At 66.9% G+C, this 52,667-nt stretch carries 67 protein-coding genes and 2 tRNA genes (2 of these 69 cut by a window edge); 46 read left to right on the top strand and 23 right to left on the bottom strand.

The window, feature by feature from the left end:
- Together gatD and AVZ66_RS10585 are read right to left on the bottom strand one after the other, a co-directional pair.
- On the bottom strand, positions 1-978 hold the 5' portion of the coding sequence (gene gatD / locus AVZ66_RS10590; protein ID WP_058984050.1) for a Glu-tRNA(Gln) amidotransferase subunit GatD. Its footprint begins 294 nt before the window's first position; only the first 978 of its 1,272 coding nucleotides appear in the window; the start codon lies at positions 976-978; its stop codon lies off the left edge, out of view.
- A gap of 46 nt (positions 979-1,024) precedes the next feature.
- Positions 1,025-1,675: a metalloregulator ArsR/SmtB family transcription factor gene (locus AVZ66_RS10585; RefSeq protein WP_058984049.1), complete on the bottom strand. Its 651-nt coding sequence runs from the start codon at positions 1,673-1,675 to the stop codon at positions 1,025-1,027.
- 116 nt (positions 1,676-1,791) lie between these two features.
- Here AVZ66_RS10585 and AVZ66_RS10580 point away from each other — a divergent pair, with 116 nt between their 5' ends.
- Together AVZ66_RS10580 and pyrF are read left to right on the top strand one after the other, a co-directional pair.
- On the top strand, positions 1,792-2,130 hold the full coding sequence (locus tag AVZ66_RS10580; protein WP_058984048.1) for a DUF5802 family protein: 339 nt from the start codon (positions 1,792-1,794) through the stop codon (positions 2,128-2,130).
- 51 nt (positions 2,131-2,181) lie between these two features.
- Positions 2,182-2,985 (top strand): orotidine-5'-phosphate decarboxylase, encoded by an 804-nt coding sequence (gene pyrF / locus AVZ66_RS10575; RefSeq protein WP_058984047.1) that lies wholly within the window; start codon positions 2,182-2,184, stop codon positions 2,983-2,985.
- Here pyrF and AVZ66_RS16660 read toward each other — a convergent pair whose 3' ends face one another.
- Complete coding sequence (locus AVZ66_RS16660) at positions 2,986-3,150, bottom strand: hypothetical protein (protein WP_197407754.1); 165 nt, start codon at positions 3,148-3,150, stop codon at positions 2,986-2,988.
- A 78-nt stretch (positions 3,151-3,228) separates the two neighbouring features.
- Here AVZ66_RS16660 and AVZ66_RS10565 point away from each other — a divergent pair, with 78 nt between their 5' ends.
- From AVZ66_RS10565 to AVZ66_RS10555, 3 genes are all read left to right on the top strand, one after another.
- Positions 3,229-3,738 (top strand): J domain-containing protein, encoded by a 510-nt coding sequence (locus AVZ66_RS10565; RefSeq protein ID WP_197407753.1) that lies wholly within the window; start codon positions 3,229-3,231, stop codon positions 3,736-3,738.
- Between the two features lie 71 nt (positions 3,739-3,809).
- Entirely contained in the window at positions 3,810-5,426 is a 1,617-nt protein-coding gene (locus tag AVZ66_RS10560) for a GTPBP1 family GTP-binding protein (protein WP_058984045.1), read from the top strand.
- Between the two features lie 37 nt (positions 5,427-5,463).
- Positions 5,464-5,832, top strand: a complete 369-nt coding sequence (locus AVZ66_RS10555) for a hypothetical protein (protein ID WP_058984044.1) — start codon at positions 5,464-5,466, stop codon at positions 5,830-5,832.
- Here AVZ66_RS10555 and AVZ66_RS10550 read toward each other — a convergent pair whose 3' ends face one another.
- On the bottom strand, positions 5,833-6,315 hold the full coding sequence (locus AVZ66_RS10550; RefSeq protein ID WP_058984043.1) for a hypothetical protein: 483 nt from the start codon (positions 6,313-6,315) through the stop codon (positions 5,833-5,835).
- Positions 6,316-6,473: 158 nt separating this feature from the next.
- Between AVZ66_RS10550 and AVZ66_RS10545 the strand changes: the two genes are divergently transcribed.
- A complete protein-coding gene (locus AVZ66_RS10545; protein ID WP_058984042.1) occupies positions 6,474-7,442 on the top strand; it encodes a phytoene/squalene synthase family protein in 969 nt (322 codons plus the stop codon).
- Here AVZ66_RS10545 and cruF read toward each other — a convergent pair whose 3' ends face one another.
- The 6 genes from cruF to AVZ66_RS10515 form a co-directional block, all read right to left on the bottom strand.
- Entirely contained in the window at positions 7,443-8,282 is an 840-nt protein-coding gene (cruF, locus tag AVZ66_RS10540; protein ID WP_058984041.1) for a bisanhydrobacterioruberin hydratase, read from the bottom strand. It abuts the gene before it with no gap.
- Positions 8,275-9,102, bottom strand: coding sequence for a prenyltransferase (locus AVZ66_RS10535; protein WP_058984040.1), 828 nt, complete (start codon positions 9,100-9,102; stop codon positions 8,275-8,277). The genes cruF and AVZ66_RS10535 overlap by 8 nt, the downstream gene beginning before the upstream one ends.
- A complete protein-coding gene (locus AVZ66_RS10530; RefSeq protein WP_058984039.1) occupies positions 9,103-10,638 on the bottom strand; it encodes an NAD(P)/FAD-dependent oxidoreductase in 1,536 nt (511 codons plus the stop codon).
- A gap of 62 nt (positions 10,639-10,700) precedes the next feature.
- Positions 10,701-11,636: a methenyltetrahydromethanopterin cyclohydrolase gene (gene mch / locus AVZ66_RS10525; protein WP_058984038.1), complete on the bottom strand. Its 936-nt coding sequence runs from the start codon at positions 11,634-11,636 to the stop codon at positions 10,701-10,703.
- Between the two features lie 50 nt (positions 11,637-11,686).
- The gene (locus AVZ66_RS10520) at positions 11,687-11,998 is read right to left on the bottom strand and encodes an MTH1187 family thiamine-binding protein (RefSeq protein WP_058984037.1); all 312 of its coding nucleotides are present in this window, start codon (positions 11,996-11,998) and stop codon (positions 11,687-11,689) included.
- A gap of 43 nt (positions 11,999-12,041) precedes the next feature.
- Positions 12,042-13,349, bottom strand: a complete 1,308-nt coding sequence (locus AVZ66_RS10515) for an MFS transporter (RefSeq protein WP_058984036.1) — start codon at positions 13,347-13,349, stop codon at positions 12,042-12,044.
- Positions 13,350-13,570: 221 nt separating this feature from the next.
- Between AVZ66_RS10515 and AVZ66_RS16275 the strand changes: the two genes are divergently transcribed.
- Positions 13,571-13,747, top strand: coding sequence for a hypothetical protein (locus AVZ66_RS16275; RefSeq protein WP_157575648.1), 177 nt, complete (start codon positions 13,571-13,573; stop codon positions 13,745-13,747).
- Positions 13,748-14,007: 260 nt separating this feature from the next.
- Here AVZ66_RS16275 and AVZ66_RS10510 read toward each other — a convergent pair.
- Positions 14,008-14,078, bottom strand: a tRNA-Gly gene (locus tag AVZ66_RS10510).
- Between the two features lie 291 nt (positions 14,079-14,369).
- On the opposite strand from AVZ66_RS10510, the gene AVZ66_RS10505 reads away from it, so the two are divergent.
- The 25 genes from AVZ66_RS10505 to secY are packed head-to-tail and all read left to right on the top strand — an operon-like array spanning position 14,370 to position 28,615.
- Positions 14,370-15,221 (top strand): putative RNA uridine N3 methyltransferase, encoded by an 852-nt coding sequence (locus AVZ66_RS10505; protein WP_058984035.1) that lies wholly within the window; start codon positions 14,370-14,372, stop codon positions 15,219-15,221.
- A gap of 4 nt (positions 15,222-15,225) precedes the next feature.
- Positions 15,226-16,239: a 50S ribosomal protein L3 gene (locus AVZ66_RS10500; RefSeq protein ID WP_058984034.1), complete on the top strand. Its 1,014-nt coding sequence runs from the start codon at positions 15,226-15,228 to the stop codon at positions 16,237-16,239.
- 2 nt (positions 16,240-16,241) lie between these two features.
- Positions 16,242-16,994, top strand: coding sequence for a 50S ribosomal protein L4 (gene rpl4p / locus AVZ66_RS10495; RefSeq protein WP_058984033.1), 753 nt, complete (start codon positions 16,242-16,244; stop codon positions 16,992-16,994).
- Positions 16,991-17,245: a 50S ribosomal protein L23 gene (locus AVZ66_RS10490; protein ID WP_058984032.1), complete on the top strand. Its 255-nt coding sequence runs from the start codon at positions 16,991-16,993 to the stop codon at positions 17,243-17,245. Before rpl4p ends, AVZ66_RS10490 begins: the two co-directional genes overlap by 4 nt.
- A 2-nt stretch (positions 17,246-17,247) precedes the next feature.
- Positions 17,248-17,970 carry a 50S ribosomal protein L2 gene (locus tag AVZ66_RS10485; RefSeq protein WP_058984031.1) on the top strand — a complete coding sequence of 241 codons (723 nt, stop codon included), beginning with the start codon at positions 17,248-17,250 and terminating at the stop codon, positions 17,968-17,970.
- A gap of 2 nt (positions 17,971-17,972) precedes the next feature.
- The gene (locus tag AVZ66_RS10480) at positions 17,973-18,395 is read left to right on the top strand and encodes a 30S ribosomal protein S19 (protein WP_058984030.1); all 423 of its coding nucleotides are present in this window, start codon (positions 17,973-17,975) and stop codon (positions 18,393-18,395) included.
- A 3-nt stretch (positions 18,396-18,398) separates the two neighbouring features.
- Entirely contained in the window at positions 18,399-18,875 is a 477-nt protein-coding gene (locus AVZ66_RS10475) for a 50S ribosomal protein L22 (protein ID WP_058984029.1), read from the top strand.
- On the top strand, positions 18,875-19,834 hold the full coding sequence (locus tag AVZ66_RS10470; protein WP_058984028.1) for a 30S ribosomal protein S3: 960 nt from the start codon (positions 18,875-18,877) through the stop codon (positions 19,832-19,834). Before AVZ66_RS10475 ends, AVZ66_RS10470 begins: the two co-directional genes overlap by 1 nt.
- Entirely contained in the window at positions 19,834-20,058 is a 225-nt protein-coding gene (gene rpmC / locus AVZ66_RS10465; RefSeq protein WP_058984027.1) for a 50S ribosomal protein L29, read from the top strand. The genes AVZ66_RS10470 and rpmC overlap by 1 nt, the downstream gene beginning before the upstream one ends.
- A gap of 1 nt (position 20,059) precedes the next feature.
- On the top strand, positions 20,060-20,449 hold the full coding sequence (locus AVZ66_RS10460; RefSeq protein WP_058984026.1) for a ribonuclease P protein component 1: 390 nt from the start codon (positions 20,060-20,062) through the stop codon (positions 20,447-20,449).
- The gene (locus AVZ66_RS10455; protein ID WP_058984025.1) at positions 20,440-20,769 is read left to right on the top strand and encodes a 30S ribosomal protein S17; all 330 of its coding nucleotides are present in this window, start codon (positions 20,440-20,442) and stop codon (positions 20,767-20,769) included. Before AVZ66_RS10460 ends, AVZ66_RS10455 begins: the two co-directional genes overlap by 10 nt.
- Positions 20,769-21,167: a 50S ribosomal protein L14 gene (locus tag AVZ66_RS10450; protein WP_058984024.1), complete on the top strand. Its 399-nt coding sequence runs from the start codon at positions 20,769-20,771 to the stop codon at positions 21,165-21,167. The genes AVZ66_RS10455 and AVZ66_RS10450 overlap by 1 nt, the downstream gene beginning before the upstream one ends.
- A gap of 3 nt (positions 21,168-21,170) precedes the next feature.
- Positions 21,171-21,527, top strand: coding sequence for a 50S ribosomal protein L24 (gene rplX, locus AVZ66_RS10445; RefSeq protein WP_058984023.1), 357 nt, complete (start codon positions 21,171-21,173; stop codon positions 21,525-21,527).
- Positions 21,524-22,243 (top strand): 30S ribosomal protein S4e, encoded by a 720-nt coding sequence (locus AVZ66_RS10440; protein ID WP_058984022.1) that lies wholly within the window; start codon positions 21,524-21,526, stop codon positions 22,241-22,243. Before rplX ends, AVZ66_RS10440 begins: the two co-directional genes overlap by 4 nt.
- The gene (locus AVZ66_RS10435) at positions 22,240-22,764 is read left to right on the top strand and encodes a 50S ribosomal protein L5 (RefSeq protein WP_058984021.1); all 525 of its coding nucleotides are present in this window, start codon (positions 22,240-22,242) and stop codon (positions 22,762-22,764) included. Before AVZ66_RS10440 ends, AVZ66_RS10435 begins: the two co-directional genes overlap by 4 nt.
- Positions 22,761-22,916 carry a 30S ribosomal protein S14 gene (locus AVZ66_RS10430; protein WP_058984020.1) on the top strand — a complete coding sequence of 52 codons (156 nt, stop codon included), beginning with the start codon at positions 22,761-22,763 and terminating at the stop codon, positions 22,914-22,916. The genes AVZ66_RS10435 and AVZ66_RS10430 overlap by 4 nt, the downstream gene beginning before the upstream one ends.
- Positions 22,917-22,918: 2 nt before the next feature.
- A complete protein-coding gene (locus AVZ66_RS10425; protein ID WP_058984019.1) occupies positions 22,919-23,311 on the top strand; it encodes a 30S ribosomal protein S8 in 393 nt (130 codons plus the stop codon).
- Between the two features lie 2 nt (positions 23,312-23,313).
- Positions 23,314-23,850: a 50S ribosomal protein L6 gene (locus tag AVZ66_RS10420; protein ID WP_058984018.1), complete on the top strand. Its 537-nt coding sequence runs from the start codon at positions 23,314-23,316 to the stop codon at positions 23,848-23,850.
- Between the two features lie 3 nt (positions 23,851-23,853).
- Complete coding sequence (locus AVZ66_RS10415) at positions 23,854-24,567, top strand: 50S ribosomal protein L32e (protein ID WP_058984017.1); 714 nt, start codon at positions 23,854-23,856, stop codon at positions 24,565-24,567.
- Positions 24,564-25,013 (top strand): 50S ribosomal protein L19e, encoded by a 450-nt coding sequence (locus tag AVZ66_RS10410; RefSeq protein ID WP_058984016.1) that lies wholly within the window; start codon positions 24,564-24,566, stop codon positions 25,011-25,013. Before AVZ66_RS10415 ends, AVZ66_RS10410 begins: the two co-directional genes overlap by 4 nt.
- The gene (locus AVZ66_RS10405; RefSeq protein ID WP_058984015.1) at positions 25,013-25,570 is read left to right on the top strand and encodes a 50S ribosomal protein L18; all 558 of its coding nucleotides are present in this window, start codon (positions 25,013-25,015) and stop codon (positions 25,568-25,570) included. The genes AVZ66_RS10410 and AVZ66_RS10405 overlap by 1 nt, the downstream gene beginning before the upstream one ends.
- The gene (locus AVZ66_RS10400) at positions 25,567-26,205 is read left to right on the top strand and encodes a 30S ribosomal protein S5 (protein WP_058984014.1); all 639 of its coding nucleotides are present in this window, start codon (positions 25,567-25,569) and stop codon (positions 26,203-26,205) included. The genes AVZ66_RS10405 and AVZ66_RS10400 overlap by 4 nt, the downstream gene beginning before the upstream one ends.
- Positions 26,205-26,669, top strand: a complete 465-nt coding sequence (gene rpmD / locus AVZ66_RS10395; RefSeq protein ID WP_058984013.1) for a 50S ribosomal protein L30 — start codon at positions 26,205-26,207, stop codon at positions 26,667-26,669. Before AVZ66_RS10400 ends, rpmD begins: the two co-directional genes overlap by 1 nt.
- Before the next feature lie 2 nt (positions 26,670-26,671).
- Entirely contained in the window at positions 26,672-27,133 is a 462-nt protein-coding gene (locus AVZ66_RS10390) for an uL15m family ribosomal protein (RefSeq protein WP_058984012.1), read from the top strand.
- A 3-nt stretch (positions 27,134-27,136) separates the two neighbouring features.
- Positions 27,137-28,615 (top strand): preprotein translocase subunit SecY, encoded by a 1,479-nt coding sequence (gene secY / locus AVZ66_RS10385; RefSeq protein WP_058984011.1) that lies wholly within the window; start codon positions 27,137-27,139, stop codon positions 28,613-28,615.
- A 99-nt stretch (positions 28,616-28,714) separates the two neighbouring features.
- Here the strand turns inward: secY and phoU are convergent, their stop codons facing one another.
- Genes phoU through AVZ66_RS10360 form a run of 5 tightly spaced genes read right to left on the bottom strand, consistent with a single transcriptional unit; the run spans position 28,715 to position 34,260 of the window.
- Positions 28,715-29,389 (bottom strand): phosphate signaling complex protein PhoU, encoded by a 675-nt coding sequence (phoU, locus tag AVZ66_RS10380; RefSeq protein WP_058984700.1) that lies wholly within the window; start codon positions 29,387-29,389, stop codon positions 28,715-28,717.
- A gap of 5 nt (positions 29,390-29,394) precedes the next feature.
- A complete protein-coding gene (pstB, locus tag AVZ66_RS10375) occupies positions 29,395-30,300 on the bottom strand; it encodes a phosphate ABC transporter ATP-binding protein PstB (protein ID WP_058984010.1) in 906 nt (301 codons plus the stop codon).
- Positions 30,293-31,900 (bottom strand): phosphate ABC transporter permease PstA, encoded by a 1,608-nt coding sequence (gene pstA / locus AVZ66_RS10370; RefSeq protein ID WP_058984009.1) that lies wholly within the window; start codon positions 31,898-31,900, stop codon positions 30,293-30,295. The genes pstB and pstA overlap by 8 nt, the downstream gene beginning before the upstream one ends.
- Positions 31,900-33,057 (bottom strand): phosphate ABC transporter permease subunit PstC, encoded by a 1,158-nt coding sequence (pstC, locus tag AVZ66_RS10365; protein ID WP_082678828.1) that lies wholly within the window; start codon positions 33,055-33,057, stop codon positions 31,900-31,902. The genes pstA and pstC overlap by 1 nt, the downstream gene beginning before the upstream one ends.
- Positions 33,058-33,108: 51 nt before the next feature.
- Positions 33,109-34,260: a PstS family phosphate ABC transporter substrate-binding protein gene (locus AVZ66_RS10360; RefSeq protein WP_058984008.1), complete on the bottom strand. Its 1,152-nt coding sequence runs from the start codon at positions 34,258-34,260 to the stop codon at positions 33,109-33,111.
- 174 nt (positions 34,261-34,434) lie between these two features.
- On the opposite strand from AVZ66_RS10360, the gene AVZ66_RS10355 reads away from it, so the two are divergent.
- The gene (locus tag AVZ66_RS10355; protein WP_058984007.1) at positions 34,435-35,652 is read left to right on the top strand and encodes an ABC transporter substrate-binding protein; all 1,218 of its coding nucleotides are present in this window, start codon (positions 34,435-34,437) and stop codon (positions 35,650-35,652) included.
- Here AVZ66_RS10355 and AVZ66_RS10350 read toward each other — a convergent pair.
- Positions 35,636-36,556, bottom strand: coding sequence for a M48 family metallopeptidase (locus tag AVZ66_RS10350; RefSeq protein WP_231727104.1), 921 nt, complete (start codon positions 36,554-36,556; stop codon positions 35,636-35,638). The genes AVZ66_RS10355 and AVZ66_RS10350 overlap by 17 nt on opposite strands.
- A 156-nt stretch (positions 36,557-36,712) precedes the next feature.
- Here AVZ66_RS10350 and trkA point away from each other — a divergent pair, with 156 nt between their 5' ends.
- Together trkA and AVZ66_RS10340 are read left to right on the top strand one after the other, a co-directional pair.
- A complete protein-coding gene (gene trkA / locus AVZ66_RS10345) occupies positions 36,713-38,056 on the top strand; it encodes a Trk system potassium transporter TrkA (RefSeq protein WP_058984006.1) in 1,344 nt (447 codons plus the stop codon).
- Between the two features lie 19 nt (positions 38,057-38,075).
- Complete coding sequence (locus AVZ66_RS10340; RefSeq protein WP_058984005.1) at positions 38,076-39,644, top strand: TrkH family potassium uptake protein; 1,569 nt, start codon at positions 38,076-38,078, stop codon at positions 39,642-39,644.
- A 6-nt stretch (positions 39,645-39,650) separates the two neighbouring features.
- On the opposite strand, the gene AVZ66_RS10335 is transcribed toward AVZ66_RS10340, so the two are convergent.
- The 3 genes from AVZ66_RS10335 to AVZ66_RS10325 all read right to left on the bottom strand — a co-directional run bounded on the left by AVZ66_RS10335 (position 39,651) and on the right by AVZ66_RS10325 (position 42,853).
- On the bottom strand, positions 39,651-41,885 hold the full coding sequence (locus tag AVZ66_RS10335; RefSeq protein WP_058984004.1) for an amino acid permease: 2,235 nt from the start codon (positions 41,883-41,885) through the stop codon (positions 39,651-39,653).
- Positions 41,878-42,315: a universal stress protein gene (locus AVZ66_RS10330; RefSeq protein ID WP_058984003.1), complete on the bottom strand. Its 438-nt coding sequence runs from the start codon at positions 42,313-42,315 to the stop codon at positions 41,878-41,880. The genes AVZ66_RS10335 and AVZ66_RS10330 overlap by 8 nt, the downstream gene beginning before the upstream one ends.
- A 127-nt stretch (positions 42,316-42,442) precedes the next feature.
- Positions 42,443-42,853 (bottom strand): hypothetical protein, encoded by a 411-nt coding sequence (locus AVZ66_RS10325; protein ID WP_058984002.1) that lies wholly within the window; start codon positions 42,851-42,853, stop codon positions 42,443-42,445.
- A gap of 153 nt (positions 42,854-43,006) precedes the next feature.
- On the opposite strand from AVZ66_RS10325, the gene AVZ66_RS10320 reads away from it, so the two are divergent.
- The 8 genes from AVZ66_RS10320 to AVZ66_RS10290 all read left to right on the top strand — a co-directional run bounded on the left by AVZ66_RS10320 (position 43,007) and on the right by AVZ66_RS10290 (position 48,953).
- Positions 43,007-43,657, top strand: coding sequence for an adenylate kinase (locus tag AVZ66_RS10320; protein ID WP_058984001.1), 651 nt, complete (start codon positions 43,007-43,009; stop codon positions 43,655-43,657).
- Between the two features lie 99 nt (positions 43,658-43,756).
- Entirely contained in the window at positions 43,757-44,623 is an 867-nt protein-coding gene (locus AVZ66_RS10315; RefSeq protein WP_058984000.1) for a DUF106 domain-containing protein, read from the top strand.
- Between the two features lie 326 nt (positions 44,624-44,949).
- Positions 44,950-45,528, top strand: a complete 579-nt coding sequence (gene cmk / locus AVZ66_RS10310; protein ID WP_058983999.1) for a (d)CMP kinase — start codon at positions 44,950-44,952, stop codon at positions 45,526-45,528.
- A gap of 2 nt (positions 45,529-45,530) precedes the next feature.
- Complete coding sequence (locus AVZ66_RS10305) at positions 45,531-46,424, top strand: RNA-guided pseudouridylation complex pseudouridine synthase subunit Cbf5 (protein ID WP_058983998.1); 894 nt, start codon at positions 45,531-45,533, stop codon at positions 46,422-46,424.
- Between the two features lie 52 nt (positions 46,425-46,476).
- Positions 46,477-46,547 (top strand) — tRNA-Pro (locus AVZ66_RS10300).
- 265 nt (positions 46,548-46,812) lie between these two features.
- Positions 46,813-47,868, top strand: coding sequence for a hypothetical protein (locus AVZ66_RS16270; protein ID WP_157575647.1), 1,056 nt, complete (start codon positions 46,813-46,815; stop codon positions 47,866-47,868).
- Positions 47,869-48,264: 396 nt separating this feature from the next.
- Complete coding sequence (locus tag AVZ66_RS10295; protein WP_058983997.1) at positions 48,265-48,465, top strand: hypothetical protein; 201 nt, start codon at positions 48,265-48,267, stop codon at positions 48,463-48,465.
- A gap of 98 nt (positions 48,466-48,563) precedes the next feature.
- Positions 48,564-48,953: a hypothetical protein gene (locus AVZ66_RS10290; protein ID WP_058983996.1), complete on the top strand. Its 390-nt coding sequence runs from the start codon at positions 48,564-48,566 to the stop codon at positions 48,951-48,953.
- A gap of 67 nt (positions 48,954-49,020) precedes the next feature.
- On the opposite strand, the gene AVZ66_RS10285 is transcribed toward AVZ66_RS10290, so the two are convergent.
- A complete protein-coding gene (locus AVZ66_RS10285) occupies positions 49,021-49,215 on the bottom strand; it encodes a cold-shock protein (protein ID WP_058983995.1) in 195 nt (64 codons plus the stop codon).
- A 184-nt stretch (positions 49,216-49,399) separates the two neighbouring features.
- On the opposite strand from AVZ66_RS10285, the gene AVZ66_RS10280 reads away from it, so the two are divergent.
- Both AVZ66_RS10280 and AVZ66_RS10275 read left to right on the top strand, forming a co-directional pair.
- Positions 49,400-50,089, top strand: a complete 690-nt coding sequence (locus AVZ66_RS10280; RefSeq protein WP_058983994.1) for an ATPase domain-containing protein — start codon at positions 49,400-49,402, stop codon at positions 50,087-50,089.
- On the top strand, positions 50,089-50,529 hold the full coding sequence (locus AVZ66_RS10275) for a hypothetical protein (RefSeq protein WP_058983993.1): 441 nt from the start codon (positions 50,089-50,091) through the stop codon (positions 50,527-50,529). The genes AVZ66_RS10280 and AVZ66_RS10275 overlap by 1 nt, the downstream gene beginning before the upstream one ends.
- A 49-nt stretch (positions 50,530-50,578) precedes the next feature.
- On the opposite strand, the gene AVZ66_RS10270 is transcribed toward AVZ66_RS10275, so the two are convergent.
- Positions 50,579-51,859 (bottom strand): RNA-guided endonuclease TnpB family protein, encoded by a 1,281-nt coding sequence (locus AVZ66_RS10270; RefSeq protein WP_058983992.1) that lies wholly within the window; start codon positions 51,857-51,859, stop codon positions 50,579-50,581.
- Positions 51,860-51,915: 56 nt separating this feature from the next.
- Here AVZ66_RS10270 and AVZ66_RS16655 point away from each other — a divergent pair, with 56 nt between their 5' ends.
- On the top strand, positions 51,916-52,056 hold the full coding sequence (locus tag AVZ66_RS16655; RefSeq protein ID WP_197407752.1) for a hypothetical protein: 141 nt from the start codon (positions 51,916-51,918) through the stop codon (positions 52,054-52,056).
- Between the two features lie 133 nt (positions 52,057-52,189).
- On the opposite strand, the gene ilvD is transcribed toward AVZ66_RS16655, so the two are convergent.
- On the bottom strand, positions 52,190-52,667 hold the end of the coding sequence (gene ilvD / locus AVZ66_RS10265; RefSeq protein ID WP_058983991.1) for a dihydroxy-acid dehydratase. Its footprint extends 1,283 nt past the window's final position; 478 of the gene's 1,761 nt are visible here — the last part of the coding sequence; the start codon falls outside the window, past its right edge; it ends in the stop codon at positions 52,190-52,192.

Genomic DNA, 52,667 nt, shown 5'->3' with positions numbered 1-52,667 from the left:
CTCGATAATCACGCCGGACTTGCCCTCGCAGAGGTCGAAGAACGCGTCGTCCATCCCGGGCGTGAACTTCACGAGTTCGACGTCGTCATCGAGGTCGGGGCTGCTGTCGAGGTCCGCCTCACCCCTCTCGGCGTGCTCTTTCGTGAACGTCACGCCGCGGGATTCGGCGGTCGCGTCCTCGCTGGCCGCGTCGTAGTCGACGTAGCCGAGCGGCTCCGCGCCGACGGTCTCGAAGGCGTCCCGGCGGCTCGTGTGGTTCTTTCGAACGCGCGTCCCGCGGTGGAGCGCGCAGCGGTCGTCGCTCTCGGAGGCGTGCATGCAGACCATCACCTCGGCGGCGTCGGCCTTCGCGGCCTCCACCGAGCAGACGGCGTTCATCACGTTGTCCGAGGACGGCCGGTCCGCGGAGCGCTGGCTGCCCGTGAAGACGATGGGAACGGGCGTGTCGAGGATGAACGACAGCGCGCTCGCGGAGTACTGCATCGTGTCCGTGCCGTGCATCACGACGACGCCGTCGGCGCCGTTCTCGATTTCCTCGCGGACGGCGGCCGCGAGTTCCTGCCAGATGGGCGGCTCCATGTTCTCCGAGAGGATGTTCGCGACGACGCGGCCGCGGTAGTTCGCGCGACCCGCCAAGTCGGGTACCGCCCGCAGCACGTCCTCGGCGTCGAACTGCGCGGTGACCGCGCCCGTGCGGTAGTCGACGGTGGACGCGATGGTGCCGCCGGTGGAGATGAGCGCGATGGTCGGCAGGTCGTCGTCGAACTCGACCTCGGAGGCGGCGCCCTCGTCGTGGTCGCTCTCGACGTCGTAGACGTCTCGCTCCAGTACTTCGACGTCGGCCGCGTCGCGTTCGACGCCGACGTTGTAGCCGGAGTCGAGTTTCACGACGAGGTGGTCGGAGTCGGCCGACGGCAACAGCACGCCCTCGTGGGTCGTGCCGTCGCGGTCGACGCGCACGCGGTCCCCTGTGTTCATGTCGCGTAGCTTCCGGGCGCGCCGACGAAAAGGTTGCTACTCCGCGCTACTCGGTGATGTGCCACTCGCCGTCGACGCGCTCGACGACCTCCTGCTCGCGCAGCGTCTCGAGGACGCCCTCCACGAGCGGCTCCGGGGCGTCGAGATTTCCGGCGACCGCGCTCGCCGTACGGTCCCCGGACGCGAGCGCCGCGAGCACGTCCGCGTACAGGCGCTCGTTGCCGTCGCCGACGGCCTCCCCGAGGCGGTCTTGGGCGTCCGCGAGCCGGCCGTGCACCCAGCGTTGGGCCAGCGATAGCTCGCGTTCGAGGTCCTTGAGCTCCTGTAGTTTCCCGGCGAGGGCGGCGACGTTGTCCTCGCGGTCCTGCTGGATGCGAATCGAGACGTGCTGGCACCGCGTCAGGTCGAGGTCCGCGCTCGCGGGGTACGCGGACTTCGCGCCGAAGTCGAACGGCGACAGCCGCACCTCCAGTCGGAGGTTCTCGGCGATGTGGAAGTACTTCCGCCGCTGGTCGTCGACCTCCGACTCCACGAGGCCGGCGTCTTCGAGCCGCCGGAGGTGGTCGATGACGGCCTTCGGGCTGACGCCCAGCGACTCCGAGATTTCGGTGACGTAACAGGGTTTGCGCGCGAGCAGTCGGAGGATGCGTCGCCGGTTCTCGTTGCCGAGTATGTTGAGCAGTGCCCCCGAATCCATGTTCACCCTGAGTTAGCGACGAGACCGGATAAGGGTGTCTGCTCTCGGTGGAATTCGGCGACGACTCGGGGGTTCGCCGGAGCGCTTATGTAGTAGTGTGCCAAACGTTAGCATACATGTTCGAGGCATTCTCCAGCGGCTACTACCTCGGACGGTTGTACGTCGAACCGACGCGCGGCGACCGCGCCGCCATCAACAGCCGTCACCACGAACGCGTCAACGAGCAACTGTACGCCGACGACGACGGTATCGCCCGGACAGACCTCCCGCTCGTGATGAAAGTCGGCCCCGCGCACCTCTCCGTCCACGGCGAGGACGACGTGCCCGAGCGCACGCTCGCCGTCCCCGAGGACGTCCTCGACAGCGTCGACGTCGAGAACCCGCCGTCGCTAGAGGAAGTCCTGCTCGCGAAGGGCGAGCACGCCGCCCGCCTGTTCGACATGGGCGCCGTCTGAGGGCCGGCTCGGAAGCGAACCGCTTTTGCTCGCTTGCCGGGACGCGGAGGTATGCGCTTCTTCGACGACCTCGCGGCGCGCATCGAGGACGCCGACACCGTCGTCAGCGTCGGCCTCGACCCCGACCTCGACCGCCTCCCCGAGGACGTACTGGACCACGACCTGCCGCGGTGGGCGTTCAACCGCCGCGTCATCGACGCGACCCACGAACACGCCGCCGTCTTCAAGCCGAACGCGGCGTTCTACGAGGACAGCGACGGCTGGCGCGCGCTCCGCGAGACGATAGCGTACGCCCACGGGAAAGGCGTCCCCGTCCTGTTGGACGCCAAGCGCGCGGACATCGGGAACACGGCCCGCCAGTACGCCGACGTGCTGGAGTACGCCGACGCAATCACGGTCAACCCCTACCTCGGCGAGGACGCGCTCCAGCCGTTCCTCTCACAGGAGGAGGCGGGCGTGTTCGTGCTCTGTCGCACCTCCAACCCCGGCGGGATGGACTTCCAGCACCTCGAACTCGCGGCGTACGACCGCCGCCTCTACGAGCACGTTGCCGAGCGCGCCGCGGGCTGGAACGACGAGTACGACAACATCGGTCTCGTCGTCGGCGCGACGGCGCCCGAAGAGTTAGAAGAACTGCGCGATCGCGTGCCCGAACTCCCGTTCCTCGTGCCGGGCGTCGGCGCGCAGGGCGGCGACGCCGAGGCCGCAGTCCAGTACGGCCTGAACGACGAGGGCGTCGGGCTGGTGAACTCCACGCGAGGCATCATCTTCGCGGGCGAGGACTCGCCCGAGTGGGCGCGCGCCGCCGGCGAGGCCGCGCGCCGGCTGAAGAACCGCCTGAACGAGCACCGGTAGTCAGCGCGGCCCGGACCCGGGGCTGCCGCGGACTTCGGCGGCGCACTCCGTGCAGTAGCCCGTCGAGGGGTCGTAGTGGGCCTGGCAGACGAGCGCGCCACACCGGTCGCAGGTGAACTGTGCTTGCTCGCTCTCGCAAATCTGGCAGAGGCCGGTGACGCTCATGTCGTCGCGTTCGGCGCCGAACCCCAAGAGTGTGGGCCAACAGCATTTACGTCCGCGCGCCGAACTGGCGCGTACACCGTGAGGACCGACGCGAGCATCGTCTGGGGGATGGCGGCCACGTTCGGCGCCGTCGGCGTCGTGTTCGGCGTGCTCGGCGTCGTCTACAGTCCGGTCGCGCTCGGCGTCGCCGTGCCGTTCGCGCTCGCCGGCGCCGTCTTCTACCTGCACGCCTCCGGCCGACTCGCGGAGTTGGCGTACCGCAAGCGCCGCGTCTCCCGCGAGCAGTACGAACGCGAACAGCGCCAGCAGACCAGCCAGCACCAGGGTCGAGCGAGCGGGCGCAGTCGCGAACGCAACCGCGGGCGCGCCGGCGCCGGCCGCGGCGGCGGGCGACAGACGGCGAGCGGGGCGGCGTCCGGCCCGCGCCGCGAGGACTACCGCGTGCTCGGCGTCGAACCCGGCGCGAGCAGCGACGCGGTGCGGGCCGCGTACCGCGAGAAGGCGCGGGAACTCCACCCGGACCGGGGCGGCGACGAGGACGAATTCGCTCGCGTGAACGAAGCCTACGAACGACTCAAAGACGACTAATCGGCGTCTCCGTGCGTCTCCGAACCGTTACCCGGGGAAGGCTTTTACCCGCTTCCCCCCAATCCGTTCCCATGGGCCGCGACCGAGCCCGCTTGGTCCGCGCACTCGACCGCGGGGAGCAGGAGGGCGGCAGCGTCGAATTCAAGGAACGGTTCAGCCGCGACGTCCACCTCGCCGACGGCCGCATGGAGAGCCTCGCCGCGCAACTGCGGCACCGCGTGCTCTCCGGCGACGGCGAGGCCGAGTACGTTCTCGGCGTCACCGACGACGGCGGCCTCGCGGGGGTGCCCCCCGAGACGTTCTCCGAGACGATGGACGTGCTGAGCCTGCTCGCCGAGGAAGCCGGCGCCCACATCGCGGACGTACAGACGTGGAGCGTCGACAGCGTCCGCGACGACGCCGGCGAGGGCATCGTCGGCGTCGCCGTCGTCCGAGACGGCGCCTCGCTGGCGCCCGACGACGACCACATCATCGTCGGGACGGCGGGCCACGTCGACCACGGGAAGTCCACGCTGGTCGGCAGCCTCGTCACCGGCGACTCCGACGACGGCGACGGCACCACGCGCGGCTTCCTCGACGTGCAGCCACACGAGGTCGAACGCGGACTGTCGGCGGACCTCTCCTACGGCGTCTACGGCTTCGACGGCGACGGGCCGATGCGCGTGCGCAACCCCCACCGGAAGGACGAGCGCGCGGCCGTCGTGGAGAGCGCCGACCGCGTCGTCTCGTTCGTCGACACCGTCGGCCACGAGCCGTGGCTCTCGACGACCATCCGGGGGTTGGTCGGCCAGCAACTCGACTACGGGCTGTTGACCGTCGCGGCCGACGACGGCCCGACGAAGACGACCCGCGAACACACGGGCGTACTGTTGGCGACGGACCTCCCGACCATCGTCGCCATCACGAAGACCGACCTCGTGGACGACGACCGCGTCGCCGAAGTCGAGCGCGAGGTCGAACGCCTGCTGCGGAACGCGGGCCGGACGCCGCTTCCCGTCGAGCGCCACGGCGTCGACGCCGCAATCGAAGAAATCGGGGACAACGTCGTCCCAATCGTCCGCACGAGCGCGGTGACGATGGAGGGACTGGACGTCCTCGACGAGTGCTTCCGGCGCCTCCCGAAGACGACGGCCGCCAGCGGGCCGTTCCGGATGTACGTCGACCGCTCCTACGAGGTCACGGGCGTCGGCGCGGTGGCCTCCGGCACCGTCAAATCCGGCACCGTGGAGGCCGGCGACGAACTCCTGTTGGGGCCGTTCCCGAACGGCGACTTCCGCGAGGTCGAAGTGCGCTCCATCGAGATGCACTACCACCGCGTCGACCAAGCGGAGGCCGGCCGCATCGTCGGCATCGCCCTGAAGGGCGTCCGCGAGGCCGACGTCGAACGCGGGATGGTCCTGCTGCCGGCCGACGCCGAACCCAGCCCCGTACAGGAGTTCGAGGCCGAAGTGATGGTGTTGAACCACCCGACGCGAATCGACGCGGGCTACGAGCCGGTCGTCCACCTCGAAACCATCGGGGAGGCCGCGCGCTTCGAACCCGCGAACGGCCAACTACTCCCCGGCGACACGGGCGAGACGAGCGTCCGATTCAAGTTCCGCCCCTACTTGGTCGAGGAGGGCCAGCGGTTCGTGTTCCGCGAGGGCGCGAGCAAGGGGGTCGGCACCGTCACCAGCGTCTCCGACTAACACGAACTTTCTCGGCGCCTCGGGGCGAAGCGCGGGCATGGTCAGCCGCCGCACTCTCGAATTCCTCGTCGGCGTGGTCGCCGCCGCGACAATCGCCGGCGGACTCTCGCTGTCCGTGGCGACGCCGTACGCGCTCGCGGTCGGACTGGCGGCGGGGACGCCGTCGCTCGTCCGCACGAGCGCGCGCCTCGACCGCGACGCCTACGACGCCGACCACACCAGCACCGAACAGATTGTCGACGGCGCGATTGCGGCGGGCGCGACGCTCGTCGTCGGTCTCGCCGCGGCGTACTTCGCGGTCACGAGCGGCTACGACGGCCCGATAGCCGCCGCGGGCGTCGCCGCGCTCGGCGTGCTGGCGGGACAGTTTGCGTTCTACACGCGCACCGCGGCGTACGAGGGGTAGTCAGTCCGCGCGCCGGTAGCCGCCGTCGGCGCGCTCGGCGAGACCGAGCAACACCGCCCAGTCGAGGCGGCGCTCGACGCGCTCGGTCCAGAACCCCTCCCAGTCTTGGCGTTTCGTTCGCTCCCAGCGCGGCACGCGCTCGCGGACGGCCTCGAAGACTTCCTCGGGGGTCCGAGGGTCGTCGCCGAGCGCGTCGATGACTTCGGGCGCGAGGAAGACGTTCTCGCGGAAGTTCGCCGCGAGCGTCGCGCGGTCGCGGTCCGCTCGGACGCGAGCGTACCCGAGGTCCGTCTCCTCGACGGCGCCGAGCGCGGTCAGGAAGACGAGCCACGCCGACGCCGCCCCGCGGTCCTCGACGCCCGCACGCTCGACGAGTCGCCGACAGCAGTCGTCCTCGGACTCGGGGACCAGCGGAGCGGCGTCGCGAACCTCGCGGAGGCGGGACAGCGACGCCGGCGCCGCCGGAACGGGTTTGCGCTGCATACCGACAGTCGGGCGCGGACGGCCTTGAGTTCGGCGACACCGTCGCAGAGCCGGCGGGGGTCGCTGCCGACACCGTGTTTTTTGATTGTTCACACCTAACAGGATAGTAGCACCGCCGGGAGCTGCACGCGCCGGAGTGCCGCATCTGGCCCCCACACATGGTCGACAGCACCCAAATATCGACGAGCAAGGCGATACAGCAGCGGACGGGTAAGACGTTCCACGTAGCGACGCGCCTGCTCCCTGAGCGCGTGCGCCACGCGACGTACGTCCTGTACGCGTTCTTCCGCGTCGCCGACGACGTCGTGGACACGACCGAGGACCGCGACTCCGCCGCCCAGCGCGCGGAACTGGAGGCGATTCGCGCGGCCGCGCTCGGAGAGGACGCCGACACCGAGCGCCTCGACGCCGAGACGACCGACGTGCTGGCGGCGTTCCGCGAACTCGCCGAGCGCCACGACATCCCCGACGAGGACGTGAACATCTTCGTCGACGCGATGCTCACGGACCTCGAAGAGACGCGCTACCAGACCCACGAGGAGTTGGGGGCGTACATGCGGGGGTCTGCGGTCGCCGTCGGGAACATGATGGTCGCCATCATGGAGGTCGAGGACCCCGAGGCGGCGGCCCCGCACGCGGCGGCGCTCGCGGAGGCGTTCCAGTTGAGCAACTTCCTCCGGGACGTCCGCGAGGACGTCCGCGACTACGACCGCGTCTACCTCCCCGGGGAGACGCGCCGCGAGCACGACGTCACCGTCGAGCAGTTGCGCCGCGCCGAGGTCACGTCGGGGTTCCGGGACGCGATGCGCGCGGAGTTGGCGCGCACGGAGACGAAGTACCGGGAGGGCGTCGCGGGCATCAAGTACCTGCCCGAGGACTGCCAGTTCGCGGTGTTGCTGTCCGCGGTGCTGTACGCCGACCACCACCGCGAGATTCGGAACCGGGGCTACGACGTGCTCACGGAGACGCCGAGCCTCTCGACGACGCGGAAGCTCTGGCTGCTGGCGAAGACGCGAGCGCTGTGGGCGTTCTACGAGGACCCCGAGTACGTGTTCTACCGCGTGAGCTGCATCGCGTCGTCAGGCGACCACCGGCGCGGCCACGGCGACCCCCACCCCGCGCCGTAGCTACCGCGCGGGGTTCCGGCGGAGCACGCTGAAGTCGAAGCGGTCCGTTTCTACGAGCGCGACGCCGAGCAGCCCCGCCGCCAGCGCGGGGACGAGTTGGCCGAACGCGAGGTTCACCGCGCCCCACAGCAGCACGAAGCTCACGAGGTCGTCGAGGAAGAACGGACACTGCGTGAGGCGGTCGCGGAGCGCGGCGCGGTCGAACCCCCAGTCGAGGACGGCGACGGAGACGGTCGCCGAGAGCACCCAGCCGAGGTAGTTCGACAGCGGGACGCCGTAGTACGCGCCGCCCGTGCCGTACGCCCAGAAGCCGAGCGCGACCGCGCCGGGGTCGAGGACGACGTCCATCCAGACGACGACCGCGGCCACGGCGGGCAGGCGGACGACCGCGCGGCGGGTGTGGCGCCCGAACAACAGGAGGACGAGGAGGTAGCTGTTGACGACCAGCGGCAGGAAGAACACCGGGAGGCCGAGCGGGACGCTGCCCGCGAGCATCGGCCCGAGCTCGACGAGGTACTCGAAGTGGCCGTACGGCCAGCCGGTCGCGACGCCGACGAACTCGATGGCGAACGCGTACGCGACGAGCGCCAGCACGGCGACGGCCGCCTTCCGGTCGACGAGCGGGAGCAACCCCGCGACCAGAGGGAGACGCATCACGGCGACGCCCGCGAGCACGAGGTAGGGGTTGAACGCCAGCGGCTCGGGGAGCCACCCCCACGCCGAGGCGAGCAGGAGGACGGCGCCGACGACGGGGAACACGACCGCGATTTCGAAGCGGTGCCCGGCGACGAGTTCGTCGAGCCGGGCCTCGACGCGGGCGCGCGTGGAGGCCTCAGACATTCGTGAGCCTCCAGAGCGCGCCGAGCGTGAGCGCGGCGCCGACGACGGTGTTCACGAATGGGAACCACCAGTACGCGCGGTCGACGGCCACGTCGACAGCGACGATGCCCGCGACGAGCGCGGGGTACGAGAGCAGGACCGCGCCGAGGCGCCAGTCGACGGCGGCGAAGACGGCGGCCGACGCGAGCCAGCAGGCCGCGCAGTAGGCGTACGTGCGGCGCTCGCCGAGCGCGGTGGCGGTGGTCGTAATGTTGGCTTCGCGGTCGGGTTCGATGTCCGGAATCGCGGAGAACGTGTGCATCCCCATCGCCCACAGCCAGCCGCCAGCGACCGCGAGCAGCGGCGGGTGGTGGCCCGCGACGGCGGCGTACGCGGCCGCGCCCGGGAGGACGTAGAGGCCGTTCGAGAGGGAGTCCAGCAGCGGCGTCGTCTTGAAGCGCAGCGGCGGCGCGCTGTATTCGACGGCGAGCAGCGCCCACGCGACGAGCCACGGGTACGCCACCGCCGGCAGGACGGCCGCGACCGGGACGAGTAGCAGCCCGGAGGCGACGACGACCGCCGAGACGGCGCGGCCGCCTCGGAACCGCGCCTCCTTGTCGTCTTTCTTCGGGTTCACCTCGTCGACGTCGCGGTCGAAGACGTCGTTGACGCCGTACAGGAAGACGTTCGCGGGCACGAGGAAGTACGCGAACAGCGCGACTGCGGGCGCCGAGAACAACTCTGGGGCGGTCTCGGCGGCGTACGCGACGCCGACGACGACGGGGCCGGCGAGGTACAACCAGAAGCGCGGCCGCGAGAGGACGAACAGGTAGCGCAGCATCTACGCGTCGTCGACGACGTAGTCGGCCGTGATTTCGCCGCTGATGAGACACATCGGCACGCCGATGCCGGGCGTCGTGAACGACCCCGTGAAGTAGAGGCCGTCGAGCGCGTCCGAGCGGTGAGGCGGCCGGAACAGCGACGTCTGCCGGAGCGTGTGCGCGAGGCCGAGTGCCGTCCCGCGATAGCTGTTGTAGCGGTCGGCGAACTCCGACACGGAGAACCGCTCCTCGACGACGATTCGGTCCCGCAGGTCGACGCCCGTGTTCGCTGCGATGTCGTCGAGCACGAGGTTCCGGTACTCGTCGCGGACCTCGGCGGTGTCGTCGAGACCGGGCGCGACGGGGACGAGCGCGAAGAGGTTGCTGTGGCCGTCGGGCGCCACTTCGTCGTCGGTCTTCGAGGGCACGCAGAGGTAGTACGCGGGGTCGTCGGGCCACTGCGGGTCGTCGAAAATCTGGCCGAAGTGCTCCTCCCAGTCCGAGGGGAGGACGAGCGTGTGGTGGGCGAGCGGTTCGACGTCGCCCTCCACGCCGAGATACAGCAGGAACGCCGACGGCGCGTACGTCCGGGACTCCCAGTAGTCGGCGTCGTACTGGCGCTTCTCCGGCGGGAGCAGCGCCTGCTCGGTGTGGGCGTAGTCGGCGTCCGAGACCACCACGTCCGCGAGCACGTCCGTCTCGCCGCCCGTTTCGACCTTGAACCCGCCGCGGTAGCCGTGAATCTTCTCTACGGGGTGGTTCGTGCGGAACTCCACGCCCAACTCCCCTGCGAGTTCGGCGATGGAGTCCGCGACCCCGGACATGCCGCCCTCGGGGTAGTAGACGCCGAGGTTGAAGTCGACGTGACTCATCAGGTTGTACAGCGCGGGCGTCGTGTTCGGCGCGCCGCCGAGGAACACCAGCGTGTACTGCATTATCTGCTGGAGTTTCGGGTGGTCGAAGTAGTTCTCAACGTGGTCCTGCATCGACCCCAGCAGCGTCAGGCCGCGCGCGTACTCCGCGAGGTCCGGGTCCAGCCAGTCCCGCACCCGCGGGCGGTCCTCGTAGACGAAGTGCTCCATCCCCACCTCGTAGTTCTCCTTCGCTTGCGCGAGGTAGTCGTCCAGTTTCTCGCCCGCGCCGGGCTCGTAGGCGTCGAACACCTCCTTGACTTGCTCGCGGTCCGGCGTCACGTCGACCACGTCGCCGTCCGCGTTCACGTCGAGGCCGGGCGCGTCGCGGCCCGGGCGGCGGCCCGCGTTGTCCTTGAAGAAGATGCGGTAGTGGGGGTCGAGGCGCTCCAGCGAGTAGTAGTCCGAGGGCTCCGTCCCGAAGTCCGCGAAGAACCGCTCGAAGACGTCCGGCATCAGGTACCACGACGGCCCCATGTCGAAGGTGAAGCCGTCGCGTTCGAGCGCGCTCGCGCGCCCGCCGACCTGCTCGTTCTTCTCGACGACGGTCACGTCGGCGCCCGCGTCCGCGAGGTAGCACGCGGTCGACAGGCCGCCGAAGCCCGCGCCGACGACGGCGACCGACTGACCCGACAGGGCGTTCATGCCCGTAACGTGGGTCGCACGGAAGATAAAACGCCGCCCTCCGGTGGGTCTGTCCCCTGGCGCTACGCGATGTTGAATCCGTCAGCGAGCAGGTCCTCGTGGACATCGCCGAGCGCGTACGTCGGGCCGCCCGTGACGTCGATGGTGACCTGCGCGGGGCCGAAGACGCCCTCGTCGACGGCGCTGGCGTCCCAGTCGGCGTCCGCGAAGATGTCCGCGAACGGCTTCCCGTAGCGGTCGGCCGCCGAGGACGGCACCGCCTCGAACTCGTCGAAGTCCTCGGTGACCGTGAGGTGGACGCGGCCGCCGTACGCGAGCGCGTCGTTCGTGCGGCCGATGGCTTCCTCCTCGTCGCCCGCGCCGGGCGCGACGGGCGCGCTCCCGGACGCCGTGAGGACGTTCGTCGGGTCGTAGCCGAGTTCGTAGAGGCGGAACAGCGCGAGTTCGGCGGCGCGCGCCGCGGCGGTGACGCTGCCGGCGACGCTCGCGGTGCGGTACGCGGGCAGGTAGACGCTCTCCGTGTTCACGTCCGCGAGGTCAGCGACCTGCTCGGCGGCGGCCTCGGTGGGGTACGCGTCGCTCTCCAAGGCCAGCACCGCGAACTCGAAGGCGTCCACGTAGTCGATGGCCTCGTACTCGCCCTCGCGGGCGACCAGCGCGCGAGCGGGGCCGCTGCCGAGTCCCTCGTAGTCGTCGACGCTGAGCTCCCAACCCGCCTTCTGCGCCCCCAGCAAGGCGACCGCGGGGCGGTCGCAGGCGAGTTCGACGTGGGGGAACGTCGCGCCCGCGACGTCGTCGACGCGCGTCTGCACGGTCGCCAAGCCCGCGGTCTGGAGTTCCGCCAGCAGCAGGCCGGCTTCGAGGCCGCCGCGGTGCTCGACGCCGAAGTCGATGACCGTCGCGCCGTTGTCCAACTCGAACGCGCCGACATCCAACTCCTCGGTGAATTCGAGGGCTTCGTCGGCGAGCTCCAGCGCCATCCGATTGAGGCTGTCCATGCCGCTGGATTCGGCGCCCCGACACAAGAGGGTTCTCAGTCCAAGCGCGCTCAGCGGTCCGACCGGGCCTCGCGGCCGAGTTCGTGCTCGACGGCGTCGACCTTCTCGCGGGCGGTCTGGTCGCTGTTGCGCTTGTCGTCGATTTTCAGGAACGTGCTCACGCGGTCGCCCTCGACGGCCTTGTGGGCGGCGCCGACCGCGTCCAGCAGCGTGTCGACATCCTCGGCTTCGATGACCGTCCCCATCGGGTTCGTCTCGTAGGTGACGTCGAAGTCGTCGAGCGCGGCGACGGCGTCGGCCACGTCGCCGGCCATGCTCTCTTCGATGACTGGTGCGACGCTGAGAAGTGCGATGACTGTCACGACCCGTACTGGGTTGGGCCACTACTTAGCGGCAGCGACGCGGTCAGTCCTCGGCGGCGTCGGCCGCGCCCGCGCCGCCCGCGCCGGCCGCGTCGGGCGGCTCGTACTCCGCGCTCACGGGCGGCACGACCGTCCAGAGGACGAACGACACCACGAGGAAGATACCGCCGAGGATGGCGACGGCGCGGATGCTCGTGAACATCCCCGCGAGGATGCCGCTGCCGACGCGGAACGGGATGCCCGCGACCTGCCGGAGCATGTTCACCGACGACAGCAGGGTGGCGCGGCCGACCGACTGCACTTGGTCGTTGATGTAGCGGTTCTGGATGGGACCGGTGACCGCGCTCCCGCCCTTCATCACGAAGAACATCGGGAACGCCAGCACCGCCCACACGCCGGCGAGCACGTACGAGACCGCGATAGCCGCGGGAATCACCATCATCGCCGTGCGGACGCCGACCAGTTCCTCGATGTCGCCCGCGTAGTCGCTGGCGACGGCGCCGATGAGCGTGAACGCCGCGTACAACAGGCCGAGGATGACGCCCTCAGTGAGCCCCCACGCCTCCAGCGTCGGGCCGAACGACGCGCGCAGGGACTCTTGGGCGATGGGCTGAATCCACATGTCCATCGTGAAGATGGCGCCCGCGATGAGCGCGAGGTAGACGACGAACCACCGGAGGTCGGGCGCGCGCAACTGGTCGCGGATGATGGGGAGCGCGTCCACGATGGTGAGTCGGTCGTCGTCTTCGTCGTCCGCGAGGTCGTCGGCGGACACGCTGTCGTCGTACATCCGGTTCTTCGGCAGTCGCAACACCAACACCAGACTCAACGCCGCGGCGGCGACGCCCGCGTAGAACGGATAGAAGTGGTTGATGGAGTAGAGGACGCCGCCGATGGGGATGGTGACGACCTGCACCCAGCGGGAGAGCGCGCGCGAGCGCGCGGAGACGTTCGTGAAGTCGTCCTCGATGTCGTGTTCCTTGAGGGTGTCGTAGAGCCACGCGCTCCCGCTCCCGGAGAGGAACGTCCCGCCGAAGGACAACAGCACGAACGTGGCGGTGAAGCCGACGAAGTCGGTGGCGACGAGGTAGCTGGCGTTCGAGACGAGCATCAGGAGTCCGCCGACGGCGAGGCTGTTCCGCCGGCCGATGCGGTCGCCGACGTAGCCGGTCGGAATCTCGCCGGCGACGACCACGACGGACTGAATGGTCGCGATGAGCCCGATCTGCGGGAGCGACAGCCCGTTGAACAGGAGGAACAGCGTGTAGACGGGGTAGTGGAAGTTCGGTCGCGCGGTCGCCCGGTAGAGGTAGTACCGCCGGATGACCGCGTCCTTCGACAGGCGGCTCATGGGGACATCCGACTGTTATTCTAATCAGACATATATCCTCCGCGTCTGTGATTACCAACCCCACAGTGGGTACTCGAATCACCGTACAACCCCGCAACCGAGGACTTCGAGCCTGCCGACGAACCTGAACTGGTGAACGAATTTGAAGTACTGAAATTGATAGGTTCGTGGCACGAGAGTCGTCACCACCATTCAAGTGACAACCTGTCGAACACTCGGGTATGGAACGCAATCGCGTCGTCACGCTCGTGGCGGTGCTGGCGTGCCTCGTCGGCGTCGTCGGCTACGTCGCCCTCGGCTGGCGATTCGGTGACGGCACCACCAACCCCGTCGCGTTCGGTATCGCCGTCCTCGCCGTCGGCGTCGCTGTCGTCTCTACGCTCCGTGACCGCCTGTAGGCGAGTGCGGCGTCAAGTGCCGCACTCGTCAAGTCAGCAGCGACGAGAATACCGGCCGACCGACAGCACCAGGGCTGTCGGTCGTGGTGAACGGGAGAAGTGCGCTGGCTGGGATTTGAACAATGCGAGACGTTCCTGCTCGCCCGCAACGCTCGGCTGCGCGGGCTGCGACTCGCAGGCTCAAATCCCATACGCTTCACGCCGCACATCCCACGCTGAGCGACACACGTATCGCTCAGCGGCGAGCGTTAGAGGAGAAGTGCGCTGGCTGGGATTTGAACCCAGGTTGTGACCATGGCAAGGTCACGTGATACCACTACACTACCAGCGCGCGTGCCTTCGTTCGCATTCGAACGAACGACGGGGTGACATATAAATCCGTTCTTTGCGACCCGCCGTGAGAGGGACCGACAGACTACTGCCCGCATCGGGTTCCAGGGTCGCGTGCGCGCAAAGAAGAACGAGATCGCGGCCCGTAGTGAGTGCGAACGCTTCGCACACGTATTCGGCCGTAGACGGGCGTGAAACGCACTCACAGGGTGGAATGGGAAACGCCACCCTTTTACCGGAGGCGTCGGTATCTACGCTACAGTCTCGTGACGAGACACGGACGCGACACGGCATGACACGCAGCGCACTCGTGCCGTCGTCCCTCGTCCGGGAAGCCGAGGACAAACGCGAGGCAACTCGCAAGCTCGGTTACGTCGCCCGCGCGGCGGCGGTGTTCCGGATGGACCGACTCGTCGTCTTCCCCGACGAAGACGGCGAGCGGAAGTGGGGCGGCGGGTTCGTCGAAACGGTGTTGCGGTACGCCGCGACGCCACCATACCTCCGAAAGGAGGCCTTCGACACGCGCGACGAACTGGAGTACGCCGGTGTCCTGCCGCCGCTCCGTCTCTCGTCATGGACCGGCTCAGACTCGAGCGGGTCTGGGTCGTTACGACAGGGAATCGTGACCCAGGTCGGATCTGAAGGGCGCGTTCGGGTCAATTGCGGAATGCAACACCCAATCTCGCTCCAAACGCCTCCCGGTATGAGGCTCACGGAGGGGGAGCGCGTGACCATCAGGGTCTCTTCGCGACGACCGGTCCGTGCGAAACTGGTCGACGAACCCCTCCCGGGGTTCTCGGTCGAACGCACGGGCCTCGGTGACGCTCTCGACCGACCCGATGCGGGCGTTCGAATCGCCACCTCTCGCCACGGGACGCCGCTTTCCGCGGCGTCCCTCGGGGGGTACGTCGAACGCGCCGCCCGGGACGGACTGACCGTCGCCTTCGGTGCGCCCGAACGCGGGCTTCCGCCCATGCTCGGGCTCACCGGAGACGAGGTCAGCGAGGCGGTCGCCGACCCATCTACCGACGCACCCGCGCGATTCGACGCCTGGCTCAACACCATCCCCGATCAGGGCAGCGGGGTCGTGCGAACTGAAGAAGCAATGTTCGCCTCCCTCGGCTGCCTGACGCTCACGGAGTGATACGATGCCACAGCCAAACCGACCACGCAAAGGCTCGATGGGGTTCAGTCCCCGCAAGCGCGCGGAGAGTGAAGTACCGCGCTTCAACTCGTGGCCCGACAACGACGGCCAAGTTGGCCTTCAGGGCTTCGCTGGCTACAAAGCCGGCATGACCCACGTCGTCCTCGTCGACGACAAGGCGAACGCGCCGACGGAGGGCATGGAGACGACCGTGCCCGTCACCGTCGTCGAAACGCCGCCCATGCGGGCGGCGGCCGTCCGCCTCTACGAAGACACGCCGTACGGCAAGAAGCCGCTCACGGAAGTCTGGGCCGACGACACCCACGAGTCTCTCGACCGCGCGCTCTCCGTCCCGGAAACGGGCGGAGAGACAGACGAATTGACCGAAGCGCTCGAATCCGAAGACATCGCCGACGTCCGTGTGGTCACCCACACGGTTCCCGGCGAACTCTCGAGCGTTCCGAAGAAACAGCCCGACATCATGGAGACGCGCGTCGGCGGCGGCTCCCTCCAGGAGCGCGTCGACTTCGCAGCGGACCTCCTCGACGACGGCGGCGAACACGAGTTCGGCGACGTCTTCCGTGCCGGCGAGTTCACCGACGTCGCCGGCGTCACGAAGGGCAAGGGTACCCAAGGCCCCGTCAAGCGCTGGGGCGTGCAGAAGCGGAAAGGCAAGCACGCTCGCCAGGGCTGGCGGCGCCGCATCGGGAACCTCGGCCCGTGGAATCCGTCTCGTGTCCGTTCGACGGTTCCGCAGCTCGGGCAGACAGGCTACCACCAGCGCACCGAACTCAACAAGCGCGTCATCGACTTCGGTGACGGCGACGACGAGGCCGTGAGTGCGGCCGGCGGCTTCCCGAACTACGGCGAAGTCGACGGCAACTACACGCTCGTGAAGGGCTCGGTGCCCGGTCCGGAGCAGCGCCTCGTGCGATTCCGCCCGGCCGTCCGGCCGAGCGAGTCGCCGCGCCTCGACCCCGAGGTGCGCTACGTGAGCACCGAATCTAACCAAGGATAACTATGCAGGCAACTGTACGCGACCTGAACGGCGACGACGCCGGAACGCTCGACCTGCCGGACGTGTTCTCGGAACCCGTCCGACCAGACCTCGTCAAGCGTGCCGTCCTCGCCGCTCAGGCCAACCGAACCCAGAAGCACGGCTCCGACGAGTACGCGGGCCTGCGCACTTCCGCCGAGTCCCACGGTAGCGGACGCGGCATGGCTCACGTCCCGAAGACGGAAGGCCGTGGCGCGCGCGTCCCGCAGACCGTCGGCGGTCGCAAAGCGCACCCGCCGAAAGCCGAGAAAGACCCCGGCCTCGACGTCAACGACAAGGAGCGGAAGGCGGCCGTTCGGAGCGCCATCGCGGCGACCACGGACACCGACGTTGTCGCCGAGCGCGGTCACGCGTTCGACGACGACACCGAGCTCCCGCTGGTCGTCAGCGACGACTTCGAGGACCTCGTGAAGACGCAGGAAGTCGTGGCGTTCCTCGAAGCGGTCGGCGTCCACACGGACGTCGAGCGCGCCGACGACGGACGCAACGTCCGCGCCGGCCAGGGGACACTCCGCGGCCGGAAGTACCAGGAGCCCTCGTCGCTGCTGGTCGTGACCTCCAGCGAAGCCGGGCCGTCGAAGGCGGCACGGAACCTCGCTGGTGTCGACGTCGCGACGGGCCGCGAAGTCAACGCAGAGGACCTCGCTCCGGGCGCCGAGCCCGGCCGACTCACGCTCTGGACGGAGAGCGCCGTCGAGGAGGTGGCCGACCGATGAGCGGCATCATCGACTACCCCATCGTGACCGAGAAGGCGATGGACGAGATGGACTTCGGAAACAAGCTCCAGTTCGTCGTCGACATCGACGCCGCCAAACCCGAGATTCGTGACGCCATCGAAGCGCAGTACGAAGTGACGGTCACGAACGTGAACACACAGATCACGCCGGAAGCCGAGAAGAAGGCGACCGTCACCCTCTCGGAGGACGACGACGCGCAGGATGTCGCCTCCCGCATCGGGGTGTTCTGAACATGGGACGAAGAATTCAAGGCCAACGGCGCGGCCGCGGTACGTCGACGTTCCGCGCGCCGTCCCACCGGTACAAAGCAGAGCTCTCGCACCGTAAGACCGAGGACACCGACGTGCTCTCGGGCGAAGTCGTGGACATCGAACACGACCCCGCTCGCAGCGCGCCGGTCGCGAACGTCGAGTTCGAGGACGGCGACCAGCGCCTCGTGCTCGCCAGCGAGGGCGTCGCAGTCGGCGACACCCTCGAAGTCGGTATCTCGGCGTCCATCGAGGAGGGCAACACGCTGCCGCTCGGCGAGATTCCCGAGGGCGTGCCCATCTGTAACGTCGAGAGTCAGCCTGGCGACGGCGGCAAGTTCGCTCGCGCGAGCGGGGTCAACGCCGACCTCGTCACGCACGAGCGCGACGCCGCCGTCGTGCAGCTGCCCAGCGGCGAAGTCAAGCGCCTCTCCCCGGATTGTCGTGCCACCATCGGCGTCGTCGCCGGTGGCGGTCGCACGGACAAGCCGTTCGTGAAGGCAGGCAACAAACACCACAAGATGAAGACCCGCGGCGGCAAGTGGCCCATCGTCCGTGGTGTTGCGATGAACGCCGTCGACCACCCGTTCGGTGGCGGTGGCCGCCAGCACCCCGGCCGACCGAAGAGCGTCTCCCGTAACGCGCCGCCGGGCCGGAAAGTCGGCGACATCGCCTCCAAACGCACCGGCCGCGGAGGCAACAAGTAACCATGAGTACGGAATACCGAACCGGCCGCGAGGGTGAGTTCACCTACCGCGGCTACGACCTCGACGAACTCCAGGAGATGAGTCTGGACGAAGTCGCGGAACTGCTCCCCGCACGCCAGCGGCGAACCATCACCCGTGGGCTCTCCGACGAACACCAGAAGGTGCTCGAAGAAGCCCGCGAATCGAAGCCCGAAGAGACGGCAAACAACCCCATCCGCACGCACCTGCGCGACATGCCGGTGCTGCCGGAGTTCATCGGGCTGACGTTCGCAGTGTACACCGGACAGGAGTTCGAGCGCGTCGAGATTCAGCCCGAGATGCTCGGGCACTACCTCGGCGAGTTCCAGCTCACCCGGACGTCGGTCGAACACGGGCAGGCGGGCATCGGCGCGACCCGCTCCTCGAAGTTCGTGCCGCTCAAATAACCCATGGGAATCAGCTACAGCGTGGACACGGACCCGGAGACCACCGCGAAAGCGATGCTCCGAGAGCGTTCCATCAGCCTGAAGCACAGCAAAGCCATCGCCCGCGAAATCAAGGGCAAGACGGTCGCCGAGGCACACGAGTACCTCGACGCCGTCATCAACGAGGAGCAGTCCGTGCCGTTCAAGCAGCACAACAGCGGCGTCGGTCACCGGAACGACATCGAAGGCTGGGACGCCGGACGGTACCCGGAGAAGGCCTCGAAGGACTTCCAGAAGCTCCTCGACAACGTGGCGAACAACGCCGACCAGCAGGGCTTCGACGCCGACCAGATGGTCATCGAACACGTCGCACCCCACAAGGTCGACGAGAGCCGCGGCCGCAAACCCCGCGCGATGGGGAAGGCGGACCCGTGGAACACGACCCTCTGTGACGTCGAACTCGTGGTCGCCGAACCCGACGCCGAGGAGGTGAGCGCATAATGGCCGACGAGATGGAGTTCATCGAGCAGGGCCTCCAGCGCTCCCAAATCGACGAGTTCTTCGCCGAAGAGCTGGCTCGCGCCGGCTACGGCGGCATGGAACTCGCTCCCACCCCGATGGGCATGCAGATCGTCCTCAAGGCCGAGAAGCCCGGGATGGTCATCGGCAAGGGCGGGAAGAACATCCGGAAGATCACAACGCAGCTCGAGGAGCGCTTCGACCTCGAGGACCCGCAGATCGACGTGCAGGAGGTCGACGAACCGGACCTCAACGCACAGATCGTCGCGGACCGCCTCGCGAACGCGCTCGAACGCGGCTGGTACTTCCGGAAGGCCGGACACACGACCATCGACCGCATCATGGACGCCGGCGCACTCGGCGCCGAAATCGTCCTCAGCGGGAAGGTCACCGGCAACCGCGGCCGCGTCGAGAAGTTCAACCGCGGCTACATCAAGCACAACGGCGAGCCCGCCGAGGAGATCGTCGACCACGGCAAGGGCGTCGCGGTGATGAAGCTCGGCACCATCGGTGTCAGCGTCAAGATCATCCCGCCGAACGCGAAGCTCCCCGACGACTTCGAGATCCAGGAGGACGCGGACATCGAGGACCTCGTCGTCGACGAGGAGGAAGCCGGCGAGGAACTCGAAGAGCTCCTCGAAGGCGAAGGCGAAGACGCCGAGGCCGAGGGCGAGGCGCCCGAGGACGCGGCGGAGACCGACGCGGCCGACGAGGCTGCAGTCGAGGAAATCGTCGAGGAAGACCTCGACGCCGAGGAAGGCTCGTCGCCGACCTCGCCGCCGGACGCCGACGGTGACGTCGAGGAGGACCTCGACGAACTCGCCGAGGACGTCGAAGAGTTCGACGAGGTCGACAGCGAGGCCGAGGAGACCGCCGAGGAACTCCTCGAGGAGATGGAAGCCGACGAAGACGAGTCCGATTCCGAGGAGGGTGAGGAATAATGGCGATTCTCCACACCGAAGAGATTCGGGACATGACCCCCGCGGAACGGGACGCAGAGCTGGAAGAAATCGAGACGGAGCTGCTGAACGCCAAGGCCGTGAAGGCCGCTGGCGGCGCCCCGGACAACCCGGGCCGCATCGGCGAACTCCGTCGCACGGTCGCGCGAATCAAGACGATTCAGCGCGAGGAAGGCGACCTCGAAGCGGAAGCGGAGAGCGAGTAAAATGACGGTGACGCCCGAGACACTGCCTCGACACGAACTCGTCGGCCTGCACGCGCGGGTCGTCGAGTCCACCGACCCGTCACGGGTCGGCATCGAGGGCGAGATCGTCCGCGAGACGATGCGGACGCTCGTCTTCGACAGCGAGGAGCCACGCTCCTCGGAGAAAGCCTCGGGCGTCAAACAGGTCCCCAAGCGGGGGGCTACATTCGAGTTCCGACTCACAGATGAAGCTGCGGCGTCCGCGAAGGACGCCGGGACCGCGTCTCAACCTGCAGGTGGCGAGAGCCAAACCACTGGCGAGGGCGCGGCCTACGTTACGGTGGATGGGGTCGCGTTGCTCTCACGACCCGCTACACGCTCCGAAACCGGAGTTGATTCGAAATGGCGATAGGACTGAACGTAACAGAACCGGAAGGCACGTGCTCCCACGAGGACTGCCCGTTCCACGGATCGCTGTCCGTGCGCGGTCAGATTCTCGAGGGCGAAGTGGCTTCCACCGACATGGACAAGACCATCGTCGTCGAGCGCGAATACGACGTATTCGTGCCGAAGTACGACCGCTACATGAAGCGGCGGTCGCGCGTCCCGGCTCACCAGCCGGACTGCCTCGACGTTGAGGTTGGCGACACGGTCAGTATCGCAGAAACCCGACCGCTCTCGAAGACCAAATCCCACGTGGTCGTCGAAGTCACCGACGGAGGTGACGCCTGATGGAAGCCATCAAGGCAGACGTCACGCAGGGCCTGGAGAAGGGCTCGCTCATCAACTGCGCCGACAACACTGGCGCACGCGAGCTCAAGATCACGAGCGTCAAAGGGTATCAAGGAACCAAGAACCGCCACCCGAAGGCCGGGCTCGGCGACACGATCACCGTCTCGGTGACCAAGGGGACGCCGGAGATGCGTCGCCAGGTCCTCGAAGCGGTCGTCGTGCGCCAGCGCAAGCCCATCCGACGGCCCGACGGCACGCGCGTGAAGTTCGAGGACAACGCCGCGGTCATCATCGACGACCTCGGTGAGCCTCGCGGGACCGAGATCAAGGGTCCGATTTCGCGCGAAGTGGCGGAACGGTACGGTACCATCGCGAGTACCGCGACGATGATTGTATAGAACATGAGCGAACAACCACACAAACAGCGAAACCGCACGGAGCGCGCGCCGCTTCACGAGCGACAGAAGCAGGTGCACGCGACGCTGTCCGACGACCTCCGAGAGGAGTACGACCAGCGACGCGTTCGCGTCAACGTCGGTGACACCGTCGAAGTGATGCGCGGCGACGACGCCGGCGAGACCGGCGAAGTCGTCGATGTCGACCTCCGCGACGAGACGGTTCGCGTGGAGGACGTCACCGTCGAGAAGGCGGACGGCGAGGAGCTGCCGAAGCCGATGGACGCCAGCAACCTCCGCGTCACCGAACTCGACCTCGAAGACGACGTGCGCGCCGCGCGGCTCGAAGGTGACAACGAATGACGAACCACCAGAAGCGACTCTCGGTACCGAAGTCCTGGCCGGTCGAGCGGAAGACGGAGACGTTCACCGCGAAGGCCGGGGCCGGTCCGCACGGCGAATCGGGCGTACCGCTCGTCGTCGTGCTCCGGGACGTCCTGGGCTACGTCGACGACACCAGCGAAGCGCAGTACGCCATCAACATCGACGGCGTGCTCGTCAACGGTGCCTCGGTCGGCGACGTCAACCGCCCCATCGGGATGTTCGACATCCTGGCGTTCCCCGAGCGCGACGAACACTACCGTGTCTTCCCCGACGAAGGGGGGCGACTCGGGCTGACGCCCATCGAAGCAGATGCGGCGGACAGCAAGCTCAGCAAGGTCGAGGACAAGACCACCGTCTCCGACGGGAAGTCCCAGCTGAACCTCCACGACGGCACGAACCTGCTCGTCGACGAGGATGTCTACAGCGGGAAGGACTCCATCGTCGTTGACAACGAGTCCAACGACATCGTCGCTCACTTCGAGTACGGTGAGGGCGCGCTGGTCACCGCAGTTGCGGGCCAGCACGCCGGCGACATCGGCCGCATCGACGAGATTTCGGTGCAGCCGGGCAGCGCTCAGAACACCGTCTACGTGGAGACCGCAGACGGGAGCTTCGAGACGGTCGAAGAGTACGTCGTCGTCATCGACGAGCAGTTCGTCGAGGACGACGCCGAACTCCCGGGTGATGGTGAATGAGCGAGTCTGAAGCCGACTTCCACGAGATGCGCGAGCCGCGCATCGAGAAGGTCGTCGCCCACATGGGCGTCGGTCAGGGTGGTGTCGACCTCCAGAACGCGGAGAACATCCTCGAGGAAGTCACGGGCCAGCAGACGGTCCGGACCACCGCCAAGCGCACCGAACCCGAGTTCGGTATCCGCGAGGGCGACCCGATTGGCGCGAAGGTCACGCTTCGCGGCGAGGACGCGTACGACTTCCTCGACCGCGCGCTCCCCACAGTCGACCTGGCCGAACGCCAGTTCGACGACACGGGGAACGTGAGCTTCGGTATCGAAGAGCACACCGACTTCCCGAGTCAGGAGTACGACCCCGACATCGGAATCTACGGCCTCGACGTGACCGTGAACCTCGTGCGCCCGGGTTACCGGGTCGCGAAGCGCGACCAGGTCAGCCGACAGATTCCGTCGAACCACCGACTCAACCCCGAGGACGCGGTCGCGTTCCTCGAAGCGAACTTCGACGTGGAGGTCAACGAATGAGCGAGAGCGAACAAGCAGAAGAGACGGGCCAGACACACGAGTGCCGGCGCTGTGGCCGCAAGCAGGGCCTCGTCGGCAAGTACGACATCTGGCTCTGTCGACAGTGCTTCCGGGAGATTGCCCGCTCGATGGGCTTCAAGAAGTACAGCTAACAATGACGGCAAACGACCCCCTGTCCGACGCAGTCTCCGGCATCGATAACGCCGAGAGCGTCGGGCACCTCACGCACACAGTAGAGCCCGCCTCCAACATGGTCGGCTCCGTCCTCGAGGTCTTCTACGACCGCGGGTATATCGACGGCTTCGAGTTCGTCGACGACGGGAAGGCCGGCAAGTTCGAGGTCGAACTGAAAGGTGCCATCAACGAGTGTGGCCCCGTGAACCCACGGTACTCCGTGGCAGCCGACGGGTACGAGAAGTGGGAGAAGCGCTATCTCCCCGCCCGTGACTACGGCGCGCTCGTCGTCACGACGAGCCACGGCATCATGAGCCACTACGAGGCCCGCGAGAAGGGCATCGGTGGCCAAGTGATCGCGTACGTATACTAATCATGGCACGAGTCGAAATCGAAATTCCGGACGACGTGACGGCGGAGGTCGACCACCTCGACCTCACCGTCGAAGGCCCCGAAGGGTCCGTGTCGCGCCGCCTCTGGTACCCGGACGTCAGCGTCTCCGTCGAGGACGACGCCGTCGTCGTGGCCAGCGACGTCGACGACGCGAAGACGCTCTCGACGGTCGGTACGTTCGAGAGCCACGTGGAGAACATGTTCCACGGCGTCACCGAGGGCTGGGAGTACCAGCTCGAAGTCCACTACTCTCACTTCCCGATGCAGGTGGAAGTCGAGGGCGAGGAAGTCGTCATCCAGAACTTCCTCGGCGAGAAGGCGCCGCGACGGACGCCCGTCCGCGGCGACACCGACGTCACGGTGGACGGCGAAGAAGTGACACTCCGAGGCCCGAGTATCGAGGACGTCGGCCAGACGGCGGCCGACATCGAACAGCTGACGCGCGTCACCGACAAGGACACGCGCGTGTTCCAGGACGGCGTGTACATCGTCGAGAAACCCACGAAGGGAGGTGCCTGATAGATGGCAGAAGAAGAAACTGACACGCCAGAGACGCTGGAGGACATCTCGGGCGTCGGTCCCTCGAAGGCAGAAGCGCTCCGCGAGGCCGGCTACGAGTCCGTCGAGGACATGCGGGCAGCCAGCCAGAGCGAACTCGCGGACGTCTCCGGCATCGGCAACGCGCTCGCAGCGCGCATCAAAGCCGACGTCGGCGGTCTAGAAGTCGAAGCGGAGACCGAAGCCGAAGTCGAGGAAGCCGAACCCGAAGAGGAAGCAGCCGAGGAGGAAGTGGAGACGGAGCTCCGTCCCCGCGGCCTCACCGAGAAGACGCCGGACCTCAGCGACAACGAGCAGCGCTTGCTGAACAAGCGCCGTCGCGAGGGCAAACCGCAGTTCAACCGGCAGGACTACCACAAGAAGAAGCGCACGCCGTCGTCGTGGCGCCGCCCGAAGGGCACGCTGTCCAAGCAGCGCCGCGGCGTGAAGGGCAAGGGTGACAAAGTCGAGGCTGGCTTCCGGACGCCGGAAGCAATCCGCGGCAAGCACCCCAGCGGCTTCGAGGAAGTTCGCGTGCACAACGCGGACGACCTCGACCAGATCGACCCGGACACGGAGGCAGCCCGCATCGCCTCGAAGGTTGGCGCACGCAAGCGCGAACGCATCGAGGAGCAGGCCGAAGAGGCGGGCATCCGCGTCCTGAATCCGACCTACGTCGAAGTGGAGGTTGACCAATGAGCGACCTGAGCGCACAGAAGCGGCTCGCGGCCGACGTCCTCGACGTCGGGAAGAACCGCGTCTGGTTCGACCCCGAAGCGCAGGCGGAAATCGCGGACGCGATTACCCGCGAGGACATCCGCGAGCTCGTCGACGAAGGGACGATTGCGGCAGAGGAAAAGAGCGGAAATTCGCGCGGTCGCGCACGAGAGCGCGACGAGAAGAAGGCCTACGGCCACCAGAAGGGCCCCGGTTCCCGCAAGGGGAAGTCGGGCGCTCGGCAGAACGACAAGGAGTCGTACATGGGTCGGATTCGCGCGCAGCGGCGGACGCTCCGGGAACTCCGTGACGAAGGGTCCATCACCCAGAGTCAGTACCGGAAACTGTACAACATGGCCAACGGTGGCGAGTTCGACAGTGTCCGACGCCTCCAGAACTACGTCGAAGAACACTACGGTGATAGCTAATGGCGACAGGACCACGATATAAGGTGCCGATGCGGCGCCGCCGCGAGGTCCGGACCGACTACCATCAGAGGTTGCGCCTCCTGAAGTCAGGGAAACCTCGGCTCGTTGCTCGGAAGAGCAACAAGCACGTCACGGCGCAGCTGGTCGTTACCGGCCCCGACGGCGACGAAACAATCGCGAGCGCACACTCCAGCGACCTCGCCGAGTACGGCTGGGAGGCTCCCACGGGGAACCTGCCGGCAGCGTACCTGACGGGGCTGCTCGCCGGAGTTCGCGCAAAGGACTCGGACGCTGACGAGGCCGTCCTCGACATCGGCCTCAACACCGCGACGCCGGGTTCGAAGGTGTTCGCAATCCAAGAGGGCGCGATCGACGCCGGCCTCGACGTCCCGCACAACGACTCGGTCCTCGCGGACTGGTCGCGGACGCGCGGCGAACACATCGCGGAGTACGCCGAGTCTCTCGACGAGCCGCTGTACGGCGGCGAGTTCGACGCAACGGAGCTTCCCGAGCACTTCGACGAAGTGCGGGAGGCCATCTTGGAGGACAACGAATGAGCTACAACGACACCTGGGAACCGAAGACACGCCTGGGTCGCCTCGTCAAGGACGGCGACATCGATTCGATGTCCGACGCCCTCGACAGCGGACTCCCGCTCAAGGAGCCGGAGATCGTCGACAACCTGCTGCCGGGACTCGACGACGAAGTGCTGGACATCAACATGGTCCAGCGCATGACCGACTCCGGTCGACGCGTGAAGTTCCGCTGCGTGGTCGTCGTCGGTAACCGCGACGGCTACGTCGGCTACGCGGAGGGCCGCGACGACCAGGTCGGCGGCGCCATCCAGAAGGCGATCGAGGTCGCGAAACTGAACATCATCGACGTCTCCCGCGGCTGTGGGTCTTGGGAGTGTGGCTGTGGGCGCCCCCACACCGTCGCGCTCAAGACGACCGGACAGGCCGGGAGCGTCGAGGTCGAACTGATTCCCGCGCCGCGTGGCCTCGGCCTCGCGGGCGGCGAGACCGTGCGCCACGTCCTCGAGCTCGCAGGCATCGAGGACGTGTGGACGCGCTCCTCGGGGAAGACCCGGACGACCGTGAACTTCGCGAAGGCGACGTTCAACGCGCTCCGGAAGACCGCGGAAGCCCGCGTCCCCCAGCACGCCCACGAGCAGCGTGAGGTGATCGAGTGATGCAGGCAGTCGTCCAACTGCGCGGCGAGGTCAACATCAGCGAGGACGTCGTGGACACGTTCGAGATGCTGAACATCCACAGCGTCAACCACTGCGCGCTCGTCCCCGAGACGGACGCCTACGACGGGATGGTCGCGAAGGTCAACGACTTCGTCGCGTTCGGGGAACCGAGCCGCGACGTGCTCGCGGACCTCATCGAAGCCCGCGGCGAGCCCGAGACGGGTTCGGCGGACGTCGACGACGAGTGGGTCGCCGAGAACACCGACTACGACGACGTCGACGACCTCGCGGGCGCGCTCCTCGACGAGGAGACGACGCTCCGCGAGTCCGGACTGGCGCCCGCGCTGCGCCTGCACCCGCCGCGTGGCGGCCACGACGGCATCAAGAAGCCGGTCAGCGACGGCGGCCAGCTCGGCAAACACACCACCGAGGAGATCGACGACCTCCTCACCGACATGCACTAACCATGACGAGCAAGAAACGACGACAACGCGGCTCCCGCACGCACGGCGGCGGCACACACAAGAACCGGCGCGGCGCCGGTAACCGCGGTGGCCGCGGTCGCGCGGGCCGCAAGAAGCACGAGCAACACAACTACGAAGACGTCGGCAAGTCCGGCTTCAAGCGCCCGGAGAAGACCGACCGCGACGTCCGCGAGGTGTCCGTCCAGAAGCTCGACGAGGACATCGCGTTGTTCGCCGAAGATGGGGTCGCCGAGGAGACGGAGTACGGCTACCGCATCGACGCCCGTGACGTCGCCGAGGACGGCTGGGAGGCCGACGTGGTGAAGGTGCTCGGTGGCGGACAGGTCCACGAACAGCTCGAAGTGACGGCGGACGCGTTCTCCGCGGGCGCCGTCGACCTCATCGAGAGCGAGGGCGGCGACGCCGTCGTCTCCGAGCGCGGCACCGAGGACAGCGAGGAGTAACCCATGGGATGGAAGGAGACTGCCGCACCGGTCCTCACGCGGATGCCCGCAGTGCAGCGTCCGGAAGGACACGTGCCGTTCCGCCGGAAGATGTACTGGACGGCCGGCGTGCTCGTCCTGTACTTCTTCCTGACGAACGTCACGCTCTGGGGGCTCGACACCGGCGCGAGCCAGGACCTCTTCGGACAGTTCCGGAGCCTGCTCGCCGGTGGTCAGGGTACAGTGCTGCAACTCGGCATCGGTCCCATCGTCACCGGGAGCATCGTCTTGCAGCTGCTCGGTGGCGCGAACCTGCTGGGTCTGGACACTAACGACCCCCGCGATCAGGCGATCTATCAGGGTCTCCAGAAGATGCTGGTGATCGTGATGATCTTCCTGACGGGCATCCCGATGGTGTTCTTCGGGAACTTCCTCCAGCCTAGCGCGGCGCTCGCGCAGTCGCTCGGCGTCGGGGAGCTGGGCGTGCAGCTGCTGTTGTTCGCCCAGATTGCCACCGGTGGCATTCTCCTGCTGTTCATGGACGAGGTCATCTCGAAGTGGGGCGTCGGCTCCGGTATCGGCCTGTTCATCGTGGCGGGCGTGAGCCAGAGCCTCGTCGGCGGGCTGATCTTCTGGGAGGGACAGTTCCCGAACCAGGGACTCATCCCGAACTGGATCTCGCTGGCGCTGGGTAACGTCTCGGGCATCCCGCCGATACTCTCGATGGACGGGATCTCGTACCTGCTCATCCAGGGCGGCATCCTCGGATTGTTCACGACGCTGCTCATCTACGTCACCGTCGTGTACGCCGAGAGCGTTCGCGTCGAGATTCCGTTGAGCCACGCACGCGTGAAGGGCGCGCGCGGTCGGTTCCCCGTGAAGCTCATCTACGCGAGCGTCCTGCCGATGATCCTCGTTCGCGCGCTGCAGGCGAACATCCAGTTCATCGGGCAGATTCTGAACTCGACGGTCGGCATTCCGTCGTGGCTCGGAGTCTACAACGATGGCGGCACCGCTATCAGCGGGATATTCTACTACCTCTCGCCGATATACAGCCGCGAGAGCTGGATGTGGTGGCTCGGCAGTACGCCGGCGACCATCGAGCCGTGGCAGATCATGATTCGCATCGGTGTCGACCTGACGTTCATGATCGTCGGCGGCGCCGTCTTCGCCATCTTCTGGGTGGAGACGACGGATATGGGACCGAAGGCCACCGCGAAACAGATTCAGAACTCGGGGATGCAGATTCCCGGGTTCCGGAAGAACCTCGGGGTCATCGAGAAGGTCCTCGAGCGGTACATCCCGCAGGTCACCGTGCTCGGCGGCGCGCTCGTCGGGCTGCTGGCGGTGATGGCGAACATGCTCGGAACTATCGGGAACATCAGCGGGACGGGCCTGCTGCTGACAATCTCTATCACGTACAAGCTCTACGAGGAGATTGCCGAAGAGCAGATGATGGAGATGCACCCGATGATGCGGGAGATGTTCGGCGGCGGCGACTGAGTTCGCACCGGACACTCGGTGGGCGGTCCACCGCTCGCGTCGACTTCGACGACCATTTTTTGTGTTTACGGGCCAGCGACAGCCAAAACGAGAGCGCGGTCAGTAGACGAGTTCCGGGTCGCTCTCGACGGCGTACAGCGTGCGCGCCGCGACGTTGACGGCGTGGTCGGCGACGCGTTCGACGTCGCGAATCGTCAACAGTAGCCGGGAGACGTCGTCCATCAGCGCTTCGGTCCGCCAGGGGTCGTCGCCGGCTTCGCGCTCGATGAGGTCGCGGACGACGCGCTCGCTTGCGGCCTGACAGAGCGCGTCGACCTCGTCGTCGCGGGCGGCGATGTCGTAGCAGGCGTCGGCGTCCTCGGTGGCGTACGCGTCGAGGGCGTCCGAAACGAGAGAGCGGGCGTCCCGGCCGACGTCGACGACGTCCACGTCGACGAGTCGGGTGTCGTCGGTGGCGAGCGCGTACCGGCCGAAGTTCGTCGCGAGGTCGCCGACGCGTTCGAGGTCGGTGAGAATCTTGAACGACGCGGCGACGAACCGGAGGTCGCCGGCGACGGGCTGCTGGAGCGCGAACAGGTCGATGCACTCGCTCTCCAGCGCGAGGTAGCGTTCGTTGACCTCGTCGTCACCCTGGATGACGGCGCGCGCGAGGTCGTCGTCACCTCGTTCGAGGGCGTCGAGGCTGTCGTCGAGGCGACCCAACACGAGGTCGCCCATCTCGCGGACGCCGGCACGGAGGTCGTCGAGGGACTGCTGGAACTCCTCGCGTGGCACGGGAATCACCCGAACTTTCCGGTGATGTAGTCCTCGACGCGCTGGCTCTCGGGGTTCTCGAATATCTGGTCGGTGTCGCCGTACTCCACGAGTTCCCCGCCCGTGAGGAAGACCGCGGTCTGGTCGCTGATGCGGGCGGCCTGTTGCATGTTGTGCGTGACGACGACGACGGTGTAGTCCTCGGCGAGTTCCTCGACGAGGTCTTCGATTTTCGCGGTGGCGATTGGGTCGAGGGCCGAAGCGGGTTCGTCCATCAGGATGACGTCGGGGTCGACGGCGAGACACCGCGCGATGCAGAGGCGCTGCTGTTGGCCGCCCGAGAGGCCGAGCGCGTTGTCGTCGAGGCGGTCCTCGACTTCCTCCCACAGCGCCGCGCGTTTGAGCGCGCGCTCGACGAGATCGGCTTCCTGTTGGTGGTCGTCGTGGCCGAGCAGTCGCGCGAGCAGACCGGTGTCGAGGTCGCCGTGCTTGCGGGGGCCGTAGGAGATGTTATCCCGGATGGACTTCGGGAAGGGGTTGGGCTCTTGGAACACCATGCCGACGCGCTTGCGGAGTTCGACGAGGTTGACGCCGTCGGTGTAGATTTCCTCGCCGTCGAGTTTCACGGAGCCGTCGATGCGGGCGCTGTCGACGCGGTCGTTCATGCGGTTCAGGCACCGCAGGAACGTGGACTTCCCGCAGCCGGAGGGACCGATGAGCGCGGTGACGCTCTCGGCGGGGATGTCGAGGGAGACGCTCTGGAGGGCCTGTTCGTCGCCGTAGTAGACGTCGAGGTCGTCGACTGTGAGTTTCGCGTCGCCGGCGAAGTCGTAGTCGGTCCACGCGTCGCGGACCTGTTCGTCGCTCTCGCCGGTGGTCGTCTGTTGCTGTGCTGGCTCGCTGGGTTCGTGGACTGCTTCGGTTTCACTCATAGTGTAGCTTTCTCCGGAAGTAGAGGCGGCTGGCGACGCCGACGGCGTAGAGGCCGACGACGACGCCCAGCAGAACGAGCGCGGTCCCCCAGCCGAACTCGGTGTTCGTGAATATCTCCTTGGGGAACACGCCCGCCGTAATCGTCGAGTACAGTTGGTAGGGGAGCGCACTCGCCGGGGACAGCAGCGCGTCGTTGGTGACGAACGGCGGCTGAGCGCTGAACCGGAAGCTCCCGAGGACGTTCGGGTAGCTGCTGGGGTACGGCGACCCGCCGAACACCAACAGCAGGGGCGCGGTCTCGCCGGCGATGCGGCCGACGCCGAGGATGACGCCCGTGATGGTTCCGGGCATCGCGGCGGGGAGCACGACGCTGCGGATGGTTTCCCACTTCGTCACGCCGAGCGCGGCGCTGGCGTCGCGGTGTTCGTCGGGGACCGCGAGGATGGCTTCGCGGCTCGTGATGAGCACGAGCGGCAGCAGCATGAAGCCGAGCACGAGTTGCCCGACGAAGATGGAGTTCCCGCCGCTGATGCGGGGGACGAGGAACGCCAGTCCGAACAGCCCGAAGACGATGCTCGGGGTGCTCCAGAGGCCGTTGGTGGCGACTTCGACGACTTGCGTGAAGCGGCCGCGTTCGGCGTACTCGGTGAGGAAGACGGCGGCGCCGATGCCGAGCGGCACGGTGAACAGGACGGCGCCGAACACGAGCCACAGCGTCCCCATCACGGCGGGGAGGACGCCCGGCACTTCGACGAAGAGGCCGCCGGTCTGGTTCATCAGGAACGGGAACTCCGGCCACGGCACGTCGAAGCCGAGCAGCGGGACCGTGAGGTGGCCGCCCACGAGGCTCGTCCCCGTGAGCATGGTTTCGAGGCCGTTCTTGACGATGAACGCGAGCAGGAGCGCGAGCACGCCGAGCATCGCGAAGACGACCGAGCCGACGAGGTAGTACGCGCCCGCCTGCCGGCCCTCCGCGCCGAAGCCCTCACCGGCTTTCGCGGCGCTCCACGCGCTCAACAGCGCGCCGAAGACGACGAGCAGCGGCACGAGTTCGCTCCCGGGGAACACGGCCGACGACCACGACGGCGACCACGTCCACCCGGCGTTGACACCGCCGACCGCGACGTAGCCGCCGAGCAGCGCGAGAATCGCGGCGACCGGAACGGTGGAGCCGACGTCCTCGCGGGGGAGCACCGACGCGAGCAGGCCGGCGACGCCGAACACGGCGGCGACGGGGAGCCACACCGCGGCGGCGTTCCCGAACAGCCGCGTGGCGATTAGGCCGCCGAGGATTGCCCACAGCACCCCGAACACGAAGCCGACCGGGAGGCCGGCGCTCGCGGACGGCGTGCTCTCGAAGTATTCGAGTCGGGAGCCGACACCGACGACAGTGAGGCCGACGCCGGCTGCGACGAGGGCGGCACCGAGGAGCTTCAGAACGGAGACGCCGGCGACGAGCGCGGTCTCGTCGACCCACTGGAAGACGACCAGCCACGACGCGAGAAACGCCAGCGCGGACACGGCGAGGACGCCGCGGGCAACGAGAACGCTGGTCGTCGAGTCGCCGGCGACGAGGCGGTTGCGCGTGACGCTGCTCATCAGCGTTCACCTCCGAGCTTCTGGTGCATCCGCCACTCGACGTACTGGGAGCCGACGCTGAGCAGCATCACCATCACGAACAGCACGACGCCGCCCGCGAACAGCGCGCTCATGTGGAGGCCGCTGGCGTTCCCGCCCTCGAAGGCGATAACCGTCGTGAGCGTCTCGCCGTAGCTCGAGAACACGTCGAAGACCGGCGACGGGAACCCCTTCGTGTGCGAGAGCATCACGGTCGCGGCCATCGTCTCGCCCATCGCGCGGCCGACGCCGAGCAGGACGCCCGCCGAGACGCCGGAGAGCCCGGCGGGGATGGTGACGCTCTTGGTGGTCTGCCACGGGGTCGACCCCATCGCGAGCGCGCCGCTCTTGATGGACTCCGGGACGGCGTTGAGCGCGTCCTCGGCGACGGTGACGACCGTCGGGAGCGCCATGATGCCGATCATCAGGCCGGCCGCGAAGTACGTCCCGATGGTGGGCGTGCGGAACTTCGCGTAGAAGTACTGGTTGACGATGGTGAGGCCGATGAACCCGTACGTAATCGAGGGGATGCCGGCCATCAGTTCGATGCCGGGTTTGACCACTTCGCGGATGCGCCGGGGGGCGATTTCGCTGACGAACACTGCGCCTGCGATGCCGACGGGGGCGGCGACGAGCGTCGCGATGACCGTCGTCACTGCGGTCCCGACCATCATCGGCGTGAGCGACCAGACATCGTTTCGACCCCACAGTCCCTGCCCGAGTTTCGGGGTTTCCATCGCCGGATTGCGGACCTGCGTGAACACGTCCACGCCCATGGCGCGGACGATGGGCAGCGACTCGATCACGAGGAATGCGACGATGAGCGTCAGAATCGACACCGTCGCGACGGTCGTCAGGAACGTCAGCGCCTTCGCGGCCTCGGCCTGGTAGCGATACCAGCCGACGCCCATGCTGGCGAGGAAGGCGAGAACGGGGAGGACGGTCCACGCCGAGCCGGCGAAGAACAACAGAAACGTCGCGAGCACGGACCCGAACACGAGCGCGTGCATCGCGATGGCGCCGTCCGCCGTTCTGGACCGGTAGTTGTACGCCCACTGTCTGGTCGCTTCGACGCGCCGAATCACGGACGCGCGGAGCCGCGTGGGCAGCTCCCGCGTCCATCCGAGTAACTGAGTCATGTGGAATAAATCGTGTGTCGAGGCGGCCGCAGTCGGCCACGGCAGCCGGGTTTACTCGTAGTTCGACGGCGCGACCTTCTCGCGCTGGGTCTGCAGCCGGTCGTCGGGGAGCGCGAAGTAGTTGTTCGCCTGGACGAACGTCTCCTGGCCGAAGTCGCTCAGCAGGAAGTTGATGAACGCCGCTTCCTTCCGCGAGGTCCCCTCCCAGGTGTAGGCGTGGAGGTCGCGGGAGAGCGGGTAGTCTTGGGAACCGAGATTCTCGCCGTAGGAGTACGTCGTGCCGTCGATGACGAGGTCGACGGGCGGCGTCCCGCCGTCGGGCTCGACGAACGCCAGCGCGATGTACGAGATGGCGTTGTCGGCCTGCGTAATCGCTTGCTGGAGCTGCTGGTTCTGGCCGAAGCGCTGGTCCGGACTGATGGGGGCGTTCGGGTCGCCGAAGACGTTCGCCCGGAACGAGGTGTCGGTCCCGGAGCCCTCGGCGCGGCCGAGCGCGAGGATGTCGCGGTCCGGGCCGCCGAGCTCCGACCAGTTCGTAATCTCTTGGCGGTAGATGGCCCGGAGCTCCTCGATGGTGATGCTCTCGACGCCGGCGTCGGCGATTTCGTTGCTGACGACGATGGGCTGGCCGTCGACGCCGACGACGTGGTCCGTGAAGTTGTTCAGCGTCTCTTCGGAGGGGTCGCTGCCGGCGAGCTCGGCCGCGGCAGGCGCGCTGGAGTCACCGATGTCGACGCGACCCTCCATGACGCCCTCGATGCCGGTGCCGGAGTGGCTGAGCGCGATGCTCACGCGGAACGGCGGGTTCGAGCGCTCGCCGGTCGGCTCGTAGCCGTACTGGCTGGCGAAGTAGTCCGCGAGGCGCATGTCGGTGCCGTACTCCTCGGCCCACGAGGTCGGCCAGTAGTCGCCGTCGCCGGCCTCGGGGTTGGAGTTCCAGTAGCTCGCGCCGGTGTTCGTGATGGGGAACACCGTCGAGGAGCCGTCGCCGGTCAGGACGCTGGTGTCCATCTCGTTGGACTGTTCGCCGGCGGTGGTCTCCTGGTCGCTTCCGGTGTCCGCAGTGGTCGGCTCGCTGGTGTCGCCTCCGCTGTCGCCTCCGCTCGAACAGCCGGCGACCGTTGCGACGCCCGCTGCGCCGGCAGTCGCGATGAATTTCCGCCGCGATACGAGGTCGGACAGACGCGTCGAATCCTGCGCCATCACGTGGACGGTAGACGTTCCGCTATATGAACTATAATATGAGTGATATATACTGCTGTGAGAAGGGCGTAGCCGTCGGTTTGTGGGTGTGTCTCACCGAGCGCTATATAGCCGTCCGGAGAAATCAACGGGAAAATCCAAACGCCTATATTCGTTTAGGCCACCCTAAAATGCATGCGCGAGAACCGCGAGCCGTTCACGCGACGACAGTACCTCAAGGGAGCGAGCGCGGCGGCCGCCGCCGGGCTGTTCGCCGGCTGTACCAGTTCCGGCGACGGCGACACCACCGCGACCACCGAAGCGGCCGGCGGGACGTCCGGGGCCACCAGCACTACCACCGACGAGTCGCTGACGGCGTCACTGGCTCCGGCTGGCGAAATCACCCTCGACGAACCCCCGGAGGACGTCTTCGTGGTGTTCCCGCAGTACGCCGACATGGCCGTCGCGCTCGGGTACGGCGACGCGGTCAACTCCCTCTACGTCCCGGAGATGTCCGGGACGACGATGAATCACTACTACGAGCGCCTCGACGGCGTCAGCTTCGACTGGGAGGGCCTCCCGGACCCGTACGGCGACGGCATCAGCGAGGAGCAACTGTACAGCCTCGACAGCGACGTCCACTTCTTGGACCCCGCGTACCTTGTCACGCAGGACAACTGGTCGGTCGGCGACATCGACGACATGGCGTCCAACATCGGCCCGTGGTTCGGCAACTTCTACAGCGGCACCCACGACCAACCCCCCGAGCAGTACCGCGACACCTACGAGTACTACACGCTCTGGGAGCTGTTCGGCCACGTCGCCGATGTCTTCGGGGAGCGCGAGCGCGCCGAAGCGCTCCGCGACGTTCACACCGACCTCGTCGAGACCATCGAAGCCGACCTCCCGCCGGCGGAAGAACGTCCGACCGTCGCCCGCGCGACGTACTCGCAGGGCACCTTCTACACGTACCACCTCAACAAGCCCGGCTACTGGTTCGCGGACACCCGGCCGCTGGGCGCCCGCGACGCGTTCGCCGACCAGGAGTGGTCGAACTTCTGGGGGTCGGTCGGCTACGAGACGATGCTGGAGGCCGACCCGGACGTCATCCTCAACCTCTGGGGCGCGACGCCGCGCTACGACATGGCGTCGGTCCGCGAGAGCCTCCGGAACAGCGAAGCCGGCGAGACGCTCTCGGCCGTCGAGAACGACCGCGTGTACGCGTCCGGAATGCGCTATCAGGGGCCGCTGATGAACCTCTTCCAAGTGGAGATGACCGCCAAACAGCTCTACCCCGACGTGTTCGGCGAGTGGCCGGACTATGAGCACGGCGACCACTACCCCGAGATTCCCGCCGACGAACGGCTCTTCGACCGGGAGCGCGTCGCCAGCATCGTCACCGACGGCGCCTGACGCGCTCGTCTGTGCGCTCGCGGAGGCGCCGGATGCGGTCGTCCATCGCGGGATGCGTGGAGAACCACGCCTCGGCGCTGTTCTCGTCGGTTCGACGCCGCGACAGCGACGTCAGCGAGCGGCGCGGTTCGCTGGCGCGCTGTATCTTCCGGAGCGCGGACGCCAGCGCCAGCGGCTCGCCCGTGACGTCGACCGCGCGGTCGTCGGCCGCGAACTCGCGTCGCCGAGAGCGCGCGCGGACGACCAGCGTGAGCGCGACGAACGCCACGAGCACCAGTCGGCCGATGCGCTCGTGGAACGCCAGCCCCGAGTCCGCGCCCGGCCGGCCGCGCGCCCACGCCAGCAGCCGGTTGCAGCCGCGCGCGAGCAACGCAACCGGCAACACGAGCACGGCGAGGAAGCCCACGAGCGTGCGGCCGACGGCGAACGCCAGCGACTGCACGAGGCTGTCCCGGCGCTCGATGTGTGCGAGTTCGTGCGCGAGCACGGCCTCGAACTCGGCGGCGTCCAGAATGCGGAACAGCGACTCGTCGAAGACGACTGCGCCGCCGGGGCCGCCGAGGCTGAGCGCGTTCGGCACGGGCATCTGGGCGACGTACAGCGTCGGCGGGGCGACGCCCATGCGGTCGACGAGCGAGTCGAGCACGCGGTAGGCGCGGGGCGCGCGTCGCGGCTCCAGCGGGACTGCGTGTAGCTGCGCGAGGACGCGAGCGGTGCCGACGCGGTAGCTGAGGTAGCCGAACGCGACGGTGACGACGGCGACGACGCCGAGCGCGGTCACCGGCGGGACGTCCGCAGAGAAGACGGCGACCAGCGCCCACAACACGGCCGCCGCGGCGGCGACGTGCCAGACGAGCGCGACGACGCCAACGAACACCATCAGGAGGCGGCGGCCCGGACCCATGTTCGGTGGTAGTTCCGGCCGGCACAAACGGCTGTCGGCGGGAGCGCGATTCGGCGGCCAGACCCCTCCGAGCGGACGGCGCGGCGCCAGTCGTTCCGAAGCGCTATTCACGGAGGGGGCTCACCTACCGGGCATGTACGAAGGGGTGGCGGACTGATGCGCATCCTCGTCGTCGGCGCCGGCGAGGTCGGGTCGAGCATCGCCAGCAGCCTCTCGGACGCCCACGAGGTCGTGGTCGTCGACGTCGACCCGGAGCGCGTCGAGTCGCTGACCTACTCCGAGGACGTGCTCGCCGTCACCGGCGACGGCACCGACCTCGACGTGCTCGCGGAAGCCGAGGTCGAGAAGGCCGACGTCGTCATCGCGAGCACGGACGACGACGAGACGAACCTCGCGACGTGTGCGACCGTCGACACCGTCAGCGATGCGTTCACCATCGCTCGCGTCGAGCGCACCAACTATCTGGACACGTGGCGCGAACACCACGGCGCGTTCGGGGTCGACTTCATGGTGTGTACGGACCTGCTCGCGGCGGAAGCCATCGTTCGCGTCGTCGGCCTCCCGACCGCGCGCGACGTCGACCCCTTCGCCGGCGGGTCGATACAGATGGCGGAGTTCGAAGTGCCAGAGGACAGCCCGATAGCCGGAGAGACGGTCGTGGAGGCCGACCGCTTCGACGAACTGACGTTCGTCGCCGTCATCCCGGAGGGCGCCGACCACGCCAGCGTCCCGCGCGGGGACACAGTTATCGAGGGGCGTGCGCGCGTGGTCGTGGTCGGGCGGCCCGCCAGTGTCCGCGAGTTCGCTCGCGCCGTCGATCCCGCAAGCGCCGCCGGTGAAGTCGAGGACGCCGTTATCGTCGGCGGGTCGACGACCGGCAAACTCACTGCCGAGTCCCTCGTGGAGCGCGGCGTCTCGGTGCGCATCATCGAGTTCGACGAGGCCCGCGCCCGCGAACTCGCGGAGTCGTTGCCGTCCGTGACGGTGTACTCCCACGACGCCACCGACCCCGAGTTCCTCTCCCGCGAGCATATCAAAGACGCCGACGTCGTCATCGCGACGGTCGGCAGCGACGAGCGCAGCCTGTTGGCGGCGCTGCTCGCGAAACGCGAGGGCGCGACGCGCACCATCGCGGTCGTCGAGCAGGCGCGCTACGTCGACCTCTTCGAGACGGTCGGCGTCGACGTCGCGGTCAACCCCCGGCAGGTGATCGCCGAGGAGATCACGCGGTTCACGCGCGAGCGTCGCGCGGAGAACGTCGCCATCATCGAACCCGGCGGCGCGGAAGTCGTCGAGGTCGAAGTCGACGGCGACAGCGTGCTCGCCGGCCGCGCCATCCAGGACGTGATGGCGGACCTGCCCGACGGCGTCGTCGTCGGCGCCATCACGCGTGACGGCGAGTACGTTACGCCGCGCGGGAGTACTGTCGTGGAGGCCGGCGACCATGTCGTCGCGTTCGTACAGGCGAACGCGCTCGAAGAGGTGACCTCGAAACTATGACCGCGGGGCCGCCGAACCGATGACTGTTCGCGTGGACTGGCGGGCGAGCGTCGCGCTCGTCGGCACGGTGGTGAAGTGGCTGTCGGTGCCGCTTTTGGCGCCGCTGGCGGTCGCGCTCTACTACGGCGACGGCGGACTGGCGGCGTTCGTCGCGACTATTGTCGTCGCGTTCGCCGCCGGGGCGGCGCTCGAACGCGTCGGTGACCCGTCCGACCTCGGCGCCCGCGAGGGATTCTTGATGGTCGCGCTGACGTGGCTCGCGGCGAGCGTCGTCGGCGCGCTCCCGTACCTGTTCGCGGCCCACGGTATTCCGGGCGTCGCAGCGGCGTCCGCGCCCGCGTCGTCGCTCGGCAACCCCGTGAACGCACTGTTCGAGACGATGAGCGGGTTCACGACGACCGGAGCGACGGTGATGGAGGATATCTCCTTCGACACGCACTCTCACGCCGTGTTGCTGTGGCGCCAACTCACCCAGTGGCTCGGCGGCATGGGTATCGTCGTGCTCGCGGTCGCCATCCTCCCGGAACTCTCGGTCGGCGGCGCGCAGTTGATGGAGGCGGAGGCGCCCGGCCCCAGCATCGAGAAGCTCACGCCCCGCATCGCCGAGACCGCGCGAGCGCTGTGGCTGGCGTACGCCGGCATCACGCTGCTGGAAATCCTGTTGCTGTACGGTCTCCACCACGCGGGGTTCGCGGACAACATGGGCCTGTACAACGCCGTCGCGCACGGCCTCACGACGATGGCGACCGGCGGCTTCAGCCCGGCGGCGCGCTCCATCGAGGCGTTCTCCGGGGTCGTCCAGTGGGTCATCGTGCCGTTCATGTTCGCGGCGGGGACGAACTTCGCGCTCATCTGGCAGGCGCTGTCCGGCGACACCGACGCGCTGTTCGGCGACTCCGAGTTCCGCTTCTACCTCGGCGTCGTGGGCACCGTCACCGCGCTGCTGGCCGGTCTCCTGTTCACGGGGCCGGCGCTCGGTGTCAAGGACGCCGTCGCTCCCGTCGCCGGCAACTTCGAAGCGTCGCTGCGCCACGCCGTCTTCCAAGCCGCATCCCTCATCACCACGACCGGGTACGCGAGCATGGACTTCGCGCAGTGGGGCGAAGCCAGCAAGTACGTACTGTTCATCGCGCTGTTCCTCGGCGGGAGCGCGGGCAGCACCGGCGGCGCGGTGAAGATGGTGCGGTGGCTGGTCATCCTCAAGAGCCTCAAGCGAGAACTGTTCGTGACCATCCACCCCGAAGCCGTCAAGCCCGTTCGGCTGGGCGGCCGCTCGCTCGACGAGGACGCGATTCGGGGCATCTACGCGTTCACCGCCGTCTACTTCGCGCTGTTCGTCGGCGCGACGCTGTTCGTCGCCATCGATGTCACGCGCATCGAGCAGTCCCTCGACGCGCTGGAGGTGATGAGCGCCGTCGGCGCGACGCTCGGGAACGTCGGTCCCGGGTTCGGGCTGGTCGGGCCGATGGGGAACTACGAGTTCCTCCCGGAGACGACGAAACTCGCGATGGTCGGGCTGATGTGGGTCGGGCGGCTGGAAGTGTTGCCCGTCCTCGTGTTGTTGACGCGGGCGTACTGGAACTCCTGAACCCGGTCAGCCCAGCAGGCGTTCGAGCAGCGACCGGCTGCGCTGTTTCTCCGCGAGCACCACGGAGCAGTCCACGTCGTCGACGACGTCCAGCACCAGCGACCCCGTGACGAGGCGTTCGAGGAGGCCGCGCTCGGTCGCGCCGACGACGAGCAGTGACGCATCCGCAGCGGCGCTCTCGATGGCGTCCTCGACGTCGCCGGACTCGACGCGTAACTCGGCGTCGGACAGCCCCTGTTCGTCGGCCCACTCCGCGAGGAACTCGCGGCCAGCGTCGCGGTCGTCGGCGACGTGCAGGAGTGTGACTTCGCTGCCGAACTGCTCACGCAGGTAGCGCGCGATGGCGGCGCTGAGTTCGCTGTCCGGACCGCCCGCGGTCGGCACGACGACCCGCGACGGGTCGAAGCCGCGGTCCTTGAACACGAGCACGTCACACGGCAGGTCGCCGGCGAGTTCGTCGACGGCGGACTCCGCGCGGCCCGGCGACCCGTGGCTGTCCGGCCCCCACCCCATCACGAGCAGGTCGGCGTCGTGGGACTCGGCGGCGTCGAACAGTTCGGCGAACGAGCGGTGCGAGAGGATGGTGTGCGTCTCGACGGGGACGCCGAAGTCCTCCGCGTCGGCGCGCGCGTTCTCCAGCAGGCGCTCGCTCTCGTCGGCGTTCGTGAACTCGTCGAGGTGGTCGTTGGCGTACGAGAGCGAGGTCTGGTCGGGCACTTGGACGACGTGAACGGCGACGACGCGGCCGCCGTTGGCCTTCGCGGCGGCCGCGCCGAGCGTGATGAGGTCGGTCTCGTTCTCGGGGTTCGACAGCGGCACGAGCACGCGGTAGTCCGAACCGTCCGGGGCCAGCGACTCCGCGGCGGAGACGGCGGCGTCGGGCGCGCTCTCGGGGTTCGACTGGAGGTACTGGGAGAGAATGCCCGTCTTCGTCGCCCGCGAACGCGCGTACACGAGGTACCACGCGACCGCGAACACGACGAACGCGCCGGTCGCCGCGATGATGGTGGGGTTGATGAACGCGATGAGCGCGAACGACGTGATAGCGCCGAGAATCGGCGTCGCCGGGTAGAACGGGACGCGGAAGTCCGGTTGGTACTCGGGCGGGTCGACGGTCCGCATCACGACGAGCGCGACGTTCAACAGCCCGTAGATGACGAGGTGGAGCGTGCTCCCCATCGTCGACAGCGTTTCGAGGTTACCGAACAGCACGAACACGAGGATGAACACGCCGGTGAGCGCGATTGCGCGGTACGGCGTCGCGAACCGGTCGTGAATCGTGTTCAGGCTGTCGGAGACGAGTTTGTCCCGCCCCATCGCGAAGTTGATTCGCGACGACGCCAGAATCGAGGCGTTCGCCGAGGAGGCGGTGGCGAGCAGCCCACCGAACAGCAACGCGACGGCGCCGGCGGGACCCATGAGGCGGCGCGCGACGTCCACCACTGCGGTGTCGTTGCCGGCGACGAGTTCGTTCGGCACCGCCGCCAGCACCACCAGCAACACGAGCGCGTAGATGAGCGTGACGAGGACGACGCTGCCGATGACCGCACGCGGGAGGTTCTTCCCGGGGTCTTTGATCTCCTCGGCGACGCTCGTAATCTGGACGAATCCGAGGTAGGAGACGAACACCATCCCGGTCACGGGCAGCACGGTGGAGAACCCCTTCCCCTCCCGGACGAGCGGGAGCAGCGAGTTCAGGTCGGCGTTCCACGCGCCGACGGCGGTGAACACCGCGAGGATGGCGACGAGCGTGACGACGATGACGTTCTGGAGGCCGCCGGTCTCCTTCGCGCCGACGTAGTTCACGCCGACGAAGAACGCGGCGCCGAACAGCGCGACGACTTTCGCCGGCCCCAGCACCAGCGGGCCGAGTGCGACGCTGGGAACCGAGAGGAAGGTGACGACGTACTTGCCGAGGCCGAACATGTAGAACGCGGACGCGAACGCCAGCCCCATCCAGTTCGCCCACCCCGCGATGGACCCGAACATTGGCCCCAGCGAGTGGTTGACGTAGTAGTACGCGCCGCCCGCTTTCGGCATCGCAGTGCCCAGTTCGGACGCCGACAGCGCGGTCAACAGCGCGATGCCGCCGCCGACGAGGAACGCGACCGCCGACAGCGGCCCCGCCTCGTGCACAGCGGCGCCCGGAAGCACGAAGATGCCGGCGCCGATCATCGTCCCGACGCCGATGGTCAGCGCGGCCAGCGGGCCGAGGTCTTTCGCGAGTTCTTGGTCACTCATCGGCGTCCTCTGCGGGGAACACGACCACGGGGAGGTCGGCTTGCTTCACGAGGTCGCGGGCGTCGTCGCCGGTCAGGAGGTCCAGCCAGCGGTTGCTCTCGCGGGGCGTGAACGCTACTGCGCTCGCGCCGTGGTCGCGTGCGGCGGCGAAGACGCCGTCGGCGACGTCCTCGTCGAACCGAAGGTCCGTCTCGCAGGCCACCCCGGCGTCCGCGCAGGCGTCCTCGACGACCGTGAAGACGTCCTCGGCGTACAGCTCGCGCTGTTCGACGCTCGCCTTGTCGATCGCGCCGCCGCCCTTCTCGACGACGTGGACGGCGACGATTCTGCCGCCGGCGTCGCGGACGCGCGGCAGCACCGCACGCATCGTTGTCTCCGCGTCCGCCTCGCTGGCGACCGGAACGACGACGGTTTCGAGGAGGTCACCCATGTCGACCACCCGTTCCCGGGGTTGTGCAGACACCCACTCCTAGGGGCGTTGTGCGTGAGAAGCTCATACCGATAGCTGTGTCGCGCGTCTCCTTATATCTTCGACTCCGTGCGGTCGCCACCGGAACTCACACTTCGACGGCCCACAGCCGGAAGTCCTCGGGGAGTTCGTAGACGTCTTCGAAGACGGCGTCGACGAACTGGCCGACGCGGTCGTCGTCCGCGCGCGCCTCGATGCGGACGTTCGTGCCGGGGGACTCGTCGGCGGACTCGGCGGGGACCTTCTCGCGCTCCTCGATGGTGAACGCGCCGAACCGCGAGACCACCGTCGCCAGCCGGTCGAGTTCGTCGTCCGTGCAGTCGATGTTGAGCGTGCCCTCGGCGAACTGCACCCACGGCGGCAGGAACTCGGGGTCGTCGCTGGGGTCTTCGTCGGCTTCCAGCGTGCAGAACGCGCTGTCGCGCTCGCGGTGAGCGGCGATGGCGTCCGCGACGAGTTCGATGCGACCGGCGTCGGTGTCGGCGTCGAAGCGAGTCATGCGGTGCAATTGGGGGGCCGCCCACAAAGCACGTCGGTTCCGAGGCGACGCGACCGCCGCGAGTCCCGTGTCTGTCGCAATCCTTGCCACCCACTCGCTGAGAGTTCGGCCGGAAACGTTACCTCCTTAATAGCGGCCCGGAAACGACACGCTATGAGTAACCCGCGAATTCTGATTCTGGGCGCGCCGGGCGCCGGGAAGGGCACACAGAGCCGTCGACTGACCGAGGAGTTCGGCGTCGAACACGTCACCACGGGGGACGCGCTCCGCGCGAACAAGGGCATGGACATCAGCCACCTCGACCTGGAGTACGACACCCCCGGCGAGTACATGGACGCCGGCGAACTCGTCCCCGACGACGTCGTCAACGAAATCGTCAAGACCGCGCTCAATGAGGCCGACGGCTTCGTCCTCGACGGCTACCCGCGTAACGAGAGCCAGACGGAGTACCTGGACTCCATCACGGACCTCGACGTCGTGCTCTACCTCGACGTCGCCGAGGAGGAACTCGTCCGCCGCCTGACCGGCCGCCGCGTCTGCGAGGACTGTGGCGCCACCTTCCACGTCGACTTCAACGCTCCCGAGGAAGCCGGCGTCTGCGACGAGTGCGGCGGCGACCTCTACCAGCGCGAGGACGACACCGAGGAGACCGCCCGCGAGCGCATCAACGTCTACGAGGAGAACACCGCGCCCGTCGTCGAGTACTTCCGCGAGGAGGGCGTGCTCGAAGAAATCGACGGCGAACAGACCCCCGACGAGGTCTGGACCGACGTCGAGGCCGCCGTCGAAGCGAACGCGAACTAACTCGGGGCCGACCACCTGCGGCGTTTCTGCGGACCGACCGTTCGCGGTAGTAGCTTCCGTAAGAGGTTCAAGCGGCCACCGCAAAGAACAGCCAAGAAGATGTCTCGAACCGCGGAGAAAGTCCGCTCGCTGGTCCGCGAGGACCCGGAACTGGCCGACGTACTCGACGACCTCCTCGACCACGAGGGCGAGATTCGCTGGCGGGACGTCAAAGGCGACGTCTCCAGCGGCCAGTGGGGGCGCCTACTGGAGAAAGACGTGCTCGTGGAGTCCGGCGAAGGCTTCGAATTCGCGGACCCCGACGGCGTCCGCGAAGGCCTCGAACCCGAGGAAGAAATGGAGGAGAGCCCCGAGTCCTCGTCGTGGTCGAAGTGGGACAAACTCGCGGCGGTCGGCGCCTTCGGCGCGATTCTCGGCTACCAGATTCAGCCGGTCCAGAACACCATCGGCGGCGCCGTCGACGTCGTGCTCGGGCCGCTGGAGTCCGTGCTCCCGTTCTACGTCGTCGTGATGGCGCTGGCGGTACTCACGGGCCTGTACTCGACGCTCCTGCAGGCGAACCTGACGGACATGTCGAAGATGTCCAAGTATCAGGAGCGCGCCCAGAAGCTCCAAGACAAGATGTCCGACGCCAAAGAGCGCGGCGACGACGCCGAAATCGAGCGCCTGCGCGAAGAGCAGATGGAGGCGTTCGGCGACCAAGCCGGCATGCTCAAAGAGCAGTTCCGCCCGATGGCGTGGATTATGCTGCTCACGATCCCCGCGTTCCTCTGGATGTACTGGAAGCTCGGCACCGTCTACTCCGGCCGAGAGATCGTGATGACGCTGCCGCTCGCGGGCCAGGTCGACTTCAACCACGGCCGCATCCTCGTGTTCCCCACGTGGATTATCTGGTACATGATCTGCTCGTTCAGCTTCTCGAACATCATCCGGAAGGCGCTGAACATCCAGACGACGCCCACTTGACCACTTTTTGCTCTGCGTAGGGCGCGCGGAGCGCGCCCTACTCGGCAAAAACTTGGTGAAAAAGCACTCCTCCCTCCTGCCGGCAGAGCGGAGCTCTGCCGAGGTCACGTTCGCTTCACTCACGTGACTGCCGCTCGCTTCGCTCGCGTTAGTCGGTCGTCGGCCTCCGCTCGCTCGCTGTGCTCACTCGCGGAGTGAATCGCGCTTGCGGTTCCTTCCAGTCGCCGCTCGCGCGAATGCTCGTTCTCGGTGTCGCTCCGCGCGAAACCGCCACACGCCGGGTTCAGGTTCAAAACCTCTTTGTCCGCGCCGCCCCCAGCACGGATATGTTAGTCACGATTTCCGGCCCGCCGGGGAGCGGGAAGAGCACGGTCGCGTCCGCGCTCGCCGACCACCTCGACTACGACCACATCTCCGGTGGCGACATCTTCCGGGAACTCGCCGACGACCGCGGACTCTCCCTCGAGGAGTTCAACGAACTCGCCGAGGAGGACTCCCAGATAGACAAGGACCTCGACCGCCAGCTCCGCGAGACGGCCCGCGAGCGCGACGACGTCGTGCTCGAATCCCGGCTGGCTGGCTGGATGGCCGGCGAGTACGCCGACATCAAGATTTGGCTGGACGCGCCGCTGAGCGTGCGCGCGCGCCGCATCGCCGAGCGCGAGGAGAAGACGCCGGCGACCGCGCGCGCCGAGACCGAGAAGCGCGAGGACTCCGAGAACGCGCGGTACGCCGACTACTACAGCATCGACTTCGACGACCTCACTATCTACGACCTCTCGGTGAACACCGCGCGGTGGGGGCCCGACGCCGTCACGGACATCGTGTTGTACGCCGTGGACAACTACGAGCCCTCGAACGACGAGGGGCCCGCGCCAATCGAGAACGTCGACTACGAGTTCTGACGATGCTCCGAGACGCCCCCGCGGACCGCGCCCCCGACGACGTCTTCGAGTTCGGCGTCGTCAACCTCGACAAGCCGCCGGGGCCGTCGGCCCACCAGGTGTCGGCGTGGATTCGGGACATGGTCGGCGTCGAGAAGGCCGCGCACGCCGGCACGCTCGACCCGAAGGTCACGGGCTGTCTGCCCGTCCTGACGGGCGCGGCGACGCGGCTCGCGCCCGCGATGCTGGAAGGCCCGAAGGAGTACGTCGCCGTCCTCGAACTGCACGCAGACGCGCCCGCGAACCTCCACAGCGTCGTCGAGGAGTTCGAAGGACCGACCTACCAGAAGCCGCCGCGGAAGTCCGCGGTCGCGCGCCGCCTGCGCGTCCGCGAGATTCACGACCTCGACGTGCTGGAAGTCGAGGACCGGCAGGCCCTACTCCGCATTCGCTGCGAGTCCGGGACGTACGTCCGGAAGCTCTGCCACGACCTCGGGCGCGCGCTCGGCACCGGCGCCCACATGGGCCACCTCCGCCGCACCGCCACCACGCCGTTCGACGACACGGCGCTGTCGACGCTGCACGACCTCTCGGACGCGCTCGCGTGGGTGCGCGACGAAGACGACACCAGTCCGCCCGGCGGCGACCCCGAGGCCGCGCTCCGGGACGTGCTCGTGCCCGCCGAACGCGCGCTCGAACACATCCCCGCGCTGACTATCGCGCCGTCGGCTGCCGAGCAGGTCGCCGAAGGCGCGCCCGTCTACGCGCCCGGCGTCATCAGTGCTGACGACGCGGACCGCGGCGCGCTCGTCGCGTGTTACACGCCCAACGGCGCCGCCGTCTGCCTCGGTCGCTTCGTCGGCGACCCCGACGCCGACGCCGGCACCGTCGTCGACCTCGAACGCGTCCTCGTGTAACGTAATTCCGAAACGAAGGCCTTAATGCCGGACGCCGCCTCGGTCGATACGTGGGACCGTGGGGTAGCGGTATCCTCGGCGGATGGGGTCCGTCGGACCTGAGTTCGAATCTCGGCGGTCCCACTTCACTTTCGCCCGGAATTTAATTCCGGGCCTACTGCTCAACCTTCTAGAGGCGTCTCCGCGCTTGGACTCGTGGCGCGTCCGATGATTCATACTCCTCGGTCTCGTTGTGCGGGTAGAAATTCGACTGTGACGAGTCTTGGAGTGGTCGCACCGACCGCCCCTACGCGGAGAAACTGACGGGGACTGTTCAATTCTCCGTGAGGGAACGTTGCTAAGGATGCTAATCCAAAGAATCATTTCAGCTGGAGGATAAAATATGATTATGTCAGAAATAGTCGCGGTGGATACTACTAGCCCGCCGGGAGGCGATCAAATGTTTCTGGTTGGTGTAGCAGTTGAAATTGACGATTTAGAACACTTCCGCTCCTATTATTTTAATACTATTCGAGATTTCCTTCGCAGCCATAATGTCCAACTCCCATTTCCTGTAATCAAATCACGAACGGTTCTTGAACATCTCCCGAGCTATTCGATGCGAGACCACATGTCTGAATTAGTTGCCGATTTAATCGAAAATCCAGAAATCAGCCGAATAAATGTATCAATTGGGTGGTATGGGGATGATGTGAACCTAGAATATGATGGAAAGGATCCGGTTCATGGAGCTAGTTTCACATCTGATGTACTCTCGCAGTATTTCGAAATCGTGTCTTTGTGGCGGTATCACCGCTCTCACGAGCGGGATCTGGCTCCGAAAGCGTTCGTAGACAACGCTGCAGGCAAAATTACACCTGCTTGGAAATACTGTGGCATGGAGTTTGATATTGACCTAATTCCGAACGGGGATTTAACTTATCCATCCATATCAACTGCGGACATTATCGCGTATAACCTGGCAGGCTTCCTTGCGGGGCATGATGAAGATAAGTTTACAGAATTCCCGGACTTGGCAGAAGACTATATAATTAACCGAAGGAACTGGGATACACAGCCGTATATCCATGCTGAAGCAGTGAATGAGCGGTATACCGACCACATAGTTCCGACCCTACCACACGGGATTCAAGATTTTCTCCACTATCCTCATCCGGTCTTATTCTTCCATGACCAGGTACTAACTGGAGGGGATAGATCCATGCTGTCACGTACAGATCTACACGGCGCAGCACGAAAATGGGCGTACGAAAACGGTGGTTGTGTGGTAAATCTCAAACCAGACCGATTACCTAGTACTGTTAAAAACGACGATGTGATAGTGTATACAAAGGGTACTGATCCCGAACTTCCGGAGCTTCTCCAAGATCTTCATCCAACGAAAGATATCGGTGTCCACGATAGTGATGAATTAGTTGAGCAACTGCTCAACAGTAGTATGTAAGGAAGTGACACCGCACCCCGGTGGGGCGCGGTTCACACTAGTCCATCAGTTTCCCTCTGTGATAATTCTTTTGTCTCAATTCCCAGCACCCGATAAGATGTAGTAAAAACTCGGCACCTTCGCAATCGGGGATCAATAGAACTCTCCGTCCCACGTAGCCGTGCCCGGCTGAACGTTTATGGCAGGCCCCGGAGTACGCGCTGGTAATGCTTCACGCGGAAGGACCGCTGCTCGCTGTCGACCTGTCGTCGAGGATGTCGGAGACGGAGTCCATCGACGACGTGTTCCCGTCGTTCATCGGCGGGCGCGGAGTGGCGTCGTCGTAGCGCGCCCGCGGCCTAACTGCTTAGGCCAAGGTGGGATGGGCAAAGCGGTGCTACTAGTTCGATATCCGGGATGGCGAGCGACACACCACACAACGTCGGGCGGACGGAGTCCTGCGAAAACTGCGGCATGGAGACGCCCCACACCGTCACTATCGAACTGTGTGTGGAGAGCACGCCGGACGGGGACGTTCCGCTCGCGCGCCAGCCGTACCGGGTTTCGTCGTGCCGGAAGTGTGGGACGGATACCGTCCAACCAATCGACGAGGGGTGAGCCGTCGCTCGCCGGCAGCGCGCGGAGTTTTGGCGGAATATTCAACGTTTTGACCCCTAGCACGTGGTATGATATGACCTGGCGTGGTAGCGCGGAGTATGCCCGTGACGTTCCGGGTGGTGTTGCGCTCGACGGAGACCCAGCCGTCACAGCAGACCCAGGAGAGTGTGCTGCCGGCGATGTCCCAGAAGTTCGGGCAGCGGGTCTCGATTAGCGCGGCCGACCTCGCGCCCGACGACCGGCTGGGCGCGGCGACCATCGGCACGGTCGACACCGACGCGCCCGCGGCGCTCCGGGACGTCTACGAGTACGTGGAACCGCACCGGCTCGTGAAGGTCGGCGGGATTCTGACCGACGACGACACCGGAGTCATCGTGCGGAAAGCCCACGAGGTCGACCGCGAGAGCGTCGAACACCACGACAACGCGGCCGTCCTCGGTGAGGTACACGGCGACCTCCTCGTGCGCGTTCGACCGACGGAGGAGTGAGTACGCGTCGCTGTTCGGCGTGTGAAAATCGGGAAAGTAGGGTAGTTGCTGTGAAGGAACGCCGGGATTACAGCCGGGTCAGGTTCGTCGCGCGCGGGCCCTTGTCGGCCTGCTCGATGTCGAACTCGACTTCCTGTCCTTCTTCGAGGTCCGGACCGCCGACGTCCTCCATGTGGAAGAAAACGTCCTCGTCCGCGTCCTCAGATTCGATGAAACCGTAGCCGCCCGTGTCGTTGAAGAAATCAACCGTACCGGTTGCCATTGCAACTCCAGCTATGCCGCACTGACGGATAACCCTTCCGAGACTGTTCGACCCACGGGTAGCTGTGTCACGGAGATTCACGGGAGCCGGCCAGCGACACCGCGACTCGCCGACGCCGCCCGGCAGCGACCTGCAAGCGCGCGAACACGGGAGGATTTAAGCGTGGCCCACGTCAGCACCACCGATGAGAATCTCGACCGGCGTCTCCGGGCTCGACAGCCTCCTCGACGGCGGGCTCCCGGCGCGCCGCCTGTACACGCTGAGCGGCCCGCCGGGCAGCGGGAAGACCACGCTCGCCGCCCAGTACGTCACGGAGGGCGTGAAGAACGGCGAGGACGTGCTGTACGTGACGATGCACGAGACGCGCAACGAACTCGTCGACGACATGGACAACTACGAGTTCGGGTTCTCGCGGACGGCGAACGCGGAGAACTTCGAGTTCCTGAATCTCACCCGGGAGCGCTCGCGGCGCTCGCTCACCCAGTACGGCCGCGAGTCCGGGCTGTCGTCGCGGCTCGCGTCGATGATTCGCCAGGAGGACTACGACCGCGTTGTCGTCGACTCCACGATGCTGCTCGCGCACTTCGCCGACGACGCGGACGCGGAGGTCACGCACTTCGCGACCGGCCTCAAGCAGACCGACGCCACCGTCCTGCTCGTCTCGGAGATGACCGACCCGACCGCCTACGCCGAGGAGCACTACCTCGCCCACGGCGTCATCTTCCTCCACAACTTCCTGGAGAACGGCGGGATGACCCGCGGCGTGCAGTTGGTGAAGATGCGTGGGACGAACATCGACTGCGACATCCGCGACGTCTCCTTCACGGGGTCGGGGCTGCAGGTCGACCCCGGACGGAAAGTCCGCCCCGAGTGATGTACGACGAATCCTTCTCCCGCGACTGGGACGGCGAGGAACTCGACCGCGAGGAAGCCGTCTGGCGGGCGTACGCGCTCGGCGTCTCCGCGGCGCTCGGCGAACGGAACCCCCAGGAGTACCGCCAGCTCGTCGCCGCTGCGGGCCGGTCGCTCGTGGAGATGGCCTACGACGAGGGGAAGAGTTCCGCGGCGGACCTCGACAGCCAACTGGCCTCGGGGGAGAGCGACCTCGACACCTCGGAGTTCCCGTCCCGCGAGCGCGCGGTGTGGTCGAAGCTAATCACGTACAAGGGCGAGGAGGGCGGCGATGTCGGGGCCAGCGGCGGGGACAGCGATAGGATGCGTCTCCCGGAACTTCTCGACCGAATCGACATCGACACGATCCCGAGAAACGACCTCGACAGGCTGCGGCTCCCGGAGTTCCTCTCGCGGAAATGACATCCGCCCCGGTGTGAACGCCGGGGTTTCCTCACGCTGGGAGTCTCGGCTATGCCGAGTCCACGGAGGCAACTTGCGGGTTCGTGTGCTCCTCGTTGGGACGGGGAGAGCGTGATAACTCCAGCCAATCGTGACTGTCCCACTTGAGGCACACAGGCCGTGCCATCGGCCGTGCTACCGTTTCGTGCCGCCTCAGAAACGTCTCGCTCGCGGCGAGGTCCGCGTGGCCTTCGAAGCCGCAGGTACACGTCAGCGTGTCCTGATGTCGCGTCGTGTCCTCGGTCGAACTGCAGTTCGGACACGTCTGCGAGGTCCACGCTTCCGTGCGGACTTCGACGGTAATGCCGAACTCCTCGGCAGTATACACGAGACGGTCGACGAACCGCCGGAACGCCCAGAAGCTGTGCAGCTTGGCGTTCGTCCGAACCGACCAGTGCGTCTCGAGTACGTCGGTTAAGTCGCCGACGTACACCGTCGAAACACCCTCGTCGTGCAGCCGTTCGACCAGATCCCGACAGAGTGCGTCCATCGCGTGGTCGCGCCGCCGCGTTCGACGACGGTACAGTGAGTCGATTCGCTTCGAACTGTACCGGCCATCCTCGAGCTTCGACTGGAGTTCGGCAATCCGTTGCGTGGTCTCGCGGAACCGTTCGAACAGGTCGCGTCCTTCGTAGAGGTACTGCTCGCCGGTCGTGGTCGTACAGGCGACGATATTGTTCGCGCCGATGTCCAGAGCGGCGGATTCGTCCGCCAGTGGTTGTGCCAGTCGAGAATTGTCGATAGTGACTGGCTGAAAGGCCCTGAATGTCTCGCTCACATCGTCGTAATACAGTTCCAACCGGCCCTGCTTGTCGTACTCTTTCCAGTTGGGTTCGCCGCGAACCTCGAGACGGAGACGCTCGCGGTATCCAAGACCGTACTCCTCTTTCAGGTCTTGCCCGACAAGAATCTCGAGACGAGAGTGTTCGCCCCATTCGACCGAGTACGACGTGTTGCGGATATACGTCCGCAGTTCGCGGCCCTCGTCTTGGTTCCCCCAGAAGCCGGGCTTGCCATTGGCTTCGCCCTTCTCTCGGAGTGCGAAGAACGACTGCCACGCTTCGCGGTTCTTGCGCTCGATCTGTTGAACGGTCGAAGCGCCGAGCGTACCGCCGTACCGACCGCGGTACTCGTCGACCTCCCACACGTCGCCGCCCGGGTCGTCGAAGTTGGTTCGGCGCTGATAATTGATTTCGTTCCAGAGTGCGGCTGAAGCGTCCAACAGTTGACGAAGTAACTCTCCGTCCTCGTCGGACTGGGGAACTACTTCGAACTCGTTGGTGCGCTTCATCGCTACATCTGAGCACGGACGAAACTAACATAAACCTACGGATTTTCGTAGATTCTGTGACGAACCACGTTAACATCGAAGTGCCCGACGACGAACAGTACGAACGGCTGAAGCGCGTGAAAAACGAATACGGGCTGACGTGGCGCGGGATGTTGATCCACGCCGCCGACGACTTGGAGACTCCGGCCGGGGAGTAACCGGTGGTTCGCGTCGTCGAGTGACGCGATTCACGCCCGTCCCCAGAACGCGAAGCGTTCTGGTGTGCGAACGAGACGCAACGCGTCTCGTCACCGCCGTAAACGGCGGGGACTCTCTCGCTGTTTTAGGTAGCTACTCGCGCTTCGCCGTGGGGTTAGTGACCGCACCGTCCGCAGCGGAGCCGAACTGGTCGCCGTACTTCCTGAGCACGCCGGAGTCGTAGCGCGGTTCCGGCTGCTCCCAGTCCTCGCGGCGTTCCGCGAGTTCGTCGTCGGAGACGGCCACGGAGAGTTCGCGGTTCGGCACGTCGACGGTCACTTCGTCGCCGTCCTCCAGCAGCGCGATGGGGCCGCCATCTGCGGCTTCGGGTGCGACGTGGCCGACCATCGGGCCGCGCGTCGCGCCGGAGAAGCGGCCGTCGGTGAGTAGCGCCACGTCGTCCTCGTGGCCCTGTCCGACGACGGCGGCGGTGACGCCGAGCATCTCTCGCATCCCGGGACCGCCCTTCGGCCCCTCGTTCCGGATTGCGATGACGTCCCCGGACTCGATTTTTCCCTCTTGGACGTATGCCATCGCGTCCTCCTCGGACTCGAAGACGCGCGCCGGGCCG

Origin of the sequence: Halobacterium sp. CBA1132 (assembly GCF_001485535.1) — an archaeon.
Classification (GTDB): Archaea; Halobacteriota; Halobacteria; order Halobacteriales; family Halobacteriaceae; genus Halobacterium.
The sequence above is the reverse complement of the archived record's forward strand: the minus strand, read 5'-3'. Positions and strand labels throughout refer to the sequence as shown.

Coding starts and splice junctions, on each gene's coding strand:
- AVZ66_RS10585 (WP_058984049.1), bottom strand. CDS start 1,675: ATGGATTCGGGGGCACTGCTCAACATACTCGGCAACGAGAACCGGCGA.
- AVZ66_RS10580 (WP_058984048.1), top strand. CDS start 1,792: ATGTTCGAGGCATTCTCCAGCGGCTACTACCTCGGACGGTTGTACGTC.
- pyrF (WP_058984047.1), top strand. CDS start 2,182: ATGCGCTTCTTCGACGACCTCGCGGCGCGCATCGAGGACGCCGACACC.
- AVZ66_RS16660 (WP_197407754.1), bottom strand. CDS start 3,150: ATGAGCGTCACCGGCCTCTGCCAGATTTGCGAGAGCGAGCAAGCACAG.
- AVZ66_RS10560 (WP_058984045.1), top strand. CDS start 3,810: ATGGGCCGCGACCGAGCCCGCTTGGTCCGCGCACTCGACCGCGGGGAG.
- AVZ66_RS10555 (WP_058984044.1), top strand. CDS start 5,464: ATGGTCAGCCGCCGCACTCTCGAATTCCTCGTCGGCGTGGTCGCCGCC.
- AVZ66_RS10550 (WP_058984043.1), bottom strand. CDS start 6,315: ATGCAGCGCAAACCCGTTCCGGCGGCGCCGGCGTCGCTGTCCCGCCTC.
- AVZ66_RS10545 (WP_058984042.1), top strand. CDS start 6,474: ATGGTCGACAGCACCCAAATATCGACGAGCAAGGCGATACAGCAGCGG.
- cruF (WP_058984041.1), bottom strand. CDS start 8,282: ATGTCTGAGGCCTCCACGCGCGCCCGCGTCGAGGCCCGGCTCGACGAA.
- AVZ66_RS10535 (WP_058984040.1), bottom strand. CDS start 9,102: ATGCTGCGCTACCTGTTCGTCCTCTCGCGGCCGCGCTTCTGGTTGTAC.
- AVZ66_RS10530 (WP_058984039.1), bottom strand. CDS start 10,638: ATGAACGCCCTGTCGGGTCAGTCGGTCGCCGTCGTCGGCGCGGGCTTC.
- mch (WP_058984038.1), bottom strand. CDS start 11,636: ATGGACAGCCTCAATCGGATGGCGCTGGAGCTCGCCGACGAAGCCCTC.
- AVZ66_RS10515 (WP_058984036.1), bottom strand. CDS start 13,349: ATGAGCCGCCTGTCGAAGGACGCGGTCATCCGGCGGTACTACCTCTAC.
- AVZ66_RS16275 (WP_157575648.1), top strand. CDS start 13,571: ATGGAACGCAATCGCGTCGTCACGCTCGTGGCGGTGCTGGCGTGCCTC.
- AVZ66_RS10505 (WP_058984035.1), top strand. CDS start 14,370: ATGACACGCAGCGCACTCGTGCCGTCGTCCCTCGTCCGGGAAGCCGAG.
- AVZ66_RS10500 (WP_058984034.1), top strand. CDS start 15,226: ATGCCACAGCCAAACCGACCACGCAAAGGCTCGATGGGGTTCAGTCCC.
- rpl4p (WP_058984033.1), top strand. CDS start 16,242: ATGCAGGCAACTGTACGCGACCTGAACGGCGACGACGCCGGAACGCTC.
- AVZ66_RS10490 (WP_058984032.1), top strand. CDS start 16,991: ATGAGCGGCATCATCGACTACCCCATCGTGACCGAGAAGGCGATGGAC.
- AVZ66_RS10485 (WP_058984031.1), top strand. CDS start 17,248: ATGGGACGAAGAATTCAAGGCCAACGGCGCGGCCGCGGTACGTCGACG.
- AVZ66_RS10480 (WP_058984030.1), top strand. CDS start 17,973: ATGAGTACGGAATACCGAACCGGCCGCGAGGGTGAGTTCACCTACCGC.
- AVZ66_RS10475 (WP_058984029.1), top strand. CDS start 18,399: ATGGGAATCAGCTACAGCGTGGACACGGACCCGGAGACCACCGCGAAA.
- AVZ66_RS10470 (WP_058984028.1), top strand. CDS start 18,875: ATGGCCGACGAGATGGAGTTCATCGAGCAGGGCCTCCAGCGCTCCCAA.
- rpmC (WP_058984027.1), top strand. CDS start 19,834: ATGGCGATTCTCCACACCGAAGAGATTCGGGACATGACCCCCGCGGAA.
- AVZ66_RS10460 (WP_058984026.1), top strand. CDS start 20,060: ATGACGGTGACGCCCGAGACACTGCCTCGACACGAACTCGTCGGCCTG.
- AVZ66_RS10455 (WP_058984025.1), top strand. CDS start 20,440: ATGGCGATAGGACTGAACGTAACAGAACCGGAAGGCACGTGCTCCCAC.
- AVZ66_RS10450 (WP_058984024.1), top strand. CDS start 20,769: ATGGAAGCCATCAAGGCAGACGTCACGCAGGGCCTGGAGAAGGGCTCG.
- rplX (WP_058984023.1), top strand. CDS start 21,171: ATGAGCGAACAACCACACAAACAGCGAAACCGCACGGAGCGCGCGCCG.
- AVZ66_RS10440 (WP_058984022.1), top strand. CDS start 21,524: ATGACGAACCACCAGAAGCGACTCTCGGTACCGAAGTCCTGGCCGGTC.
- AVZ66_RS10435 (WP_058984021.1), top strand. CDS start 22,240: ATGAGCGAGTCTGAAGCCGACTTCCACGAGATGCGCGAGCCGCGCATC.
- AVZ66_RS10430 (WP_058984020.1), top strand. CDS start 22,761: ATGAGCGAGAGCGAACAAGCAGAAGAGACGGGCCAGACACACGAGTGC.
- AVZ66_RS10425 (WP_058984019.1), top strand. CDS start 22,919: ATGACGGCAAACGACCCCCTGTCCGACGCAGTCTCCGGCATCGATAAC.
- AVZ66_RS10420 (WP_058984018.1), top strand. CDS start 23,314: ATGGCACGAGTCGAAATCGAAATTCCGGACGACGTGACGGCGGAGGTC.
- AVZ66_RS10415 (WP_058984017.1), top strand. CDS start 23,854: ATGGCAGAAGAAGAAACTGACACGCCAGAGACGCTGGAGGACATCTCG.
- AVZ66_RS10410 (WP_058984016.1), top strand. CDS start 24,564: ATGAGCGACCTGAGCGCACAGAAGCGGCTCGCGGCCGACGTCCTCGAC.
- AVZ66_RS10405 (WP_058984015.1), top strand. CDS start 25,013: ATGGCGACAGGACCACGATATAAGGTGCCGATGCGGCGCCGCCGCGAG.
- AVZ66_RS10400 (WP_058984014.1), top strand. CDS start 25,567: ATGAGCTACAACGACACCTGGGAACCGAAGACACGCCTGGGTCGCCTC.
- rpmD (WP_058984013.1), top strand. CDS start 26,205: ATGCAGGCAGTCGTCCAACTGCGCGGCGAGGTCAACATCAGCGAGGAC.
- AVZ66_RS10390 (WP_058984012.1), top strand. CDS start 26,672: ATGACGAGCAAGAAACGACGACAACGCGGCTCCCGCACGCACGGCGGC.
- secY (WP_058984011.1), top strand. CDS start 27,137: ATGGGATGGAAGGAGACTGCCGCACCGGTCCTCACGCGGATGCCCGCA.
- pstB (WP_058984010.1), bottom strand. CDS start 30,300: ATGAGTGAAACCGAAGCAGTCCACGAACCCAGCGAGCCAGCACAGCAA.
- pstA (WP_058984009.1), bottom strand. CDS start 31,900: ATGAGCAGCGTCACGCGCAACCGCCTCGTCGCCGGCGACTCGACGACC.
- pstC (WP_082678828.1), bottom strand. CDS start 33,057: ATGACTCAGTTACTCGGATGGACGCGGGAGCTGCCCACGCGGCTCCGC.
- AVZ66_RS10360 (WP_058984008.1), bottom strand. CDS start 34,260: ATGGCGCAGGATTCGACGCGTCTGTCCGACCTCGTATCGCGGCGGAAA.
- AVZ66_RS10355 (WP_058984007.1), top strand. CDS start 34,435: ATGCGCGAGAACCGCGAGCCGTTCACGCGACGACAGTACCTCAAGGGA.
- AVZ66_RS10350 (WP_231727104.1), bottom strand. CDS start 36,556: ATGGGTCCGGGCCGCCGCCTCCTGATGGTGTTCGTTGGCGTCGTCGCG.
- trkA (WP_058984006.1), top strand. CDS start 36,713: ATGCGCATCCTCGTCGTCGGCGCCGGCGAGGTCGGGTCGAGCATCGCC.
- AVZ66_RS10340 (WP_058984005.1), top strand. CDS start 38,076: ATGACTGTTCGCGTGGACTGGCGGGCGAGCGTCGCGCTCGTCGGCACG.
- AVZ66_RS10335 (WP_058984004.1), bottom strand. CDS start 41,885: ATGAGTGACCAAGAACTCGCGAAAGACCTCGGCCCGCTGGCCGCGCTG.
- AVZ66_RS10330 (WP_058984003.1), bottom strand. CDS start 42,315: ATGGGTGACCTCCTCGAAACCGTCGTCGTTCCGGTCGCCAGCGAGGCG.
- AVZ66_RS10325 (WP_058984002.1), bottom strand. CDS start 42,853: ATGACTCGCTTCGACGCCGACACCGACGCCGGTCGCATCGAACTCGTC.
- AVZ66_RS10320 (WP_058984001.1), top strand. CDS start 43,007: ATGAGTAACCCGCGAATTCTGATTCTGGGCGCGCCGGGCGCCGGGAAG.
- AVZ66_RS10315 (WP_058984000.1), top strand. CDS start 43,757: ATGTCTCGAACCGCGGAGAAAGTCCGCTCGCTGGTCCGCGAGGACCCG.
- cmk (WP_058983999.1), top strand. CDS start 44,950: ATGTTAGTCACGATTTCCGGCCCGCCGGGGAGCGGGAAGAGCACGGTC.
- AVZ66_RS10305 (WP_058983998.1), top strand. CDS start 45,531: ATGCTCCGAGACGCCCCCGCGGACCGCGCCCCCGACGACGTCTTCGAG.
- AVZ66_RS16270 (WP_157575647.1), top strand. CDS start 46,813: ATGTCAGAAATAGTCGCGGTGGATACTACTAGCCCGCCGGGAGGCGAT.
- AVZ66_RS10295 (WP_058983997.1), top strand. CDS start 48,265: ATGGCGAGCGACACACCACACAACGTCGGGCGGACGGAGTCCTGCGAA.
- AVZ66_RS10290 (WP_058983996.1), top strand. CDS start 48,564: ATGCCCGTGACGTTCCGGGTGGTGTTGCGCTCGACGGAGACCCAGCCG.
- AVZ66_RS10285 (WP_058983995.1), bottom strand. CDS start 49,215: ATGGCAACCGGTACGGTTGATTTCTTCAACGACACGGGCGGCTACGGT.
- AVZ66_RS10280 (WP_058983994.1), top strand. CDS start 49,400: ATGAGAATCTCGACCGGCGTCTCCGGGCTCGACAGCCTCCTCGACGGC.
- AVZ66_RS10275 (WP_058983993.1), top strand. CDS start 50,089: ATGTACGACGAATCCTTCTCCCGCGACTGGGACGGCGAGGAACTCGAC.
- AVZ66_RS10270 (WP_058983992.1), bottom strand. CDS start 51,859: ATGAAGCGCACCAACGAGTTCGAAGTAGTTCCCCAGTCCGACGAGGAC.